50 protein-coding genes and 1 pseudogene (1 of these 51 only partly in view) are annotated in these 57671 nt (G+C 40.7%); 8 read left to right on the top strand and 43 right to left on the bottom strand.

All coding sequences use genetic code 11. The annotated features are described in order from the left end of the window. The 12 genes from PFZ69_RS16605 to PFZ69_RS16550 all read right to left on the bottom strand — a co-directional run. On the bottom strand, positions 1-430 hold the beginning of the coding sequence (locus PFZ69_RS16605) for a 3-hydroxyacyl-CoA dehydrogenase family protein (protein WP_270182219.1). 455 nt of this gene lie to the left of the window's left edge; only the first 430 of its 885 coding nucleotides appear in the window; the start codon lies at positions 428-430; the stop codon falls past the left edge of the window. Between the two features lie 29 nt (positions 431-459). After that, the gene (locus tag PFZ69_RS16600; protein ID WP_270182218.1) at positions 460-1029 is read right to left on the bottom strand and encodes a TetR/AcrR family transcriptional regulator; all 570 of its coding nucleotides are present in this window, start codon (positions 1027-1029) and stop codon (positions 460-462) included. Between the two features lie 87 nt (positions 1030-1116). Next, a complete protein-coding gene (locus PFZ69_RS16595) occupies positions 1117-1890 on the bottom strand; it encodes an SDR family oxidoreductase (RefSeq protein WP_270182217.1) in 774 nt (257 codons plus the stop codon). Between the two features lie 17 nt (positions 1891-1907). Continuing rightward, positions 1908-3122 carry an acyl-CoA dehydrogenase family protein gene (locus PFZ69_RS16590; RefSeq protein WP_270182216.1) on the bottom strand — a complete coding sequence of 405 codons (1215 nt, stop codon included), beginning with the start codon at positions 3120-3122 and terminating at the stop codon, positions 1908-1910. Between the two features lie 142 nt (positions 3123-3264). Continuing rightward, positions 3265-4239, bottom strand: a complete 975-nt coding sequence (locus tag PFZ69_RS16585; RefSeq protein WP_270182215.1) for an alpha/beta hydrolase — start codon at positions 4237-4239, stop codon at positions 3265-3267. After that, positions 4226-4873, bottom strand: coding sequence for a GNAT family N-acetyltransferase (locus PFZ69_RS16580; RefSeq protein WP_270182214.1), 648 nt, complete (start codon positions 4871-4873; stop codon positions 4226-4228). Before PFZ69_RS16580 ends, PFZ69_RS16585 begins: the two co-directional genes overlap by 14 nt. A gap of 40 nt (positions 4874-4913) precedes the next feature. After that, positions 4914-6722, bottom strand: coding sequence for an IucA/IucC family protein (locus tag PFZ69_RS16575; protein WP_270182213.1), 1809 nt, complete (start codon positions 6720-6722; stop codon positions 4914-4916). A gap of 15 nt (positions 6723-6737) precedes the next feature. Beyond that, positions 6738-8051: a lysine N(6)-hydroxylase/L-ornithine N(5)-oxygenase family protein gene (locus PFZ69_RS16570; RefSeq protein WP_270182212.1), complete on the bottom strand. Its 1314-nt coding sequence runs from the start codon at positions 8049-8051 to the stop codon at positions 6738-6740. Further along, positions 8044-8589 carry a GNAT family N-acetyltransferase gene (locus PFZ69_RS16565; protein WP_270182211.1) on the bottom strand — a complete coding sequence of 182 codons (546 nt, stop codon included), beginning with the start codon at positions 8587-8589 and terminating at the stop codon, positions 8044-8046. Before PFZ69_RS16565 ends, PFZ69_RS16570 begins: the two co-directional genes overlap by 8 nt. Further along, a complete protein-coding gene (locus tag PFZ69_RS16560) occupies positions 8579-10330 on the bottom strand; it encodes an IucA/IucC family protein (RefSeq protein WP_270182210.1) in 1752 nt (583 codons plus the stop codon). The genes PFZ69_RS16565 and PFZ69_RS16560 overlap by 11 nt, the downstream gene beginning before the upstream one ends. Then, positions 10327-11814: a pyridoxal phosphate-dependent decarboxylase family protein gene (locus PFZ69_RS16555; protein ID WP_270182209.1), complete on the bottom strand. Its 1488-nt coding sequence runs from the start codon at positions 11812-11814 to the stop codon at positions 10327-10329. Before PFZ69_RS16555 ends, PFZ69_RS16560 begins: the two co-directional genes overlap by 4 nt. Next, positions 11811-13163: an aspartate aminotransferase family protein gene (locus tag PFZ69_RS16550; protein WP_270182208.1), complete on the bottom strand. Its 1353-nt coding sequence runs from the start codon at positions 13161-13163 to the stop codon at positions 11811-11813. The genes PFZ69_RS16555 and PFZ69_RS16550 overlap by 4 nt, the downstream gene beginning before the upstream one ends. 382 nt (positions 13164-13545) lie before the next feature. Between PFZ69_RS16550 and PFZ69_RS16545 the strand changes: the two genes are divergently transcribed. Next, the gene (locus PFZ69_RS16545; protein ID WP_270182207.1) at positions 13546-15714 is read left to right on the top strand and encodes a GDYXXLXY domain-containing protein; all 2169 of its coding nucleotides are present in this window, start codon (positions 13546-13548) and stop codon (positions 15712-15714) included. Between the two features lie 28 nt (positions 15715-15742). On the opposite strand, the gene PFZ69_RS16540 is transcribed toward PFZ69_RS16545, so the two are convergent. Genes PFZ69_RS16540 through PFZ69_RS16530 form a run of 3 tightly spaced genes read right to left on the bottom strand, consistent with a single transcriptional unit; the run spans position 15743 to position 19439 of the window. Continuing rightward, positions 15743-16849 (bottom strand): Ger(x)C family spore germination protein, encoded by a 1107-nt coding sequence (locus PFZ69_RS16540; protein ID WP_270182206.1) that lies wholly within the window; start codon positions 16847-16849, stop codon positions 15743-15745. After that, the gene (locus PFZ69_RS16535) at positions 16846-17943 is read right to left on the bottom strand and encodes a GerAB/ArcD/ProY family transporter (RefSeq protein WP_270182205.1); all 1098 of its coding nucleotides are present in this window, start codon (positions 17941-17943) and stop codon (positions 16846-16848) included. The genes PFZ69_RS16540 and PFZ69_RS16535 overlap by 4 nt, the downstream gene beginning before the upstream one ends. 26 nt (positions 17944-17969) lie before the next feature. After that, positions 17970-19439 carry a spore germination protein gene (locus PFZ69_RS16530; protein WP_270182204.1) on the bottom strand — a complete coding sequence of 490 codons (1470 nt, stop codon included), beginning with the start codon at positions 19437-19439 and terminating at the stop codon, positions 17970-17972. Positions 19440-19592: 153 nt separating this feature from the next. Between PFZ69_RS16530 and PFZ69_RS16525 the strand changes: the two genes are divergently transcribed. The 4 genes from PFZ69_RS16525 to PFZ69_RS16510 are packed head-to-tail and all read left to right on the top strand — an operon-like array spanning position 19593 to position 23648. Then, positions 19593-21140, top strand: coding sequence for a spore germination protein (locus PFZ69_RS16525; protein WP_270182203.1), 1548 nt, complete (start codon positions 19593-19595; stop codon positions 21138-21140). Between the two features lies 1 nt (position 21141). Beyond that, on the top strand, positions 21142-22302 hold the full coding sequence (locus tag PFZ69_RS16520; RefSeq protein ID WP_270182202.1) for a Ger(x)C family spore germination protein: 1161 nt from the start codon (positions 21142-21144) through the stop codon (positions 22300-22302). An 11-nt stretch (positions 22303-22313) separates the two neighbouring features. After that, entirely contained in the window at positions 22314-22550 is a 237-nt protein-coding gene (locus PFZ69_RS16515) for a hypothetical protein (RefSeq protein ID WP_270182201.1), read from the top strand. 15 nt (positions 22551-22565) lie between these two features. Next, the gene (locus PFZ69_RS16510) at positions 22566-23648 is read left to right on the top strand and encodes a GerAB/ArcD/ProY family transporter (protein WP_270182200.1); all 1083 of its coding nucleotides are present in this window, start codon (positions 22566-22568) and stop codon (positions 23646-23648) included. Here the strand turns inward: PFZ69_RS16510 and PFZ69_RS16505 are convergent. From PFZ69_RS16505 to PFZ69_RS16460, 10 genes are all read right to left on the bottom strand, one after another. Beyond that, positions 23645-24022 carry a hypothetical protein gene (locus PFZ69_RS16505; protein ID WP_270182199.1) on the bottom strand — a complete coding sequence of 126 codons (378 nt, stop codon included), beginning with the start codon at positions 24020-24022 and terminating at the stop codon, positions 23645-23647. The two genes, PFZ69_RS16510 and PFZ69_RS16505, sit on opposite strands and share 4 nt — an antisense overlap. A gap of 109 nt (positions 24023-24131) precedes the next feature. Then, positions 24132-25199, bottom strand: coding sequence for a 23S rRNA (adenine(2503)-C(2))-methyltransferase RlmN (rlmN, locus tag PFZ69_RS16500; protein WP_270182198.1), 1068 nt, complete (start codon positions 25197-25199; stop codon positions 24132-24134). Between the two features lie 118 nt (positions 25200-25317). Next, the gene (locus PFZ69_RS16495; RefSeq protein WP_270182197.1) at positions 25318-25551 is read right to left on the bottom strand and encodes a hypothetical protein; all 234 of its coding nucleotides are present in this window, start codon (positions 25549-25551) and stop codon (positions 25318-25320) included. An 87-nt stretch (positions 25552-25638) separates the two neighbouring features. After that, positions 25639-25893 (bottom strand): hypothetical protein, encoded by a 255-nt coding sequence (locus tag PFZ69_RS16490; protein ID WP_270182196.1) that lies wholly within the window; start codon positions 25891-25893, stop codon positions 25639-25641. A gap of 109 nt (positions 25894-26002) precedes the next feature. Then, positions 26003-27790, bottom strand: coding sequence for an L-lactate permease (locus tag PFZ69_RS16485; RefSeq protein ID WP_270182195.1), 1788 nt, complete (start codon positions 27788-27790; stop codon positions 26003-26005). An 87-nt stretch (positions 27791-27877) separates the two neighbouring features. Continuing rightward, complete coding sequence (locus PFZ69_RS16480) at positions 27878-28654, bottom strand: fumarylacetoacetate hydrolase family protein (RefSeq protein WP_270182194.1); 777 nt, start codon at positions 28652-28654, stop codon at positions 27878-27880. A gap of 20 nt (positions 28655-28674) precedes the next feature. Then, positions 28675-30135 (bottom strand): FAD-linked oxidase C-terminal domain-containing protein, encoded by a 1461-nt coding sequence (locus PFZ69_RS16475; protein ID WP_270182370.1) that lies wholly within the window; start codon positions 30133-30135, stop codon positions 28675-28677. A gap of 9 nt (positions 30136-30144) precedes the next feature. Beyond that, on the bottom strand, positions 30145-31524 hold the full coding sequence (locus PFZ69_RS16470; protein WP_270182193.1) for a (Fe-S)-binding protein: 1380 nt from the start codon (positions 31522-31524) through the stop codon (positions 30145-30147). 1 nt (position 31525) lies between these two features. Continuing rightward, positions 31526-32812, bottom strand: coding sequence for an FAD-binding oxidoreductase (locus tag PFZ69_RS16465; RefSeq protein ID WP_270182192.1), 1287 nt, complete (start codon positions 32810-32812; stop codon positions 31526-31528). A 98-nt stretch (positions 32813-32910) separates the two neighbouring features. Further along, complete coding sequence (locus PFZ69_RS16460) at positions 32911-35085, bottom strand: malate synthase G (protein WP_270182191.1); 2175 nt, start codon at positions 35083-35085, stop codon at positions 32911-32913. Positions 35086-35248: 163 nt separating this feature from the next. Between PFZ69_RS16460 and PFZ69_RS16455 the strand changes: the two genes are divergently transcribed. Next, complete coding sequence (locus PFZ69_RS16455; RefSeq protein ID WP_270182190.1) at positions 35249-36121, top strand: LysR family transcriptional regulator; 873 nt, start codon at positions 35249-35251, stop codon at positions 36119-36121. 147 nt (positions 36122-36268) lie between these two features. Here PFZ69_RS16455 and PFZ69_RS16450 read toward each other — a convergent pair whose 3' ends face one another. From PFZ69_RS16450 to PFZ69_RS16445, 3 genes and pseudogenes are all read right to left on the bottom strand, one after another. Continuing rightward, positions 36269-36979, bottom strand: coding sequence for a FadR/GntR family transcriptional regulator (locus PFZ69_RS16450; RefSeq protein WP_270182189.1), 711 nt, complete (start codon positions 36977-36979; stop codon positions 36269-36271). Positions 36980-37077: 98 nt separating this feature from the next. Next, positions 37078-37326, bottom strand: a pseudogene (locus tag PFZ69_RS21045) (OsmC family protein); the annotation flags it as partial. A gap of 21 nt (positions 37327-37347) precedes the next feature. Further along, complete coding sequence (locus tag PFZ69_RS16445) at positions 37348-37542, bottom strand: hypothetical protein (protein ID WP_270182188.1); 195 nt, start codon at positions 37540-37542, stop codon at positions 37348-37350. Between the two features lie 142 nt (positions 37543-37684). On the opposite strand from PFZ69_RS16445, the gene PFZ69_RS16440 reads away from it, so the two are divergent. After that, the gene (locus PFZ69_RS16440) at positions 37685-38137 is read left to right on the top strand and encodes an SRPBCC family protein (RefSeq protein ID WP_270182187.1); all 453 of its coding nucleotides are present in this window, start codon (positions 37685-37687) and stop codon (positions 38135-38137) included. Positions 38138-38160: 23 nt separating this feature from the next. Here the strand turns inward: PFZ69_RS16440 and PFZ69_RS16435 are convergent, their stop codons facing one another. The 13 genes from PFZ69_RS16435 to ilvA all read right to left on the bottom strand — a co-directional run bounded on the left by PFZ69_RS16435 (position 38161) and on the right by ilvA (position 55353). Then, a complete protein-coding gene (locus tag PFZ69_RS16435; RefSeq protein WP_270182186.1) occupies positions 38161-39642 on the bottom strand; it encodes a flavin monoamine oxidase family protein in 1482 nt (493 codons plus the stop codon). A gap of 49 nt (positions 39643-39691) precedes the next feature. Further along, positions 39692-40162 carry a GNAT family N-acetyltransferase gene (locus tag PFZ69_RS16430; RefSeq protein WP_270182185.1) on the bottom strand — a complete coding sequence of 157 codons (471 nt, stop codon included), beginning with the start codon at positions 40160-40162 and terminating at the stop codon, positions 39692-39694. A gap of 79 nt (positions 40163-40241) precedes the next feature. Beyond that, complete coding sequence (locus PFZ69_RS16425) at positions 40242-41429, bottom strand: thiolase family protein (protein WP_270182184.1); 1188 nt, start codon at positions 41427-41429, stop codon at positions 40242-40244. A 29-nt stretch (positions 41430-41458) separates the two neighbouring features. After that, entirely contained in the window at positions 41459-42310 is an 852-nt protein-coding gene (locus PFZ69_RS16420; RefSeq protein WP_442865202.1) for a 3-hydroxyacyl-CoA dehydrogenase family protein, read from the bottom strand. Positions 42311-42406: 96 nt separating this feature from the next. Beyond that, positions 42407-43777 (bottom strand): FAD-binding oxidoreductase, encoded by a 1371-nt coding sequence (locus PFZ69_RS16415; protein ID WP_270182183.1) that lies wholly within the window; start codon positions 43775-43777, stop codon positions 42407-42409. Positions 43778-43926: 149 nt separating this feature from the next. Further along, on the bottom strand, positions 43927-44739 hold the full coding sequence (locus tag PFZ69_RS16410) for a CAP domain-containing protein (RefSeq protein ID WP_270182182.1): 813 nt from the start codon (positions 44737-44739) through the stop codon (positions 43927-43929). A gap of 134 nt (positions 44740-44873) precedes the next feature. After that, positions 44874-47627, bottom strand: a complete 2754-nt coding sequence (ppc, locus tag PFZ69_RS16405; protein WP_270182181.1) for a phosphoenolpyruvate carboxylase — start codon at positions 47625-47627, stop codon at positions 44874-44876. 227 nt (positions 47628-47854) lie between these two features. Continuing rightward, entirely contained in the window at positions 47855-48514 is a 660-nt protein-coding gene (locus PFZ69_RS16400) for a potassium channel family protein (protein WP_270182180.1), read from the bottom strand. 16 nt (positions 48515-48530) lie between these two features. Beyond that, positions 48531-49844, bottom strand: coding sequence for a TrkH family potassium uptake protein (locus PFZ69_RS16395; protein WP_270182179.1), 1314 nt, complete (start codon positions 49842-49844; stop codon positions 48531-48533). 94 nt (positions 49845-49938) lie between these two features. After that, positions 49939-50898 carry an MBL fold metallo-hydrolase gene (locus PFZ69_RS16390; protein WP_270182178.1) on the bottom strand — a complete coding sequence of 320 codons (960 nt, stop codon included), beginning with the start codon at positions 50896-50898 and terminating at the stop codon, positions 49939-49941. Between the two features lie 88 nt (positions 50899-50986). Further along, a complete protein-coding gene (locus PFZ69_RS16385; RefSeq protein ID WP_270182177.1) occupies positions 50987-51937 on the bottom strand; it encodes a phosphotransferase family protein in 951 nt (316 codons plus the stop codon). A gap of 63 nt (positions 51938-52000) precedes the next feature. Then, positions 52001-53926: an ATP-dependent DNA helicase gene (locus PFZ69_RS16380; RefSeq protein WP_270182176.1), complete on the bottom strand. Its 1926-nt coding sequence runs from the start codon at positions 53924-53926 to the stop codon at positions 52001-52003. 170 nt (positions 53927-54096) lie between these two features. Continuing rightward, complete coding sequence (ilvA, locus tag PFZ69_RS16375) at positions 54097-55353, bottom strand: threonine ammonia-lyase IlvA (RefSeq protein WP_270182175.1); 1257 nt, start codon at positions 55351-55353, stop codon at positions 54097-54099. A gap of 169 nt (positions 55354-55522) precedes the next feature. Here ilvA and PFZ69_RS16370 point away from each other — a divergent pair, with 169 nt between their 5' ends. Beyond that, positions 55523-56173 (top strand): MtnX-like HAD-IB family phosphatase, encoded by a 651-nt coding sequence (locus PFZ69_RS16370; RefSeq protein ID WP_270182174.1) that lies wholly within the window; start codon positions 55523-55525, stop codon positions 56171-56173. Positions 56174-56269: 96 nt separating this feature from the next. Here PFZ69_RS16370 and kynA read toward each other — a convergent pair whose 3' ends face one another. Both kynA and PFZ69_RS16360 read right to left on the bottom strand, forming a co-directional pair. Next, complete coding sequence (gene kynA, locus PFZ69_RS16365) at positions 56270-57109, bottom strand: tryptophan 2,3-dioxygenase (protein ID WP_270182173.1); 840 nt, start codon at positions 57107-57109, stop codon at positions 56270-56272. 129 nt (positions 57110-57238) lie between these two features. Further along, positions 57239-57613: a nuclear transport factor 2 family protein gene (locus PFZ69_RS16360; RefSeq protein WP_270182172.1), complete on the bottom strand. Its 375-nt coding sequence runs from the start codon at positions 57611-57613 to the stop codon at positions 57239-57241. Between the last annotated feature and the right edge of the window lie 58 nt (positions 57614-57671).

Below are 57671 nucleotides of genomic sequence, written 5' to 3'. Positions count from 1 at the left end.
GCATGTTCACGACTTTATCCTTCCGATTCGTAACAGAAGCGAGTAGGGAATTAACAATCGTTGAACTGTTTGTTGCAAGAATGACATCTGGAGATGCGTATTCATCGATCTTTTGAAAGACGTCACGTTTAGCATCTAGTTTCTCGACGATGGCTTCGATGATAAAATCTGCTCGAACAGCCGCTTCTTCTAAACTTGTAGTAAAGTGCAATCTACTCATTGCTGCTTGTACATTTTCTTCTGTGATCTTTCCCTTTTTAACCCACTTTGTCATGATGTCTTCAAGTTTCTCACGTGCCCCTTTTAGTGCCTCTTCATTAATATCTTGAATGGTTGTGTTATATCCTCCGAGTGCACAGAGCATGCCGATTTGATGCCCCATCGATCCTGCTCCAAGGACTGTGATGTTCCTAATTTCTGAATGCTTCATTTTCGTTCCTCCTTAAGAATACTGAAGTTTTAATTGCTTTCCTCAATGCCATTTAACACCATATCAACGAATATTCTAGCTACTTCTTTATCAGGCAAAGGTCCATCTGGCTGGTACCATTGGTAAGTCCAATTTGACATGCCGAGAATACCAAAAGTGACGATTCCGATATTAAGATTGTTTCGGAATTCTCCATTTTCAACGCCTTGTTTTAACAAGTCCTCAAAATGAAAGCGGATTTGGTCCCGCTTCGGTAAAATCTCTGATAAATTTCCTTCATTCAAATTCTTTATTTCACGAAAGAAGACGCGCGCACTTTTTCCTTCGAGCTCAATGTTATGAATGAGCATGTAGACCATGTCATAGAGCTTTGTTCGACAATTCTTCGAGCCGTCTTCTAAAATCTCTTTTTGCTGCTGAATCATGCTGTCAATGTAAGAAGAATGAATGTCCATCAACAGTGCTTCTTTACTTTTAAAATAGTAGTAGAAGGTTCCTTTCGTCACACCGACGGCGTCTACGATATCTTGTATCGATGTTTCACTGAATCCTTTTTTCTCAAATAGCTCGATGCTTTTCAATGTTAGTTTGTGTTTCATAGTAGGTTCCTCTCTATCTATCGCGTATCATCGTTTTCTAGTCTTATGAAGCTTAAATTGAAATCCCCTTGGTGACATAACTCCTAATCACATGGCGTGCTGTCCACCATCAACGACGAGAATATCTCCTGTTACATAGTTGGATGCATTTGAAGCCAAAAACAATGCTGCACCCTTTAAATCGTCATCTGACCCAAATCGATTTAAAGGCGTCGAATCTAGTATTTTGTCACCGCCAGCTTCAATTAGTCCCTTTGACATTTTTGTTGGAAAGAAACCAGGAGCGATCGCATTAACGTTGATGTTGTGTTCTCCCCACTTTACGGCTAAATCTTTTGTAAATGTGATGACTGCTCCTTTACTCGTGTTGTAGCCGATCGCATTCATGAAACGAGGATCAGCACCACCGAGTCCTGCAACAGATGCGATGTTGATGATTTTACCGCTTTTTTGCTTGATCATTTCTTTCCCGACTTTCTGTGAAAAAAGGAATGTGCCGGTTACGTTCACCTCCATCACTTTATGCCACGCTTGAAGAGGCATATCGATAACAGACTCTCCCCACGTTGCGCCACTGTTATTAACGAGGATATCTATTCTCCCAAACTGTTTCATCGTTTCATCGACGACTCTTTGGATGTGTTCCTGATTCGTTACGTCACACTCGAATGCAAGGGATTTAACGCCCATTTTTTCTAATTCATCTCGAACTTCTTCACATGCTTCCAGTTTCCTTGAACAAACAACGACGTTTGCACCAGCTTCTGCGAATCCTTCTGCGATTTGTTTCCCAAGTCCTCTTCCGCCACCAGTCACGATGGCTGTTTTTCCTGATAAGCTAAATAACTCCATCACATTCATGCTGTGTTCCTCCCTTTTTAGCGATACTTATTCAGTTCATGTTTCGCGACAGCGTTTCGATGAACTTCATCCGGCCCATCAGCAAGTCGTAATGTCCTAGCATTCGCCCAATGTGCTGCAAGCGTATAATCATCGCTTACTCCAGCGCCACCGCATGCTTGAATCGCTCTGTCGATCACATTTAGAGCCATATTCGGAGCAACGACTTTGATCATCGCAATTTCTGCTTTTGCTTCTTTATTTCCGACGGTATCCATCATGTGGGCAGCCTTCAATGTGAGAAGTCTCGCTTGCTCGATTTCAATTCTAGAGTCAGCGATCCATTCCCTTACAACCCCTTGTTCTGAAAGTTTCTTGCCGAATGCTTCACGGTTATGTACACGCTTACATAAATCCTCAAGCGCACGCTCAGCTGTTCCGATTAACCGCATGCAGTGATGGATTCGACCAGGTCCAAGTCTCCCTTGTGCGATCGCAAATCCTTTTCCTTCATCCCAAACGATGTTAGATGCGGGTACCCGAACATCTCGAAACTCAATTTCTGCATGACCATGAGGAGCATGATCATAACCGAAGACGGGAAGCATTCGTTTGATGGTGACACCTTTTGTATCAAGAGGTACTAAGATCATCGATTGCTGTTCATGTTTCGCAGCAGTAGGGTCACTTTTTCCCATCACAATTGCGATTTTACATCGTGGATCTCCTGCACCAGATGACCACCATTTCGTCCCATTGATGACGTATTCATCACCATCTCCATCTCGCTCAATATGAGCTTGAATGTTAGTGGCATCTGAAGAAGCGACATCAGGCTCCGTCATCGAGAAACACGAACGAATATCACCTGAAAGTAACGGTTCGAGCCACTGTTTTTTCTGTTCATCAGTGCCGTACCTGACGAGAACTTCCATGTTCCCGGTGTCCGGTGCTGCACAGTTGAACACCTCAGGTCCAATCATGGAGCGTCCCATCACTTCGCATATCGGAGCATAATCAGTGTTCGATAGCCCTTTCCCATATTCGCTGTCGGGTAAGAAGAGGTTCCACAGTCCTTCCTCCTTCGCCTTTTTCTTTAACTCTTCCATAACTGGAGGTACATCTGACCAACGTGAATCTTGTTTTGAAAGCTGGTCTTCATAGACGCTTTCGTTCGGATAAACGTATGTATCCATAAATGCTGATACTCGTTCGAGGTAAGATTGACACACCTCGGAATAGGTAAAGTTCATCGTTATTCATCCCCTCAGATTACTAACTAACCGGTTGGTATGTTTATGATATTAGTATAAAATGTAATTTCAGAATATTCAACACAATAATAAAAAAGCGGGTGATTCACCCGCTTCCTTATCTTCCTTCTTAAAAATGACTCTAGACATATTCGTAAAAAGTAGAGTTCGATTCCTTAGTCGATCCTTTTCCGTGAAGAACCTCACGATAAGCATCAAACAAATCGTCGACAGCTTTCTTTGCTGCTTGGCTATTCCCGATCATATTGATAAAGCTATGTAGAAGTGACTTATAGTGAACGTGCTTAATAAGTGTACCTGCGTGATGTAATCGACTCGCGAACGCTTCTCCTTCACTACGGAGTGGATCTTTTTCAACTGTCACGATGAATGCAGGAGCAACGTCATCCAACTTTTCTGCGCGTAAAGGTGAAACAAGCGGATCACTCGCGCTGTCCTTGTCTTTTAAATAGTGATTCCAAAACCAGTCCATTTTTTCACTCGTTAAGTTATACGTGTGATTTTCAAGATATGATGCTGTTGAAAGGTTGTAATCCAATACTGGTGTGATCAACAGTTGAGAGCTCAGCTCACGCTTCCAAACGAGACTCGCAGCTGCTGCGAGGTTTGCTCCTGAAGATTCTCCTGAAATGGAAATGTTTGATGAATCACCACCAAATTGTTCGCCGTTTTCTTTCAACCACTTAAGTGTGTCGAGTACATCAATAAGTGCAGCAGGGTATGGGTGCTCTGGTGATAACCGGTAGCCAACGGATACAATCATGCATCCAAGTGATTGACACATATATCTGCAAAAGCTATCACTGCTTTCAATCGAGCCGAATACCCATCCACCTCCATGGCAATACATGACGATTGGTAAGGGGTTTGAGTGTTGAGGCGTATAAATTTTAACTGGTATGTTGTGTTCACCAATCTCAGTATGATAAACCGTAAGCTCATCTACTTTAATAGGAGTAAAGTATGCTCTTGCTTCCTCATAGTAATATCGGGATTGTTCAGGAGAAAGAACGCTTAAATCCGGATGCTCAAGTTCCTTCATTCGCTCTCCAATGCGAGAAATGAGGGTTAATGTTGCTGCATCAATGTGAGTCATTCGTTATGGTCCCCTCACACAACTTCTTTGCATCCCCAATGTTCAACGTTGCGCTAGTGTTAAATTCGGAACAGTAGTTTAGTAACGTTTTTTGCTCCATTGCAACTAACTTTGCTTTCTTGTTCGGAAGTTCGATCTCCTTTAGTATGTTTGCACCGAATCGTTTGATGATTGGAAGGATGATACGGTTCCTTACATCAGGTTCACCTATGATCCGTTTGGCACCATATTTATTGAAGAGGTAGTATCCCATCGCAAGAATGATCGCTTCTCCATCAGTTGGGTTTAAGTATTCACGAGGACCAATTAATAGGTGCATGCCAAGATCGCCTGGCTCTGGATCGTAATAGTTCTTGATTGCATCTTCTTTTATGTCGTACGCAATTAAATAACATACTGGTTCGTCATCGACGTACCCCATATAGACGTCTTTATGACTTGCTTGAGTTGAATTCGTTAACCAAGTGTGAAGGTCTTCCATTGGAAGATCGAGCTTCCAGAAGGGTTTGATATGCTTTTGGTGCATCCAGTTGTGTAGAATTGGTAAATCGCTTTCAACTTCGATAGGACGGAACGAAATGGTTCTTCCTAAGTGAGTAAATTGACATTCTGTTTTCATCATCTCTCTTTTCATCTTATCCCCCTTATAAAAAGGCGGGGAGATCCCCGCCATGTTAAGCCTGTTTGGTTGTAGCGAACTGATGTAAAGCGTTTTTCACCTTACCAAATTCAGATGCGTGTGGACGGTCATCACCGTCATCATAGCCGTAGTCCACCATACGGTTTCGGTTCAGTGTAAGCTTTGTAAGCTCTGGTTTGAAGAAATCAAACAGCTTGAATCGTTCTGACAGTTCCGGGAACCTGTTTTGATAGGATTCAATGCTTTCAGCTAACTTACTCCAGAATGACGTTTCATCCATAAGATCTGAGCGTTCTAACACAGACGACATGTAGCGCATGTGACAGATAAATAGACCTGTGAAGATGAACTGCGTGAGACCTTCAGGCGGTTCACTCCTTAAGACTTTCTTTAAGTCATCTGTTAGCACACTTAACTCCTCAAACGGCTGGTCACTAATGTTGACGTCATCGACGAAATCTTTTACCGCTAGTCGATGAGGCTTGTAATCTTTCAGAACAAGAATCGTATTTTGGCCGTGTGGTGAAAATACGACGCCATATCGGTACAAGTAATGAAGAAGTGGCTTCAAGGTCACATCCATGAAAGCTGTAATCCACTCATCTGGACTTAACCCTGACTTCTCGATCAAGCTTTTCACAAACGGCTTTCCATCATGGTCTTCGTAATGAAGAGCTGCAAGAGTGATCGCTTCCTCTCCATCTTCAAGGTACGTGTAGATGCTCTCACGGTAAATGACCCCTAGCATTTCAAGGTATTGATAAGGTGCGTTCGGTAGATCGAGATAATGCTTTTGATCAACGTTTAAACTTGCGATCTCACCCGGTAGGATCACACGGCATTCGTTTTTTAAAAAGTCATCATTCTCATAGATTCCTTTAATAAAGCTTGTGATCGTCGGAGCGATCAACGTTCGCTCTGCTGGCAGCCCTCGATACACGAGCGTGTTTAAAATACTCATAGGTAGCTTAACGTGATGCTTTTTTTTATCTGTCATATTAACAAACGTACGAATCGATTGTTGGGGTAAATAGCGATCAGACGATTCTCCGAGCGGAATGATCACTTTGTTCGCGATCTCACCAGGGAAGTTTTGAATAATCGTGTTTTTCCACTGCCATTCATGAATCGGCATGAAGTAGTAATCTTCGACCGTCACATTTTTGTCTATCATCTCTTGAGAAAAACGCTTGCGATCTTCCTCTGATAATACGTTGTTGATCAGGTGGTCGTATGACTCCCCTTCAACCGCTTGAAAGGAACTGCTGTCTTTATGAACAGCAATCCATGATAATGAAAGTTCGTTTTGCTGTTCAGGAGCAAAGGAAAGGTAATCGTCATACCCGAATCCGATTCGTCCTTTGTTGTATGTAATCCAAGGGTGACCAGTCATATACCCTTCAAGGAGAGCATAATCCATGTCGACGAGATCATCTGAAGAAACATGATTCGTTAAAAGGTGAAGGTCTGCTAAAAGGGTCTGATTCAATTCCTTAATGAGATGCCCCGCCGTTTCACTGGACATGCCGATGATCGGTTGAATATCAAGGAGAAAATCGATAGCGCTCGCTGCTTCTACCGTGTTTTCTGATTGTTGAATAATGATGGATTCAGGATCAACATAGAAGCTATCGAATAAACGACGCTTTGAACGATATATGTATCGCTTTGTATCATTGATGATCAACTGACATGTTAACCACCCGTTCCCATCCTCTGAAACTTCAGGTTTGATCATGCCTTCATACATATACTCAGACATCATCTTAGCGAGAAGCGCTTTATTTACAGTAATCCAGTTATCTTCTGTTAAAACGTTCATGAGTTCGTTTTTGTGTAGCATATTATTCCGCCTCCTTTATGTAGTAGCAAGTACTTTTGATCCGAATGATTGAAACACGTTTTCATTTTGAAGGTGATACACGTCATAGCCCATAATTTTATTTAAGATAACAGCATTACGGTGTGCGCCTAAACCGAGGTCTGGAGCACCGACACCGTGTGTATGCAGCTCGCCATTCTGTACGAACAGGCTACCGTGGTTCCCACCTATTGTTTTGATTCGATAGTCTTCTGAAATTTGCAGTCGTCCTTGTTCATCTTTCATTACAACCGCATCTGGCAAGAATGAGGGTGTTGATTGTTGATAGCCCGTACAAAAGATCACATGGTCTGCATCGATGAGCACGTCTTCATCCGTGATGGTTTGTTTACCAGAGAGCTTCCAACGTCTACCGTCACGAACAAGTTTGTTGACGCTTGTCATCGCTTGGAGATGAATATCAGGTTCAACACCACCAACAGACTTTTCATAGAGAAGATTATAAATGTCTGAGATTGTGTCAGCACTGATGCCTTTATAGAGCAGCCCTTGATCTTTTAGCAGTTCATCCTTCTTTTCCTGATCGAGTTGATAGAAGAACTTTGTGTAATCAGGTGAGAAATACTCTAAGCCAAGCTTCGAATACTCCATTGGGAAGAAGCCGTTAGAGCGTGTATACCAGCTTAGTGAATAGTCCTTTTCTTCTTGTTCTGACGCTAAGTCATAAAAGATTTCAGCAGCACTTTGTCCACTTCCGATCACAGCGATCGATTGGTTCGGTTTGATGAATTTTTTATGATCCAAATACTGTGATGAATGAAAGACAGAGTCACCAAGTGCATGTTGAAACGGTTCGGGTATGCTAGGGACAGAGCCAATGCCAAGTACCACATTCTTTGCATACACTACTTTTGTTTCGGAAGTTTGGACGTGCTGAACAATGACCTCATAACACGTCTCTTCGTGTGACAGGTTAATGGGTTCTACCGATTGGACGCGATGCCCGAAATGGCACGATGACAGTTCTTCACTCACCCATTTGCAGTAATGGTTGTATTCTTTTCTTGGAATATGAAATTTTTCTAAGAAATAAAAATGGTACATTCTGTTATGTTGTTCAAGGTAATGCAAGAAACTGTACTTGCTTCTGACGTCAGCCATCGTAACGAGATCAGCAAAGAACGGAACTTGCAGTGTTGTACCATCGATCATCATTCCGGGATGCCAATCGAACGATTCTTTCTGATCGAATAGCGCGACCTCAAGATCAAGCGGTTCCGCTAACGCAGCTAGTCCTAAGTTGAATGGCCCGATCCCGACTCCTACGACATCGTAAAACTCATTAGGCATTTCCCCACATCCTTTCAAATCGTTCCCGCTCACAAAACATCAATAGTCCAGTTTTGTCTGGAAGGTTGATTGGATAAGCAGGTTCAAACCCACATTGTTTAAATACATGGATCATTTTTTCGTTTCGAATATCAGGCTCAGCGATGACCCGTTTTGTTTGTTTTTCTTTAAATTGCTTCTTAACCATTTCACGGAGAAGTGGAAGAGCAAATCCTCTCCCAAGGTGATCTTTTTCACCTATAAGGAGATGAACGCCTTGGTCGAATGGTTCGTTTTCATAGGTCCCTTCTGTTACATCTCCTTTAACCCAATAAACCTCCCAATAGCTGATCGGTTTTCCTCCGTACAACCCTAGATAAAGAGAATGGTGGGAGTCGGCTAGCGCTTTTTTGAGATGGTCTTTGTAGGATTCGAATGAGACGTTCAGATTCCAAAATGGATGAACATGGTCCTCATTCATCCATTTATGGAGTAATTCCACATCTCGATCAAACTCCACCCGTTGAAAGGAGATCGTTTCTAATGAATTAGTTTTCATGAGTCACCTTTACTTCCTTTGCGATAGGGTTCTGGACCATCGTGTAAACAGATTGCGTTGCAAGCGAACCAACTAGTTCGTCCATGTCATATAAACGAGTGAGTAGATTCGCTTTGCATGAAATGACAGGGTCGTTAAGTAAACTCTTGATTAATGGTGAAGAATCACTGTGTTCATTGCTTGCTAGTCTTGAACGAACCATATCGATCAAGTCAGTTTCTCGAATTAATCCACTACTTCCGAAGCCGTTGATCAGGCCGAAAAGGTGGTTGAAAAAGAGATAGTATGTGAAGCGCTCTACTGCTACTTCATCTGAACAAATCGTATCACTTCGGTCATTTAATGAAGGAAGATGGGCTTTTAACGCATGTGCCTTTGACTCACTGAAATAGTACCCTTGATTATCGCGATAGTAGAAATGCTTCGGATAGCCATCTTCTAACACTACGACAGAGTTTTGCTGGTGTGCTTCTAGAGACAGTCCATACTCATGATGGAGCCAAAGCATCGGTTCAAGTGAAAGATCAAGATACTCCTTAAACCAATCACTGCTCACAGAATCGAGTGAGCGCTTTTCCCTACGCGCAATCCCATGAATGATAGCAGAAAGTCTTGATTTACCGCCAAAAGCGTTATCTTGGCATAGTGCAGCGATGCATGTCGCCTGCTTACTCACTTCTTTGAAAGGATTCTCTCTTATGACTGTCTCGAACCCTTTTACACCCTCAATGTTGATGTAGGCCGGGTCTTGCATAATATCGAAGGAGGGAAAATGAGTGTTTAATTCTTTTCCAAACGCAGTCGAGAGCAAACGAGACACTTCGACACCACGATCTAGCTCTTTTTGTTGATTGATGCGAAGAGAGTTTGTGATCTTAACCGGTACTGAAAACTTGTACATAAACTCGGAATCTTTGTTGTACACCGTCCGGAACGAAGATGTTGCGGAAAATGGTTTTCCAGCAGGACCGATATACTGAAGGTCTCCACGTAACAGAAGGTTTTGGACATCTTCTTGTTCGAGTAGCTTCATCGCTTGTAGCGGGTGAACTGGAATCAATACCAGGTGGTCAAATTGCTCCAACCATTCTTGATCAGCGCTAAGTTCCTCTTTAATCAATTCACTTGCGCCACGATCTAGAGCAGAATCCTCTATGACGATTGACGGATGAGCGCTAAAGTAATGAAGTTGAAAGCTTCCTTTCCATTCAGGCGAGTAGGTTTCATTGTCTCGCTCGCTTAGCCCCTGTTTACTTTTCGGCGTAGGATGTAAGAGATGACCAAGTAACAACGATTGTTCCGTCTCAATAAATTCAAATTCTTCTTCACTTAATTCTTCTCGTTCCTCATAGCGCTGGTTTAACGTTGATTCGATGGACTGCTTGCTTAACAATACGCGCATAACAAGTTCATCTTCTGAGCCAGATTTGTTTTGATCGAGAAGAATTTCTTTTATGATCAGACTCGTTAACGTCACATAATCAAGCGGTAGTAACGGACTATCTGCGACTTTGTAATACATCGGAAAATGGAACAAATGCCTTCCTGTCAAAGACCAGTAGTTAATTGGGATTAAAAGCTCGATCCCTTGACTTGAAAGTGGGCACGAGATGACATGATCGTATGTGCTCAATGCGTCATAAAACTCGTCCACTTTATAGAAATGCGACGTTTCTCTTAGATAGCAATTTAAAAAACTCTGCATTGTTGCGCGTTCAGCGAAATCTTTTGCGTGCTTCAAACGTGTTTCCTCCAATTCTCACCAAGAACTCGAATGCGATTTAGTATTTCTACAACATCAGGAAGTGTCGTCCTCGGGTTTAGCATCGTGAATTTCAAATATTGTTTTTCATCAATCGTCGTTTTAGCAATCGCTGCATACGAATGATAAAGTTCCTGTTGTATTTTACGGTTGAGAGGATTAAGCTTTTTTTCTTCTCCCCTCACATACCGGAATACAACCGTGTTTAATTCAGGTTCCGTATTTAGGAGCTCGAAGTCCTCTTGCTCACGAAGATAGTCTGCTACATCTATTGCGAGCTCGAATGTAGAATCGATCATGTCTGCAAAGAGGTCCAACCCGATTGTTTTGAGAGAAAGATACAGCTTTAATGAGTCAAAGCGCCTCGTTGTTTGGGTGGATTTTGCAACAAGATTCAGGATTCCTTCTTCATCATCTTCTTCTGGATTAAGGTAATCTGCTACATGATTCATGAGATTGAAGTGTTCGCCATTCTTTAATAGAAAAGCCCCGCATGAGATAGGTTGGTAAAACTGTTTGTGAAAATCAACGGTAATCGAATCGGCTTGTTCAATCCCATTAAGTTTCCATTGGTAAGTATCCGAAAGAATAAGAGCACCACCAAACGCTGCGTCAACGTGAAGCCACATCTTCTCTTCTGTTGCAATGGCAGCAAGGTCTTCTAACGGATCGATGCTTCCAAAATCGGTCGTTCCACACGTTCCTACGATGAGGAACGGAAACAACCCTTGCATCTTCATCTCTTCGATCAACGAACGGAGATGATCCGTACACATGCGGTGGGACTCATCGGTTCTGACCGATATGACTGCATTTTCACCAAGGCCTAGCTGCCCTGCTGATTTTTTCACTGTAAAATGAGCACTCTCCGAACAAAGAATTCTCATGCGATTGAATTGTTGTGGTAAACCATCTCGTTTTACATCATGATTCCATTTCTTATTGCAATAGTTGTCTCGTGCTAACAGTAGCGACATATAGTTGGACTGGGTACCACCACTTGTAAAGACACCATCGGAACCTTCGTCATACCCGAATTGACTCGTTAGCCAATGGATCATTTCTTGATCCATGAAGGTAGCTGCAGGACTTTGATCCCATGAGTCTAACGATTGATTCATCGCTCCGATAATGAGCTCTCCCACAACGGCAGGAATGACCGGTGGACAGTGCAGGTGAGCAATGCTCTTCTCATGAGAAACAAATAAACTGTTTGAGAGTACCGTTTTATGTAGGTCATTTACGATGTCTGAAAATGAATGGTTACCATGGAAAGAAATGAGCTCCCGAATCTCTTTCTTTACATCTTCAGGCGACTTTCCTTGATAAGGACGTTCAGCTTGTTGCAGGGAATGAATCAGTGTTTCCGTCGCTTGTTGAACCTGGTGCTGAAGTTCTTTTGCACCAGGTCCCTTGTTTAATATCGCCGTATCAAACGAATGCGTTCCTAAAAGAGTATTCATCCTAGGTTTCCTACTGCAGATCGAACGGCATCTTGTAGTATTGCGATCACTTCCTCTACTTGTTCTTCCGTGATAATAAGCGGAGGTAGAATACGGATTACGCTACCGTGGCGTCCGCCAACTTCCAAGATCAATCCTCTATCGAAGCATTCTCGCTGGACGAGACTTGCCAAAGCTGGATTTGCAGGTAGACCGCCAGTTTTTGTTGCTGGTTTGGATGGGTCGACCATTTCAACGCCAAGCATTAACCCTCTTCCTCTTACATCTCCGATTTCTGCAACGTCTTCTTTGAAAGTAGATAGTGCGGAAAGGAATTTTTCACCCATACGATCCGCATGCTCATGAAGACGGTTTTCTTTAATGTATTTAAGAGAAGCTGTTCCAGCTGCCATCGCCATTTGATTTCCACGGAACGTTCCAATATGTGCGCCAGGGTTCCACTTATCGAGTTCTTTATCATAAATCACGACTGAAAGAGGGAGACTTCCACCAATCGCTTTTGATAGAACGACAACATCAGGTGTAATGCCCGCATGTTCAAATGCAAACAGTTTACCAGTTCGACCGATCCCTGTTTGAATCTCGTCAATGATCAACGGAATGCCTCGTTCTTTTGTAATCCGGCGCATTTCTTGCAGCCATTCGATCGGAGCTGGTACAGATCCACCTTCACCCTGTACAACTTCTAGAATCATTGCTGCAGGAGGAAGAATGCCGCTTTCTGGGTCATCTAAAAGATTTTCAATATAGGTGCTTGAAAGTTTATGTCCTTCTTCACCTACACCATAAGGGCAACGGTATGCGTAAGGATAAGGTAGAAAATGCGTATCCGGCATAAGACCAGGAACGCGTTCTTTCGGTGCAAGGTTCCCGCTGATCGACATCGTTCCGTGTGTGGAGCCGTGATACCCTCCCTGGAATGTTAAGATCGTGCTTCTACCAGTAGCGGTTTTTACTAGTTTGAGAGCGGCTTCAATTCCATCTCCACCAGTAGGTCCACAGAATTGAATCTTGGCATTGTCAGCCATATTTTCAGGTAAGCTTGAGAATACTTCGCTTACAAAGTCTTCTTTTACTGGAGTTGTAATATCTAATGTATGTAAAGGTCGTTTATCGTGTATAACCTGTTTCATCGCTTCAACTGAAACAGGATGATTATGTCCAAGCGCGAGTGTACCTGCACCTGCCAGGCAATCCAAATAGCGCTTCCCATCCATGTCTGTTACAAAGATACCTTCTGCATGATCGATAGCGATAGGAATGCGTCTCGGATAAGATCTCGCGTTAGACTCTCGATTCTCCTGTTGTTGTAACAGCGTATTGTTGGTGGTTTTTTCCTGGGTAATCATAATCAAAACTCCTTTTTCAATTGATAATCATTTTCAATAACTTCTACAGCACTAAGCATAAATGATAATGATTATCATAGTCAACAGTACTTGAGAACTATTATCAATTATCTTTATTTAGTTCCCCATGGGTACATATAACCTGAATTCTTGCTATTATTTACAAATTGATAGTGTATGTTCAGTTGTTGACGGAAGTTTATCCATAAAACGGTGAAGATTGAAGGAATCATTATGGTGGGTAAGCTCTTTTCTTTTGTTGTGAAAGAAGGGTTTTTAACGAATAATCTGTAATAATTTATTTATGAATCAGCTCAACAAGTTTATGAAGTTCGGGACATATCATTATAGAAGCTGAAGACGACATGAAAGGTGGGTTATCATGCATTCTAAATTAATCCCAACAGGCTATCTTGTCGGACTATCGTTACTGATCAGTAGTATCATCTATTTCTTCGCTTCTAACTGGCAGCTATTTGAGCGAACGGAAAAAGTTCTTCTAGCAGGTATCCTTATGTTGGTTTTCTTTATCCTTTCGTTTGTTTTATCGAATTTTCAAACTGCATATTCGTTCTTAGAAGAGTGGATATGGCTAGCGGGAGCAATTGCGTTCGGGGTGAGTGTGGCAGTGATCGGTCAAACATACAATTCACACGCTGACTCTTACATGCTCTATCTCGTTTGGTTCATTCCTGTCATTGCCTTCTCGTTTTTGACGAGGTATCAACCGCTGTTTGTGCTGAGTTTTCTGTTATCAGTTGCGATCTATTTCTTTTACATCTTCCCTACTTCTTATGACCCTGGTTGGACAGACGGTCAGGAGTTCTTTTTTCTGCTGCTGTTCCTCCTGTTTTGCCATATGTGGTTCTTTTTTTCACGTTCATCCTATCTAACTTCGAGATGGATTGAATATGGAAGTTTTGGGATCATGCATGTCATATTTTTAACTCAGAGCTTTGGATCCGGTTTTCACACTGGAGTCACTGCCTGGATGTACATTGGGTATATGCTCGTTAGTTTGTACTTATGGAAAAAAACTGAAAATCGAGTGTGGTTCATTGTAAGTGGATTAGGTCTTTCTTTGTTTCTATTCTTTAAAGGCGTGTCTGTCGTATATGATGTGATTGGCATCGGAGTATACTTCATATTTCTTGCCTTAATTATTGTGATCATCGTGTTCACGCTCATCTATTTAAACCGCTTAGAACTTTCTAGCAAAGTGTCTGATCCGTGGAAACAACGAATGAAGTCCTCTTTATCTGTTATTGTTACGGTCTTCTGTACTCTTATGCTGATCAGTTCCTTTACTGGGTTACTAGCACTTTGGACATCTTCCTTTCTCACTGTGTTTCTAGCTTCCATCGGACTACTCATACTTCCATCGATGTTGGTTAAAAAAGGCGTCCCACTCCTTTCTCACGTCCTCCTTTTGGCTGGAATCACCATCATGTTTGGAAGTTCAATGATTTACTATTTCACTTATGTATTTAGTAGTGATGGTACACAAGTCCCTTATTACACAATCGTCACAATAGGTGCTATTATGCTTTTCATAAAAGTATTCAATCATCGATGGATTGACCTGTATCTCTATTTATTATTGAATGCGTCTCTCCTTCTCTCCCTCTTTGTATTTAGTGAGAATCGTGGATTATTCGATCGCATTGAAATCGATCATTATTTCCTGACGATGGCACTAATAAATATAGGTCTCTTTTTTCTCATTAAAAGAAATTGGCTTCGCTCTAATGCAATTGTTTATACGATATCCCTGTTGTTTGCACTTACATTTATGAATAAAGGCGAATGGGAATATTGGTTTTACAACTGCTTGTTTCTTGTCATCGTGTTTACGATGATTTTCTATAGAACGAAGCGTCATCTTTTATCCTATTGGGTAGGGATCACCTTTCTATTTGCGTTTCTAGTCTACAAATATTATGACTTTGCGTGGGCACTTTTTCATAAATCGATCACCCTATTGATCGCTTCGTTCATCATGTTTGGGGTTACGTGGTACTTATCGAAAAAGGATAAACGGGAGGTTAAAGTCTCTCCTTCATTCGTTAAGACGAAATGGAAACCCCTTCTTCTCATCGTGATCGTCATGACAGCATTCATCTTTTATCAAGGGTTTCAAAATGAAATGATCGTACGGAATGGTACTGAAATGAAGCTTAAGTTAGCCCCAATCGATCCAAGGTCGATGCTTCAGGGTGATTATGTCCATCTTAACTATGAGATTTCTACTTTAAACAATGTAAAAATCGATAGGCAGAAAAAAATAACAGTTGTATTGGAGAAGAATGATGAAGGATATCACGAGTATTCAGGGATCTATGGAGTCGAAGGGAACTGGAACGACGCGTATACACCATCTAGTTCTGATGTGATCATCAATGGCGTGTTAAATGGAAACGGCTCTGTTCACTATGGAATCGAAAGCTTTTTTATACAAGAAGGGACAGGAGCAAAATACGAAGAGATGGAATATGCAATCGTAAAGGTTGGCTCTAACGGAAATGCGATTCTGACGGAGCTGGGTAAATAAACAAAAAAGCGCCGTATCGGCGCTTTTTTCATTGTACGACTCCATGTTCAATGATCTCAACGGTTGTTTTTACATTGAAATCAGCTTCAGAAAATTCTTCAGGCCACTTATCCTCGAATGTTTTCCATTTATCGTATTCGAAGGCTCGCACATATTTCCCTAACCCAAACGGTTCGATTTTCTCTTCTTGTACTTTTTTCACAAGAGCAATTGTTTTTTTGTCGATTTCTTCTTCTATGATTCGTTTTATCTTTTTCTGATCCTTTTCGAGATCGATTGTAGATGTGTTTTCTGTGATAGCTACCTTTAATTTAAATTTCACGTCAAACGTGAGCTGATCATTTTTATAGGCTACATCAATATTACTTTTGATACGCGTAACCCCTACACTCAAAACTTTATTAGGATCTTCTACAACGAAAGAAATCGGTATTGGTTCCTGTACATCTTTTTTTAACATTTGAAGGATAGAACTATCTAAATGCCCGATTGAAAAGATGTATTTGCCATTATTGTCTAATAAAGCTGTGCCTTGTACCTGAATTTCTTCACCTAACAATTTAATTTCCGTTACAGCAGGCGTTATGCCTTTTTCGAAATTTGCATAGTGATATTCTTGTAACGTTGTTAGTACGGCGTTTTCTCTCAAGTGGGTGGTGTCGATTAAGTCTGATAAGTAAACGGCTATACGTGGCTTATCACTAGGTTTAAAATTCATAATTTCTTTAACAGATCCATCTACCAAAGCAATCCTTGCATTGGGTGAATTTTTTGGATCACGATAAAAGACATCTAACTCGTCGAATATTGGTTGATCTGTCATCAGCTCTTTTCCTAACAACAATACTTGGAGTTTTCCTCCAACGACAGTCCCTGCACTTTGAGAGTCTAAGTTATCTCTAGCTTGCCTAAGAGAATGGGCGATTGTCTCAAGAGTTGCTACGGTATCTTTCGCTTCTCTACTGAATACTGGACTCGTTTGATAGATCTCCATGTCCCCTTCTTCATCACTTTTATCAATTCCCACGACTAATGCAATCGAGGTTCTCTCTAGTGAAAGTTGATCAGATCGGCATCCAACTAACAAAATGAGTGGTACTAATACAACGATCGTTATGTATTTTCTATACTTCACGGTTTATGCCTCCTGACCTTTCGAAATAACCATCCATACACCACTAACAATAGCGGCATGAAGAATGCGATGCCAAGGCCGATTTTATTAAAAATGCCTCCGAGTTTATCTAAATTTGTTAATGAGTTCGTGAAGAAATAGAAGCAAATATAAAGCAGTGGAAGTGTGAGAAACAGAATGATCTGATGATCTTTACGTCCTAAGAGCTGTGCGATACTAAATGAGGAAGCAAAATAATATGGAATCCCAGTAGTAGCCAATATTAGTAAATAAAATGATAAAAAGATAATCTCGAAACGTTCTAGAAATGGAAACTCGATCGGCTTTACTAAGTTTAGCGTTGGCCAAACATATTCAAGTACTTCATATGGTCCATAGAAGATGAAAGAACTGAACGTCACGACCAAATAACTCAATAATGTTATACCGTTGGCAATTAATACTCCTTTTATCGCTTTCGTTTTATCTTCTAAAAATGGATAAAAGATAAATAACAGCTCTAACCCTAAAAACGAAAATGTAATACTAGGCACGGACTTTATAATTGGCATGAACCCATCTTTTATGATCGGTAATAAATTTAGTAAATCACCAGTAAACATTGGGCTCATAAATAAAAAGGCCATCCAAGACGTGAAAAAGAATACGAGAACACTAAAGCGAGAAATAATCCTTAACCCATTTCTAGCTAAATAAAAGCTAGGGATCGTAATGATCAATAGAATGAGATAAGGAGCGGTTTTTGGCAGCACCCATGTATTGATGATGAAGACGGAAGTAGCTGTAATGAGAAACATCCCTAATGCTGTATAGGCGATCCAACAAATTGAGAACACAGAACCTAGCCATTTACCAAAGAAACGTCTAAATAGCTGTATGATCGTATCTTCAGGATATTTTTTCATAACTTGAATGATGATGATCGACGCAACCACACTTAACGCATACCCAAGAAATAGCGCGATCCAACTGCTAGTGTCACCAATTTCGGCTAAGTCTCTAGGCAATGATAAAATCCCAATCCCAGATTGAGTCCCGTATATTAGTAAGGAGAACTGGGTCAAGGTTAACGTATTATTTTTAAAATTTGGCACGCTCACCAACTCCGTTTAATGTGCATCTAATTGCGACGTGATACTCTCACTTTATTAATTGTCCATAGTGGAAAACGGATGATTGAATCTTTTAAGTCTTTCCACTTTAGTGGTCCATATGGAACGCCATATGGTGTACCGACAGATTCGAGACTGACTAAGTGCATCACGATCGTCATAAAACCAATGACGATTCCAACCATTCCAAAGAATGATGCAACAAGCATCATTGGAAAGCGAATGAACCGTATGCCGAATGCCATTTCAGGGTTAGGCATAACGAAAGAAGCGATCGCAGTCATTGCAACGACGATAACCATGATGTTGCTCACGATCCCTGCTTCAACCGCGGATTGTCCAATGATAATACCTCCAACGATACCAACCGTTTGCCCGATAGACTTTGGCAGTCGTAACCCAGCCTCTCGTAACATCTCAAGGATAAATTCCATCAGAAATGCTTCGATTATAGGTGGAAACGGTACCTCTCTTCTTGATTGTCCAATGGACAAGAGCAGCTCAAGAGGTAGAATTTCATAATGAAATGAAATAATCGCGATATAAATCGAAGGCAAAAAGATTGCGATGACAAAACTGACAAACCGTAGGATCCTAATAAATGAAGATGAGATCCACCTCGAACTATAATCATCGATACTTTGAAAAAATGAGTTGAAATTAATCGGTGCTACGATGACACTCGGAGATCGATCGACGATGATTGCATATCTTCCTTGTAATAAATCAGCTGCTACACTATCTGGTCTCTCAGAGGAAAGGGACTGAGGAAAAATTGAATAAGGATTATCCTCGATCATCTGCTCTAATTCACCGGAATCTAATATCGTTTTATAGTTTACCTTTTCGATTCGATCCATTAATTCTTCGAGAACTTCAGGGTTTGCAAGGTTCTCCAGGTATAAAATGCCGACCTTGGTCTTGTTTTCATTTCCCACATACGTGTATTTGATCCTTAATTGATCACTTGTTAAAAACTGTCTAAGCATAGCAATGTTATCCTCTAAAGGTTCCACAAAACCAATGTGCGACCCTCGGATCGTTCGCTCATTTGCTGGCTCGTCAGGCTTTCTCTTTTGTAAGCTCTGAGCATTGATATGCAACGCGTCGTTCTCACCTTCTATAAAGAGAATACAGCAGCCGTGCAGTAGATTCGTTATGATATTAGTCCAATTATTCACTGTTTTCAAGTTTGGGACGGGAATTACATCTTTTACAGATTTTTGAGGTGAATGATCACCAAACAATGGACTGAGCACATTTTGGCTTATGTAAGCTGTGTCGGATAGATGATCAATGTACGTTAAAAGTGCACTCCGTCCATCAAAAATCGTAATTTCCCTAATCGATAGTCCTGGCAGGCTCGGTGAATGAATCAGAAACTCCTTGTTTTCAGCAAGGTATGACGAAATCACTTCCTCTTTTGATAAAGAAAGTTGTTTCGTTGGTTCTTTAATTTTTCTCCTTTTTCTTCTCATTCTCGTCACCTCACAAATCTTGCGCCTTTTTACTATGTACATCCCACCATTCCTCTATTCACATCGCCTTTCCGTTGTCATCGTTCATAGTATGAATATTAGTAAGTTTTTTTGAGAAACTATCTTACAAAGAGTCGTAGAGGAGTTTTTACGATGAAAGTGAGACGGCAAAGACGTTCGAAGGGTGAACAACAAAATCAGTCTTCATCCGAGTCCCCATTATCAAGAAATCTAGATGAAAATGAGACGTCCATCAAAGAAATTTTTAAGGATTGTGAAGATATTACCTATAACACGTACCAGTATAGTAGTTATTTCAATGAAAAAGCGCTGGTGCTACTTTGTGAAACCATCGTTCAAAATGAAAAAGCGAATCTTCTGAAAGAAGTCATGCAAGATCTTATTCCACATGAAGTTGGTAATGCCACGGAGGTTGAGTTAAAGGATGTAAAGGAGTTTTTTATTGAACAAGGTGTTTCATCTCGAGCAGTTAAGGTGATCGATAAGGTTCAACAAGTAAGTGAGAAGGTATTGGACGGGTATATCGTTGTGCTCTTCGAAGGTTGGAACAAGGCATTAGCATATGAAGCATTTGCAGTGGAAAAACGCTCTGTTGGTGAGCCACAGAACGAAGTGTCGGTAATCGGCCCACGAGAAGGCACGATCGAAAACTTAACGAAGAACTTAGGATTGATTCGTTCTCGATTAAAATCAGATAAGTTAAAAATAAAAATCCAGAAAAAAGGTGAAAAAACGAGGTCAAAGGTTGCATATGCCTTCCTGGATGGAACGGTACCTGAAGATACGTTAAAAGAGTTCGAAAAACGTTTCGACGAACTTAAAGACGAAGAAATACTGGAGACGTCTTATTTTGCTGAGTTATTAGAGGATTCCACGTATTCTCCATTTCCACAGTTTAAAACAACGGAGCGGCCAGACGTTGCAGTCTCTGCTCTTTTGGGAGGTAAAATCATTGCGCTGGTCGATGGAACTCCGACAATACTCATTTGTCCAGGATTATTCGTAGAGTTTTTTCAATCTCCTTCCGATTATTATCAGCGAACATTGTTTTCTTCCTTAATCAGAATGCTTAGGATTACAGGGTATATCATAAGCTTGTGTTTACCGAGTATCTATATCGCCCTCTCCACTTTTCATACTGAATTAATTCCATCTGTGTTACTACTTGCGATACTAGATACGCGAGAAGGCATGCCCTTTCCCGCTCTAGTTGAAGCACTTATCATGCTGTTCTTCTTTGAACTTTTACAAGAAGCTAGTTTGCGGCTTCCACGTCCAATCGGTTCTGCAGTAAGTATTGTAGGAGCGCTCGTTATTGGTGATGCCTCTATCAATGCGGGTATTGCATCTCCTATGATGGTTGTAGTTGTCGCTTTAACAGGGATCGCTTCATTCTCGATTCCTCAATATGAATTTGGAACTTCTTCCCGTATCTTAAGAGTTCCTCTTATGATAGGAGCAGCAATCCTTGGAGGGTTTGGTCTAATGGTTGGTTTTCTACTCATTTACCTTCATCTGATCAGTTTACGCTCGCTAGGTCAGCCGTACTTTGCACCACTAGGACCGATACGAAATGGGATACTCTATGACTTCATTTTCCGTTCTCCTCTTTCTAAACAATTAAGAAGACATAGGCAAAGTCAAGTCCTCCCTGAAGCAAACGATAAAGGAGGAGGCTGAGATGATAAGAAAGAAAGTAATCGTGCTCGTTTGTTTTGTAACAACCTCCCTTCTATTAACAGGGTGTTGGGACCATGAGGAGTTACCGGAATTTGGATTTGTTCAAGCAGTAGCGATTGATTTGGCTGAAGATGAAGAAAATAAAATCGACCTTACAACACAGTTCATTAAGCCGTCCCCTAAGATTGGTAGTGCAGCTGGCGGTGGAGATAAAGCTTTTTTAAATATTGAGACGACTGGAGATAGCGTGTTCGAAGCGATTCGAGATATTGCGACTCACCTTGGTCGTAAGGCGCAGTGGAGTCATACAAGAATCATATTGATTAGTGAAGAATTAGCAAAAGAGCGGAATGTTGGTGAAATATTAGAGTTTTTCTACCGCGATCACGAACCGCGATTACTGATCAGTATTGCGATAATGGAAGGAAAAGCGAAAGATTATTTAGAGGATAAACCTTTTATTGAGAATACGATCAGTCAGCAATTAAAGGAACTTGAATACTCGTCTTATATGTATAACGGCAAAACAGTCGATATGAACTTGCTAGTCTTTGGTAGAGAGCTTAAGAGTGAAACAGGGATCGCAAAGCTTCCTTATTATAAATTTGCATCAACTGGTGAACCCATCGTATCAGGCATTTCTTATCTTCAAGATGGCAAGTTAAAAGGAAATCTATCTGCGAGCAAAACAGAGTCTTTACTTAAGTTAATGAATGAAACAGAGTCAGGTATTATCGAAGTTCCTTGCGAGGGTTCAAAAACAAATTTAAACGAGTCTATTGAAATTAGTCATGTAGAAACGGCGATCAAACCGACATTAAAAAAAGATAATTCCGTAGATGTCACTGTCGACATGGACATGTTTGGTGATATTGGTGAGTTGAAGTGTACAAATATCGATACAACTGAAAAAATCAACAAATATAACAAAAAGGTAGCGGGTGTTGTAAAAAAAGCTGTTGAATCAACCCTTACCAAATTGCAAAAAGAAAAGGTTGATTTAGTTGGGATAGGAAATGAAATTTATCGTACTCATCCAAAGAGGTGGAAAGCGATAAAAGCTGAGTGGCCAGAGATTTATAGCGAGGCTACATTTAATGTAAATGTCGAAATGGATATCGGTAATTCAGGGTCAGACGTTGGGAGAGCATTCTTTGAGTAAGGACGTGTCGTATGAACGAAAGAATAATCGTGACCATCATTGTCTATCTACTGCTAGCTTATACATGGTTTCTTGATCGAGATAAAAAAAGTCGAAAAGATTTTCTCTTCTATATGGGTCTAGTTGGTATTTCAGGCTACTTAAGCTTCATTTTTATTAGTGGAAAAGCCATGTTTAATTTAGACGATCTGTTAGACATTCCATTTGAACGTCCTGCTCGTATGATTTTCTCCTATTTCACTTCCTAGAAAGGGCGTGCATGAATGAAACAAGTAGAAACGATCGATAAACTACAAATGGTACTATTGTTTCAGGCTTTTATCACAGGGTCTACCATCATCAACATTCAGGGCCCTTTCATTGGGATTGCAGAAAACGGAGCATGGATATCAATTCTTCTCGCCAATGGATTTGGAGCCCTCGTGATGGTTGTTGTCCTTTACATGTACGAAAAGTACCCAACCTTATCGTATATTCAATATACGAAAGTCTTAATGTGGAAACCGGTCGCTTACTTGTTTGGTATTTCTCTTGCATTGATTGTTATTCTTTTTACAGCTAACATCACGTATGGAATGGGACAATTTTTAACCACTTCAATGATGAAGGAAACTCCTTTATACATCTTTCATTTCTTAATCATTATGGTAGCTTCCTTAACCGTTCGACAAGGGATCGAAGTCATGGCTCGGATGTTCCATGGCATTCTCTACTTTCTTTTTTTCATCATCTTTTCTATTTTAGTACTTAATGTTACTCAGTATCACCCAGAATTTCTTAATCCGGTCCTCTCAATAGGGTGGAAACCTGTTTTTCACGCGGCATATGTAGGTATCGGATTTCCTTACATAGACATCATGTATTTTGCCATGATCCTTCCTTATCTTAAGAGGGATGATAAGCCTTTTAAGCGCTGGATGTACGGAGGTCTTCTCCTTAATGGCATCATACTAGCTGTAACCATCATTGCATCGATTATGGTTTTTGGTCCAATGGTTACCTATGAAAAATTTCCGATCTTCCAGCTTGCAAGAATTATTGAAATAGGAGAAATCATTCAACGTGTGGAATCGGTTTTCGGAATCGCACTCATCATTGGGTCTTATATGAAAATAACCTTAATGCTATTTATCATCGTTGAGATCGTAACACAGCTATTCGACTTATCGAATAAACGGGCATTCGTCTTTCCGTTGGGGCTGCTCGTGTATCTCTTTTCCACTACAAGCTTCAACAACGAAATTGAACTTGGAGAAAGCGGTTTGATCATGGAAACGATTCTTGCTTTTTCTCTTGGTTTTCTACCTTTATTGATTGTCGCTGCGCGAGCTCTCATCAAACGCTAGTTTCGTTCGTGAGCGAATTGAAGCTTGCCTCTTGCGCCGACAACTAATTTTTTCATAGCATCTCTATCACTTGTTATATATCGCGCATATACTCTTTCTTTTTCCTCAACAATTTCAATGAACTCGCCAGCTGGGAAAAGATCATCTATGTCTTCTGAAGAATAGCTTGCTGTTCGTTCTTTCTCTTTGTTGTATACATCTAACCTGTTAAATTGACCATCATCCATAACGACATGAATATGATGATAGCCTGACATTACTCCAATATCATCATGGTCACTGACATATGGTGGCGTGTTGATGTGATGCTGTTTGATCATTCCTGTAAAAACAAGTGCTACGATGAGCACTCCTGTCATGATTAACCCTTTCACTAGCGTCCCCTCATCATTCGTTTTATACAGGTTATTCATCCTAAGGAGAACTGTGAAAAAAACAGTTCACACCACAAAAAAGCACACCTATCAAAAGGTGTGCTTATACTTACTTCCCGGTTTTTTCTAACTTTTTCACTTGTTTACTTCTTAGCTGACCACATGCAGCATCGATGTCTGTTCCGTTCTCATGACGGATTACACAGTTGATGCCATGCTTCTTAAGTGTATCGTAGAAACCAAGGATGGATTCTTTTTCACTGCGCTGATAAGAATGATCATCGACTGGATTATAAGGGATCAAGTTCACATAGGAAAGTTTCCGCTTATCTTTCAACAGCTGAGCGAGCTGCACGGCTTCTTCCTTATGGTCATTCACATCTCGTAGCATAATATACTCAAACGTTATGCGTCGGTTGGTTTTCTCAAGGTAATAATCGATCGCTGGCATTAGTTTACTTAGTGGATAAGCTTTATTGATCTTCATGATTCTTGTACGCAACTCATCGTTTGGAGCATGAAGAGAGATCGCAAGGTTAACTTGCAAGTCCTCATTTGCGAAATCATAAATCTGATCAGCAAGTCCACTTGTTGAAACCGTAATGTGTCTAGCACCGATTGAAAGTCCTTTTTGAGAGTTAACGACGTGAAGGAAGTCCATCATGTTTTGATAGTTATCGAAAGGCTCTCCGATACCCATTATAACGATATGACTAACACGTTCGTCTTGTCCTTTATCATCTAGTGCATGCTGTACGTTCATGATTTGCTCAACGATTTCGCCACTTGTTAGATCACGACTTTTCTTTAGAAGTCCACTTGCGCAGAATGAGCAACCGATGTTACATCCTACTTGAGTTGTTACACAAACGGATAGTCCATAATGGAAACGCATAAGGACCGTTTCAATAACGTTACCGTCCTGCAATTTAAACAAGAATTTAATCGTCCCATCCGAGGATTCTTGTTTTATTTCTTGCTCTAACGTTTGGATAACAAAGTTTTCTTTCAGTAGTTGGATACACTCTTTATTTACGTTGTTCATTTCAGAAAAGTCTTTTACGCGCTTTTTATATAACCAATCCCACACTTGTGATGCACGGAATTTCTTATGACCATGTTCCATCAGCCAATCAGTTAACTGATCAAAAGTCAGTCCGTATATAGATTGTTTCATTTGTAACCCTCTTTTCAATTCTTAGCCATTCATTCCTATACTACTAGAAGTATGCCCAACAAGCAATGGGTTAAGACGAGTTTCCATACCTCAATAAAGAGTCTTTCGTCCTGATAACTTATTTACTTTGTGATTTGCATCTTTCTTTTATCGCTGCTAGAGCACTTTCTTTGTCGGTTTCATCAACTTCATGCCATCGAATTTTTCTGCCGAATTCATCCGCTTTTGCATAAGCATAAATTTTATCATCAAATTCCGCTACGCTAATCTCCCAAAAGTAGGAAACTTCTGCACCTGTTGGTTGTGTCACATCAACCTTATACAAGTAATAATCAACTTTGTTTAACATCATGTTCGTCCTCCCCTTCGTTAAAAATTTCATGATATCTGAGTATAGTTTACACTATTAAAAAAACAGCTGCTAACCAGCTGTCTCGATTCATCCTAAGTTTTCAACATCCCAAGTGCGTATCGCGTAATAGCCGCTATTTATTTTGTCTTTTTCAGAAATTAATGTGGCTTGAAGATCTTCTGGTAGTTTCGTAAATGACTCATGTCCTGGGTCGATTCCATCATAACTACTATAGATCGGTACCGTGACGATTTGTTTTTCAATCGTATCGAAACAATGCAGGCATAAGAAGCCGACACTTCTCATTCGATATGAAAACATAATCCTGAATCGTTCGTTCATGTCATTCCCCTCCTCGTGTTTATAGCACAAGTATTGACGAACGTTCGTTCGTTTAAACGAATTTTGCGAAAATAATAATAAAAGCACCTGTCGAAACAGGTGCTTTCCCTTATTTTGCAGACTTATATGGAGGTGAGTTGATTTCTAGTGTTGACGTGCGAGATCGATTTGAAGCAATAATGTAAACTGCTCCTGCTGCAATGACGGTTACAATAATCGTACCGAGGTTAAAGATCCCTTTCTCTGCCGTCCAAACGATTGAATAGCCAAGTGCGCCTGCAAGTGTCGCATAGTAAATGAATGGGATGAGTGTTTTACGAATGACATCCCCTTCTTTTCCAACTAGCCCTACTACTGCAGAAGCTGCAACAACGTTATGAACACAGATCATATTACCTGCAGCACCACCAACAGCTTGCAGAGATACGATCCAAGAAGGATCTACTCCGATTTTCGAACCTACATCGTATTGAAATAGTGAAAACATCATATTACTAACTGTATTACTTCCAGCGATAAATGCTCCGAGCCCTCCTATGAAGGAGGAGAAAAGCGGCCAGAAGTCACCTGTTAAGGATGCGACGCCATCCGCAAGGACGATCGGCATTTTTTCAAAACCAGATGCGCCTCCTCCTGAATTCAAAAATACCTGGACCATTGGAACAGTAAAAACAAGAGCCGTCGATGCAGCAATCATAGTTTTACCAGAATGTGCCCATGCACGTTTATAAGAATTCAAGTTCATTTGATGGATGAAGAATGTAATCAGAGATACCACGATAAAGATCGTTCCAGGCAAATAAAGCGGTTGAAAACTTGACGAAATTTCCGTCCCAAATAGATTGGAGAAACTAACATTCCATGATTTTACCCATTCGAGAAACGGAAGCGTTTTCAATCTTGTGAGAACTAAGAGTAACCCTACAAGAATATACGGGGTCCATGCCCTTACCATCGACATGCTGCCGCTTTTATGAGCGATATCTTTGATTTCGATACTACCTGTCCAGCTCGGATCCCAGTTTTCTTTCTTATCGAAATCCCAGCATTCCTCTTTACTAGGCATTAAAAAGCCTTTTTTAGCTGCTGTGACAACGATTGCTAGTCCAACGAGCCCTCCAATCATAGATGGGAACTCTGGACCTAGAAGGTTCGCTACGATTACATAAGGAATAGTCATAGCAAACGCTGCAAAGAGCGCAAACTTCCAAATCTTTATTCCTTCGCTAAACGATTTGTTTTTCCCAAAAAATCGTGTCATTAGAGCAACTACGAAGAGCGGGACGAGCGTCCCTATAATTGCATGCAAGATCGCGACACGTCCACCGACCATCGTTACTAAAGCAAGAAAGTTATCGGCAATGCTCGCATCAGCTGCTAATCCTGTTTGGACACCAACCAGGATTGGAGTACCGACTGCTCCAAACGATACGGGTGTACTCTGAATAATCATGCCTGCAACAACAGCAGCCATTGCAGGAAAACCAAGTCCAACTAAGAGTGGAACCGCAACTGCAGCAGGTGTACCGAACCCTGCTGATCCTTCGATGAAGGAACCGAAAAGCCAAGCAATAATAATGACCTGGACACGTCTATCTGGTGAAATGCCGATAAACCCTTCACGGATTGTTTTGATTCCACCACTTTCTTGTAGTGTGTTTAATAGAAGTATTGCTCCAAAAATAATATAGAGAAGTGTAGCAGCAACAACTAATCCATTGACTGATGCAGCCGCAACAGTAGCCCCTGGTACCTTCCAAACAAATAACGCAAGAACAACCGCGACAATGTAAGAGACTGGCATCGCTTTACTTGCAGGCCACCGCAGACCAACAAGAAAGATTCCCACCGCCGCAATAGGTAGTAGCGAGAGAATGGCTAGTAAGCCTGTACTCATTCTTTTTCCTCCATTTCTAAATGAATGGTAATCCAATGTTAGAATGATTATTCTCAGATGTTATCGCTTCACTAACTTGCTGGGGCTTTACTGGGGAATTTCGACCTTAGAGCTTGCGATGCTATTGGTTAAGTCTCCAATTTCATCGATCGTACACTTGACGACATCTCCGTGTTTTACAAAATGTGCACCTAGTGGGCTACCTGTTAAAATGACATCACCCGTATGTAAGGTCATGACTTTAGAAAGATACGATATCATTTCTTTTAATGGTACGATCATGCATTCAGTTGGACTGTTTTGTTTCTGCTCTCCATTTACTTCAGCTTTAACAAACACTTTTGACGGATCAAGGTCGGTTTCAATCACTGGACCAAGTGGTGTAAAGGTGTCAAAAGCTTTACCAAGCGTCCAATGGCCGTCTGAATGGAAGAATTGTGGTGCAGTAACATCATTACCGATTGTATATCCAAAAATGTGGTCAAGAACATCTTCTTTTTCTATATTTTTCGCTTCTTTTCCAATAACGACAGCAAGCTCTGATTCGAACTTAACTTCATCTAGCCCTTCTGGTATGGAGACTGGTGCTTCAGGTCCAATGATTGAAGAAGTAGGCTTTAAGAAAAAGACTGGTATTTCAGGAAGTTCTTCAGGAAGAGCTTCTTTCTTTTCTACATAGTTCGCTCCTATTCCGATGACCTTTTGAGGGGTAACTGGAGAAAGCAGTTCAGCATGATCTAGTGGAACTTGTTCGCCCGAATAATTCCAATCAGAAAATGGGTTACCATCAATCACTTTAAGGGTATTTCTTTCTACAACTCCAAACGACGTTTTATTTTGATACGAAAATCTAGCAAATTTCAACGTAACACTCCTTCATCAAATTATTGTGCTGCGGCAGTTTCTTTGATTACTTTCTTGATATCCATACAGCGACTCGGTGTTGGGAACAACTTCCCTTTATTTAATAAATCATTTGGATTAAATACTTCACGAATCGCTATTTGGGCTTCGAGTTCATCATCTGTAAAAATAAATCGCATTTCTTCCTTTTTTTCTATTCCAACACCATGTTCACCTGTAATAGATCCTCCAACATCAGCACATGCTTTTAAGCACGCGGTCCCTGCTTTTAGTGCTTTCTCGGTTTCGCCCTCAATTCTAGAATCAAATAGAATTAATGGGTGAAGGTTACCATCTCCAGCATGAAAGATGTTTGCAATTCTAAGGTTATATTCATTGCTGATTTCCTTAATGTTGTTCAGGACTTTCGGTAACGTACTTCGAGGAATCACGCCATCCTGCACTAAGTAGTCAGGAGAAATCGCTCCCATCGCACCAAATCCAGTTTTCCGATTCGCCCACCAACGCCCACGTTCTTCTTCGTCTCTCGCTACTTTCACATCGCGTACATTGTGGTTGCGACAAACAGATAAGATCTGGTCGATTTGTTCATCGATTCCTTCTATAATACCGTCAACTTCAATTAATAGCAGAGCTTCGATACCTTTTGGGTGTCCCACTGGAAATGCCCCGGCTTCTACGCCTTCAATCGCTGTATGGTCCATCATTTCAAGTGCGGCAGGCACAATCCCAGCCGAAATAATATCCGATACAGCATGGCTTCCGTCTTCCACACGATCGAAATAGGCTAGCACTGTTTTCTTACCTTCTGGATTTTTCAAAATGCGAACTGTGATTTTCGTAACGATTCCTAACGTACCTTCTGACCCTGTTAAGATTCCAAGTAGATCATAACCTGGCATATCAGGAACACCGTTTTCGCTAATCTCTACAATTTCACCATTTGGGAGAACGAGTTCTAGTCCCAGAATGTGATTCGTTGTCACGCCGTATTTAAGGCAGTGTGCGCCACCAGCATTTTCAGCTACATTACCACCGATCGTGCATACGTATTGACTCGAAGGATCGGGTGCATAATAATATCCTTTTGCTGAGATGGAGTTTGTTAGTTTCAAATTTACGTATCCAGGTTGAACGACAGCTTGTCTGTTCTCGTAATCGACACTTAGTAAGTTCTTCATTTTTACTAAGCTAATAACGACCTCTTCATGTAAGGGAATGGCACCACCGCTCAGTCCTGTACCGGCTCCACGTGCTAAAAACGGAATGTTATGGGTTGAACAGTATGTAACTGCTGCAACTACTTCTTCTGTATTTTTTGGAAAAATGACTGCTTTCGGTAGTGATTTATGAATCGTAAAGCCGTCGCAATCGTATGATAGCAAGTCTTCTTTATGGTGCAGAATTGATTTTTGCCCGACGATTTTAGCAAGGTTCTTCAGGTGCTCATCCTCGATGTCTTTTTTCTTCTTCTTAAACAACAAGCTGTTTCACTCCTTTCTTGCATCCGTTGTTTGTGGCTGCTTTTTTTGATCTTCTTGATATGCCCAGTCAAGAAGTTGAACAGTGTGCACGATTTCACCACTACGACCATATTTCTGTACACCCATTGCCATTTGAAGCATACAGCCTGGATTTCCCATAGAAATCATATCTACATCGTCCGGCACGTTTTCCATCTTTCGTTCAAGGACGGCAGTGGCCATTTCAGGGTTTGTGATGTTATAAATCCCAGCACTTCCGCAGCACGTATCTGCATTTGGCTGTTCAATAAAGGTAACGCCTGGTATATCCTTCAGTAGTTGCCTTGGTTCATGTCGAACACCTTGCCCGTGGGCCAAGTGACAAGCATCATGATACGTAATTCGCTTGTTAATAGAGCTTGTTGGCTTTTCATAACCTGTATCATAGAGATACTTAGAAATATCTTCTACTTTCTCAGAAAACGCCTCGGCTCTTTCTTTCCATTCAGGTTCGTTTCTCAGTAGTTCTGGGTACTCTTTAAGTGCACAGCCGCAACCTGCTGCGTTAACTACGACCTTATTGGATTTTTCAAAAGCTTCGATGTTTTGCTTCGCAAGCTTTTTACCTGTTTCTCGATCACCTGCATGCACGTGAAGAGCGCCGCAGCACGTCTGGTTTTTAGGTAGTTCAACATCGTTTCCATTGTGAGTCAGAACGTTGATTGTAGACTGATTGATGTCACCAAACATAACATCCATGATGCAGCCTTTTAGCATCGCAACCTGTGCCTTTGGTGTCCCTTTCGCAGGGATAACCTCTACGTCTTTATATTTTTTACGAACGGAAGTTGTGATCTCCGGCATAATCGCTTCCATTTCTGCTAAGTGCTTTGGCATTACGCGAAGGGCTCCAGTAGAACGGACTGCTTTTTGAAGGCCGCTTTTTTGGTAAAACTTTAATAAACCGCCGGCTGCTTGCAATCTGTTCGGATGTGGAAACAAGCCTTTTAAGAAAAAGCTACTAATAGCCCCTTTCATTCCGGTTAGTGGCATCGCTTGTCTCACTTGTCCACGAGCTTCTTCAATCAATCCGCCTACATCTACATCTGCTGGGCAAGCAGTTGTGCAGGCACGGCAGTCTAAGCATTGAAAGACAGGGTCCATAAATTGCTCATTCACTTCAAGCTTTCCTTCTGCTACAGACTTGATGAGATGAACTCGACCACGTGGGGAATGCTGTTCCTGTCCTGTTTCTAGATAAGTGGGACATGATTCGAGACACATGCCACAATGGACACAATCTGCCCATTTGTTTTCATCAGGGTGATCTTCCCATAGGTAGTTGCTTAACTTATTCGTGGCACATGGCGGAGATTCATTCGACAATTCCTTTTCGGTTGCAGTCACTCTATATCCCTCCTATGTACCGCTTTTCGTTCAATGTGTTCTTCGGATCATGCTTATGTTTAATTCCTTCAAATATCTTAAAGTAACTAGGTTCGTCTCCCCATACATTCACGCTTTGTCTTAATGAGAACGGTAGATGCTTAACTACTCCATATCCTTTAAGAGTGTGTGCATAGTGTTGAAGGTGATTAATCGTGTTGACAATAGCTGCGTCATCACCTTCTAGGAAAACTGTACTTAGTCCGTGACCTGCTCCTCCATGAGCTTCAATGGTCACCTTTCCTTCATGGTGAATACGAGCACACTCAGAGAGAATTGAGAATACGTCCAAGTTTTTTGTACCTACCTTTAATAAAGCTTGCGTTGCTTTACTGTCAGTGAGGGAGTTCGGATGAATTTCTGAAAAGGCATTCCAGAACTCCTTAACATTTGAAATGGTCGTGTAGTTGACGCCCGCAGGCTTATGTTGTTCAACCCAATTTGTTTGAAAATCCACAGATTTCTCTACATCTTCAAAAGCAATTAATAGAGAATACCCTTCATCATGAAATAATCTCTGAGATAAAGAGGGAGTAACAAGTTCAAGTGATACTGGTTCTAACATCGAATCTTGTATCTGCTTTGTATAGCCCTTTAATTCATCCAATGCTTCCTCTCGAACGGATAAACGGATAAGGTTTTCACTCTTTGGAACCGGTCTAAGCTTAAGCGTGATTTCAGTAATGATGCCAAGAGTGCCCATTGAACCAACGAGCAGCTTATTCATATCGTATCCTGCCACGTTTTTTACAACTTTTCCTCCGGTTCGAATCACTTTACCATCTGGATAAACGACCCTCATCCCTATAACGTGATCTCGTGCTGATCCATACTTCAAACGCTTAGGACCACTGTCATTCGAGGCAACAATTCCTCCGATCGTTGCTTGTTCAGGCCATGAAGGATCAAGAGCGACCATTTGGTTATGGTTTTGTAAATAATCTTGAAGCTCCTTCATCGTCGTTCCGGGTTTTACTGTGACGGTCATGTCACCCACCGTATGTTCGACAATTCCTTTCAAGTCTTTAAGGGAAAGAGTAAGATCATACTCTGACTTCACTCCTCCATATCCAAGTTTTGTTCCACCGCTAACGAGGCTAACGTGTTGACCCTTTTCATAAGCAGAACGAATGATTTCAACCACTTCTACTTCCGTTGATGGAGATCGAACGTTCTTGCTCCAGTTATTGAAAGTAACGGCAGACTCCTCGATCGAAAGCAGCTTTCGATCAAGCAAAGGCTTGTCCAAACTTAATTCCTCCTATCGTATCATTGAAAGAGTATTCTGAAATCTATGGGTAAAAAAGTTGCAAAAGCAGCTACGTTAGCCGCTTTTGCACAGACTTTTTAGTTATTTACACGAATCTTTGCTTTCGCTTCTTGTCTTCTTTTGTGCAAGATTGGTTCGGTATACCCGTTAGGCTGATCGATTCCCTTAAATACAAGGTCACATGCAGCTTGGAATGCAATAGAGTTCTCGTAATCGCTAGCCATCGGTCGATATTCTGGATCGTCTGCATTTTGTTGGTCCACTACTTTAGCCATTCGTTTCATCGTTTCCATAACCTGTTCTTCCGTACATACACCCTGGTGTAACCAGTTGGCCATGTGCTGGCTAGAAATTCGTAGTGTTGCACGATCTTCCATCAAGTCGATATTGTGAATGTCTGGTACTTTTGAGCAACCAACGCCATGCTCTACCCAGCGTACAACGTAACCTAAAATACCTTGTGAATTGTTATCAAGCTCTTCTTGGATTTCTTTTTCAGTCCAATTTGCTTCTGTAACAGGAATTTGAAGAATATCATCTTGATAATTCGAAGTGCTTTTTGCTAGTTCCGTTTGGACAGTTGGTACGTTTACTTCATGATAATGAAGAGCATGCAGGGTTGCTGCAGTAGGAGATGGAACCCAGGCTGTATTTGCCCCAGCCTTCAGTTGACCTCCTTTTTGCGCTAGCATATCTGCCATCATATCAGGCATTGCCCACATTCCTTTACCAATCTGCGCTACACCCGTGAATCCTGTTTTTAGTCCTTGCTGAACGTTAGACTTTTCGTAGCTTTGTAGCCATACAGAATTCTTCATATCTTGTTTGCGGATCACTGGACCTGCTTCCATCGATGTGTGGATTTCATCCCCAGTTCGATCTAGGAACCCTGTATTGATAAAGACGATACGCTCACTAACCTCTTTTATACAGTTGCGAAGGTTTAATGTCGTTCTACGCTCTTCATCCATCACTCCAATTTTCATCGTATTGCGTTCTAATCCTAGAACATCTTCCGTTCTGTTAAACAGTTCATTAGCAAAAGCTACTTCTTTTGAACCGTGCATTTTTGGTTTTACAATATAGATCGAGCCTTTTTTAGAATTTTGGTATTTGCCATTACGTAACACATCATGTTTTGCGATCAGACCGGTAATAACCGTATCTAATATACCTTCAGGGATTTCATTCCCATCTTTATCAAGTACTGCACTGGTCGTCATAAGGTGACCTACATTTCGTGCAAACATGAGGGAGCGGCCTGGTAAGGAGAACTGTTTTCCATCTGGACTTACATAATCTCTGTCAGCATTCAACGTTCTCGAAACTTCTTTCGTTCCTTTCTTAAAGGAAGCAACGATATCGCCTTTAATTAATCCAAGATAGTTCTTGTATACAACAACCTTGTCTTCTGCATCTACAGCTGCGACAGAGTCTTCAAAGTCCATGATTGTTGTTAGAGCGGATTCTACAAATACGTCTTTCACACCAGCTTGATCGCTAGAGCCAATCGGATGCTCGCGATCAATTTGGATCTCAAGGTGAATGCCGTTGTTCTGAAGTAGAATGGTAGTAGGGTTCGGTTCATCCCCCTGATAACCTGCGAATTGATCTGAATTCGATAAAACGCTTTCATTATTCTCATTCAAACGAGCCTTCAATTGGCCGTTCGCTACATAATAGCTCGTCACGTCACGGTGACTACTGCCTTCTAATGGAACAGTTCTATCAAGAACATCCTTCGCATAGTCAATCACTTTTTCACCTCGGCGAGGATTGTATGCTCCTTTTCGTTCAGCACCATCTTCTTCACTAATCACATCAGTTCCATACAATGCATCATATAGGCTTCCCCAACGAGCATTGGCTGCATTGATCGCGTACCTTCCGTTATTAACGGGTACGACTAGCTGTGGTCCAGCTTGCTTTGCGATTTCATTGTCAACATTTTTGGTTGTGATTTGAAAATCGTTGACTTCCTTTTCTAGATAGTTTAGTTCTTGTAAATAAGCTTTGTACGTTTCAAGATCATAGGTTTTGTTCGTTTGATGCCAGTTATCTAAACGTTCTTGAATCTCGTCACGCTTTTTTAGAAGCTCCTTGTTTTTTGGAGCAAGATCTTGAATGATTTCTCCTAAGCCGGTCCAGAATTGTTCTTTTGAAACACCGCTTTCAGGAAGTACGTCTGAATTAATAAATTCATAGAGTTCATTTGCAACCTGTAGATATTCTTCTTGAACATAATCTTTCATACGCTTTTCTCCTCCAATGGTTTAGCAGTTCAATAGAACTGTCTTATCGTTATGTAATATCTTATAATAGAAACGAACGATGATATAATATATATTTGGAATATGGACTATTCTACCTGGTTATAACGCCATCTTTATACTTTCATATCACAGGAGTGATTCGATGGAAATTCGTCACCTTGAACACTTTACAGAAGTTGCAAAACAGCTAAGCTTTACAAAAGCAGCGGCTTCTCTACACGTATCACAGCCTTCTATAAGTAAATCAATCAAGCAGATAGAAGATGAGCTTGGTGTGCCTCTTTTTTATAGATCGAAGCAGTTAGAGTTAACCGATGCAGGTGAAGCGGTACTCGTTAATGCGAAAAAAGTCCTTCTTGCCTTTGATTCAATGACAGCAGAATTATCGGATCTCACTGCTATTAAGAAAGGTCAGATAAAGATTGGAATTCCTCCAATAATCGGAGCCGCTTTCTTCTCTAGTCTGATTAGTCGATTTAAGGAAGCCTATCCGAGCGTCACGATTCTATTAACAGAGGTTGGTTCGAAACGAATCAAACAAGGTGTCGAAGATGGTTCATTAGATGTAGGGATGGTTTGCAATCTACCTCTCCAGAAAGAAAAATTCGAGACTCTTCCTGTGATAAAAGATCCGTTAATGTTAATCGTTCCTAGTGATCATCGGTTTACTGGAATGGATAATCTAACGATTGCGGATTTAGATAAGGAACCATTTATCATGTATCGGGATGATTTCACGCTCTATGATCGAATCATTGAAGCTTTTGAGAAGCGAGGTTGTTATCCTAACATCGTTTGCCAAAGCTCCCAAAAAGATTTCATGATCGAGATGGTTGAAGCAAAGCTTGGCATCGCTTTGCTACCCGATAAGATTGCCCTCAGCATCCAAAATCCTTCTATCACCGCCCTTCGTATTGTTGACTCTGAAGTAAACCTTGAACTCGGACTGATTTGGAAGAAAGATAAGTACTTATCCTTCGCAGTAAGAGAATTTATTAAACTTGCTAGGTGCTAAGCGAGCAACCGTTCAGATCCGCTTTAATAGAGCGGATCTGAATTGTTATCAGGTCATCTGATGACCTGGTTTCTAGTACCCATTATAAGGAGATGTTTTGCATAACTCAACCTTATTTTTAAAATTTTCTGAAAAAGGTATTACGTCTTAGGCATATTTAAGGAGAACACTTTCTACGGTGTTCAAGTGATCAAGCATCGCATGTTGAGCTTCCGAAGCATTTTGGCTTTTGATCGCCAAGAAAATGCGGCGATGCTCATCAAACAGTTTTTCTAACATGGTGGTCTCAGAATAAAAGGATATTTTCCTCGTTTCTCGAATCGAATCATACATTAACTGAGAGACATGATTCATTAGCTCTAAAAGGATGTTATTGTGAGATGCTGAAGTGATTGCCATGTGAAATTTCAAGTCAGCCTGCTCACCAAGTTCATGATTTAACGCTGCTTTTTCCATTTCGTTTAGTGCTTCTTGCATATTCATTAAATCCTGATCAGTCCGTTTTGCAGCAGCACTTGCTGCACATCCAGTCTCAATCACTTTTCTAACTTCTAATAACTCAACGATATCTTCTTTCTTCATTAACATCCCATTGACCGACAGGGATTGGCTGATACTTGAAGGGTCAAATTGTTTTACGTATGTACCTTCTCCTTGCTTCATTTCGATCAGCCCCATCGCTCGAAGTGCGCTTAATGCCTCTCTAACAGCTGATCTCCCTACATTAAATTGTTCTGCTAACAAATGGACAGAATCTAGCTTTTCCCCTGGAGACAGCTCTCCGCTTTTAATTCTATCTAATAGTTGATCGGCAATTTCTTCATATATTTTTCGACGTCTGATTTGTTCATAAGCCATATTTTACACCTCTTCCCTTTCATCTTACTGTTCATTTTAACAGATTTCCTAAAGGCATATAGAAAACCGATGAGTTTTCTCTCATCGGTTTGGATGCGTTATTCCTCTGTTATCTCCCACTTGTGTTCAAACTCCACACACCCTTTTAGGGTTTGGGCGACAGGACAACCTCGTTCAAACACTGCTAACGCTCGCTCGGCAGCATCTCTCTTCCCTTCTGGAATCACAAGGTTATACGTACACTTGATTTTTGTAATCTTTAAGACGCCGTCTGGTGCTTCGATAAGCCCTTCAAATTGTCCAGACAGTTTATTAGGATAAGTTGGTATTTGGCGCGCTTCCAGCGCACCTGATAGGGTACCGGTTAGTCAGCCACCAGCTGCAGCAACGATATGGTCTAGTGTGGATGGGTGTTCTTCTTCAACAGAAACACCGTAAAAATCTTTGACGCCTCCGTGAACACCAAATTCGATCGGTTCTTGGAAATCTGCGATGTAAGCGCGTCGCTTCTTCCCTTTGTCTTGCTCAATTCGTATATTCGATATTTCGATCGGTTTACTCAAACAATCCCTCCTATATTCTTCGTTATTAATCATTTTCCACTGCAACTATTTCGTTAAACAATGTATTGAATCCTTCTGCCGATATTAAGAGAAGGGATAACGAGAAAATGGTAGAATAAAGTATCAAAAGGGGGAATGCTAAATGCCTAAAACGTGGGATCAATCGATCGAAATACATGCACCCATAGAGGTAGTGTGGGGGTATTTAGATGGTTCATTAGAAAACATGCAGAAAATCATGCCTAATGTAGTGGAAAATACACCAGTTAAAGTGACTGATGAGGGCGTTGGGAGTATAGCCAGGCAGAAGTATCGTGAAGGAAAACGTGTGATGGAATATGATGTACATACGCTAGAGTATATGAGTAAAGAAGAAGAGAAAAAGCTAACGATCGCCTTTAATCTTGGTGGAATGTTTGATATTCAAGGAACATATGAGCTATTTAAGCTTTCTGAGGATACGACGAAGCTTCGATATACGGGCTTTAATAAACCGTTGAAATGGTACATCAAACCGTTCGTGCTCTTTTCCAGTGATAAAGTGGTTAACGAATTTTTAGATAGAGTGAAGCGCGTATCTGAAAATCGAGAATAGAAGCCAGGTGAAGTCTGGCTTTTTCATATATCTTTTCGACTGTTCACTTCAAAAGCAGCTCTGACACCTGATTCTATTGCCCCTTCGATCCAGCCATGGAAGGACGAAGTATGTTCGCCAGCAAAGTGCACTCGACCTTCAGGTTGAGTGATAACCTTTTCAAATTCTGTTATCTGGTTTGGCTTATAAAGAGTGAAGCATCCACCAGAAAATTCATTTTGACTCCAACTAAATGAAGCCCCATTCAAATAATCATCAAATACCCGCTTTCCATGAACCTTCGCAAGATCTTCAAGCGACTGAGTGATTTGTTGTTCTAGCGATAAACTATTCCATAACATTGCATTATCTTCCCAGCTATAACTGGCGAGTAACACCCCGCTAGTTGACTCATCGACGGTTCGACTAGGTGTATATGTATACCGGTTTGGAAAATCCGATATCAGGTTCGCACCGCCAAGTCCTTCCTCCTCCCAAAAATTCTTTTTAAATTGAATGCCGATCTTCATAGACGCCACGTAATGAAGCTCTCGAATTGCTTTCCACTTTTCAAAAGAAAACGAATGATAAGGGTACACTTCAATAAATTGAAACACAGAAAATGGGACGGTCATAATGACGACATTACTTTTAAACGTGTTGATTTCTCCTGTTTGTTGATTCCTACTTTGAACCACGATATTCCTCGGTCTTTGTACCAACCTGTGTACTTTTTCGCTATAGAGAATGTTTTCTTCTAGATCTTTAAGAAAGGACTTTGGCAAGCGGTCATTTCCGCCAGTTATCTCATTAAATTCTAACTCCGCATTAAACACTGTATTAACGATATCCGTTAAAATATCAACGAAGGATAGTTCTGAGAACCCCTCGATTCCTAATAACACCTTGATCATACGAACGGCATTTGGTGAGAGAGATGGTCCGATGGGGTTGTATCTCAAAAAATTTTCCATGGAATAGCGATCGAACTTTCTTCTTAAGAAATCTTTTTGGCTTTGATCCCCCTTCTCATATAGCGTATAAAAGGGTTGTACCGCACTTAAAAATAATTCGACAGCTGTTTTTCCCTTTTCTTCTGGTCTTATTGGGAAGTTAAGGATATCTGGGTTTCGTTCATACTCTTCCCTACTTACCTGAATGCCATTGGCATATAGGATATCTTTCGGTGAGCTGTTAATAAATTTATTTATTGGTAGGTTAAAACGTGAGATATATTCATATGTTAATTTATGGGTAACAGGAATCCTCATAGCACCGACATCAAGGTATTTACCATCAGTAAAAGGCTCTCTCATCGTATAGATTCTTCCACCAATACGCGTGTTTCCTTCAAGAATCGTTACGTTATGCCCCGCACTTTTTAGAAGGGATGCTGATACAAGCCCAGACATTCCTGCACCGATAATCATAACATTCAAAGTTCGATCTGGTTTAGGTAGACCATTTCGTATGATTGTAAGCATATCATCTGGATAACTCAGTGAGTGATCAATCGGTTGACTCATTGTTTCCCTCCTTTTTTATCACCCTATGTAGAGGAAGGAATTTATATGTTTATACTTGCAACACCATCTTATAGTTGACCATAGTGACTCCATTCTTTTTGACCTGCTGCTTTTTCACTTCCTGAAACCCTTGACGTTCAAAGAATGGTTTCGCGGTGATGCTTGCTTCAGTAGTCATTTGTTGTAAACCGAGCTGTTTCGCTTTTGTTAAGAGCTTGTTAACAAGCGCGGTAGCGACACCTTGACGCTGATAATCTTTATGAACATAAAGAAGGTCTAAAACTCCCTCTCCTGTTAAATCAGAAAATCCAATAATAATACCATCCTCGACAGCGACGTATGTATCATGATCACGAAGCGATTTTAGCCATTCAATCTTTCTTTGTTCTCTTTCGTGAGGATTAGCCCAAGCAGCTATTTGTTCATACGAATAATCTCGAGAGTTAATCGTATGGACAGTATCATAAAATAAATCGATGACGGGTTGGATATCTTCATCATGGAACTTTCTAATCATCATATGAATCCCTCCTATTACTACTTGCTAACCATGCGTTGAAATTTGAAAGACAGTGCAAAAGTGCACTGTCTTTCAAGGGTCACCTCATGTTTTCAACGAGCATGGCCATGCCCTGACCTCCACCTACGCACAGCGTTGCGATTCCATAACGTTCATTTCTTCTCTTCATTTCATACATCAATGACGTTAATATTCTAGCGCCTGTAGCTCCGAGCGGGTGCCCGAGCGCGATGGCACCTCCGTTAACATTTACTTTACTAACGTCAAGGTTTAGTTCTCTTATAACAGCGAGTGCCTGCGCGGCGAAGGCTTCGTTAAGTTCGATCAAGCCGATTTCTTGAAGGGACATATTCGTTTTCTCTAGTAACTTTTTTACAGCAGGCACTGGACCAACTCCCATGATCTCTGGGGACACTCCTGAAGTAGTCCAATCCACAACACGAGCGAGGGGTTCTACGTTCAATGCTTTTGCTTTTTCTTCGCTCATGATAAGCATGGCTACTGCACCATCATTTCTTCCACATGCATTCCCGGCTGTTACGGTCCCATTCTCTTTAAAAACGGGATTCAGTTTTGAAAGCTTTTCAAATGTTGTGCCAGGTCTCGGGTGTTCATCTGTATCAAATAGATAAGAATCTCGTTTCGATTTAATCTCTACCGGCGTGATTTCTTCATTGAAGGTTCCTTTTTCAATAGCAACAGCTGCTCTCCTTTGGCTTTCAGCTGCAAAGCGGTCCTGATCTTCTCTTGAAATCTCATACCGATCAGCAACATTTTCGGCAGTTATCCCCATTCCAAGGTTTGAACCGAAAAGTTCGATTGGCTGCTGTCCAGCTTCTGTGTTGGAATCCACCAATTGTGTCCTATCACCTCCGAATCGACTGTTACGTAAATAGATGGGAGCATTACTTAAGCTTTCGGTCCCGCCTGCAACGACGACTTCTGCTTGGCCAGATTGTATTTGTTGTACAGCAGATGCAACTGCCTGCATTCCAGATGCACAAAGTCTATTAATCGTAAAGCCTGGCGCCGTTTCTGAGATACCAGCGCGTAATCCTGCTACCCTCGCTACGTTTGACGATTCTGTCGTCTGTCTTACTTCTCCTAAGATGACTTCATCAACGGATTCTGGTGAGATTCCTGCCCGCTTAACCGATTCTTTTATTGCGATCGCGGCAAGCTCTCCAGAATTAATGCTCTTCAATGTTCCTCCATATCTTCCTACTGGCGTACGTACTGCTTCAACGATTACGATCCGTTCTTTCATCTTGCTTCCCCCCTATGTTCTCAGCTTCGCTATGAATATGTATAGAACCCTTTTCCGCTCTTCTTGCCAAGATGCCCTGCTTTAACGTACTTCGTCAAGATCGGGCAAGGTCTATATTTCTCCCCAAGCGTTTCGTATAGATACTGCATGTTACGGAGTCTTGTATCTAGTCCAACTAAATCTGCAAGTTCAAGCGGTCCCATGGGATGGTTTAACCCTAACTTCATCGCCTTATCGATGTCTTCAGGGGACGCCACACCTTCCATCACCATATTCATCGCTTCATTTCCTATCAAACAGTTCATTCGACTTACAGCAAAACCTGGAAATTCATTGATCTTTACACACTCTTTTCCAATCGATTCTCCAAATGCAATTGCTTTTTGGATCGTGTCATCTGACGTCTCAAGTCCGCAAATAACTTCAATTAGCTTCATTCTAGGGACAGGGTTAAAAAAGTGAAGGGCAATGCATTTCTCTGGACGGCTAGTTTGTGCAGCAATTTCTGTTGGTGACATCGTTGATGTATTTGTTGCAAGAATTGTATGATCAGGTGTCATTTCATCAAGCTGTTTAAAGATGCTCGTCTTTAATTCCATAATCTCTAACACAGCTTCGATCACAAGATCTCGATCGTTCACTGCTGCATTCAACTCAGTCGTGTACTCGATCGAACCCAAGGACGAATCTGCTTCTTCCCTCGTTAGGATTTCTTTTGCAACTGCACGTTCAAACTCTTTTTCATGGTAAGCTTTGGCCTTTTCTAATGAGGATTCGTTTATATCTTGAAGAACAACGGATAAGCCTGATATAGCTACGGAATACGCAATGCCTCGTCCCATCGTCCCTGATCCGATCACTGCTACTTTCTTAATCGTCATTAAGAACCACCTCTCGTTTGATAACGCTTTCAATCTGTATTAAGGACATGCTATTCTCTAGTGAAAATTACTTTTCCTTTTCCATAAACTTACCTGTTAGTCGATCTCAAAGATCTTTCCAGGGTTCATGATTCCATTTGGATCGAGTGAATGTTTTATTCCTCGCATCACTTCGAATGCTGGGCCATGTTCCATCTGCTGGTATTTCATTTTCCCTGTACCAACACCGTGTTCTCCAGTGCATGTCCCGCCTTTTTCGAGTGCATAGTGCACGAGGTGCTGATTTAGTTTAGTTGCTTTATCGAGTTCTGTCGGGTCATTAGGGTCTAACATGACGATCGCATGATAATTACCATCCCCAACATGGCCAAGCAATGCGCCGTCTAACCCGTACGCTTCTATCGCTTTTCTTGCATCAATAATCGCGCCTGCTAATTCAGATATCGGAACGCAAACGTCGGTAACCATCATTTTCTTACCAGGAGAGGCATGGCTAAATGAATAGGCAAGGTTATGACGGGCTTCCCATAGTTGAGCTCGTTTTTTTGAATCATGTTCAAAAATAAATTCATCGCAGTTATTATCTTCCGCAATGCTTTCAGCAAATGCAACGTCTTGTTTTAACCCTGCTTCGTTACCGTGAAACTCAATAAAGACGGTAGGTTTTTCTAAATAATCCGTTTCATTTGTTTTGTTTACTTGTTGAATCGATCTCGCATCAACAAGTTCCATCCTCGCTACAGGTATGCCAGCATGAAGAATGTTCGTGACAGTCGATACCGCATTTTCTATTTCTGGAAAAACGATACGTCCAGCTAGAATTGTTTCTGGTATCCCGTAAACTTTTAATGTAAGTTCTGAAAAAGTACCAAGTGTACCTTCCGATCCTACAAAAAGGCTGTTGAGATGATAACCTGAGGATGATTTAGCAGTTAAGCTCCCTGTATGTATGATGCGTCCATCAGCAAGCACAACTTCCATATCTCGCACGACATCTCTCATCACACCGTAGCGAACGGATGTTGTGCCACTTGCATTTGTAGAAGCCATCCCACCGATCGTCGCATCTGCACCTGGGTCTACGGTGAAAAATAGGCCGTATTTTTTAAGTTCTTTATTCAATTGTGAACGTGTTACACCAGGCTGTACGCGAACTAAAAAATCATCGGGACGTACTTCGATGATTTTGTTCATAAGTTGAAAATCGATCGAAATTCCGCCTTGGTAAGGAATCACATGTCCTTCAAGGCTTGATCCAAGCCCGAATGGTACGATTGGTATTCCATGTTGATTTGCTGCAGATACGACGTTACGAATGTCATCTGCATTCTTTGGAAACACGACGACATCTGGATTATGAGGAGTATGATATGACTCATCCCTACTATGTTGATCGATGATCGTTTCGTTCGTACTGATTTGGTCTGGTTCAAGTAGAGCTGAGAGGATCTCAAGGATATTATTCAAGATGAATACACCTTCCAATCTTTTGTGTAAAATTATAAGTATTCTGACAAATATCGTCACTCTTATTATGAACCAAAAGTCGTCAAAGGACAATGGTCGTGCACGACATATAAAAAACCAGGTACATATTATGTACCTGGCGATTCACATTATTTTCCGATGAACATTTGCGTCCAGTAATGACCATCTTGAGCGAGTCCGACACCAATATGGGTGAAATTACCGTTCATGATGTTCTTGCGGTGCCCTTCACTTTTCATCCAGGCATCTACAACAGCTTCTGGTGTTTGTTGTCCTTGGGCGATGTTCTCACCTGCAGTCTTAAAGTCAACACCAAAATCTCTCATCATATCAAATGGTGATCCATACGTTGGACTTGTGTGTGAGAAGTAATTATTCTTCTGCATATCTCGTGATTTTTCTTGAGCTACATCACTTAATTTCGTGAATGCTTTCAGATCAGAAAGTCCTTGCTTTCTTCTCTCTTTGTTCGTTAGGTCGATTACTTGCTGTACTTCTTTGCTAATTTCTCCAGATGGTTCTGCTTGCTTTTCGTCATTCCCTTGAGCAGGTTGCTGATTATTCTGTCCCTGGTTGTTGTCGTTGTTGTTTTGACCATCTCTAGCACGTTGCTTTGCCTGCTCATCTCCCCCACCTATTCCATACTGCTCAGGGAATCCTTCAGGTAGGTACTCTCTAGGATCAATACCAGGAATCGCTTCTTTGAACTCAAACTGCCCTTTTTTCACAATTTCTCCATGTGGGAATTTGCTACTAGGTGTTTCGGTGCTGTAAGAGTTCGGATCGATTGTAATCTGACCCGAATTGATTCGCTGAATGCCTTCGGTTGGAGCTGTTGTATTCATATTCATTGCTTCGTTTTTATCGTTATCACCGTTTGCGTTACATGCTCCGAGTAGGATTAACCCGGGAAGTAATAACGGCATTAATTTTTTGTACATGCTTTGCCCTCCTTGTGTAATTTTTCTTACATCCTTAGTTTTTCATCAAAAGGGCAAAGTATTTGTGGTAAAAACCGTGAATTCATCCATGAAAATAAGCCTCTCTGCATTTGTTGCAGAGAGGCTTTGTGTTATCAGCCAGTATTACGTAATCCGGCAGCTATTCCATTAATAGTGAGTAAAATTTCTTTTAACAATTCATCATCAGAGCTATTGTCAGCTCTGTATTTTGAAATTAACTCGACTTGAAGTGAGCTTAATGGATCTACGTAAGGATTTCTTAGGCGGATGGAATCTTTAATGTTCGGTGTTCCATCCAATAGTTCTTCTTGACCTGTAATCGTAAGGATCACATTTTTCGTCAGATGATATTCTTCTACGATCATGTTGAAAATGCGTGCTGCTACATTTTCGTCTTTAATCAACGCCATATACTTTTCAGCAGTTGGTAAATCTGCTTTCATTAGCCCCATCTGCAAGTTATCGATTAATGAAGCAAAAAACGGCCATTTTTCATACATCTGCTTAAGTTCGTTCAAGCCTTCTGAAGTCGATGCGTACTGATTGAGTCCAGTTCCAGATGCGTACCACGCCGGCATAAGCTGGCGACTTTGTGTCCAAGCAAACACCCATGGAATAGCACGGAGATCATCAAAGCTATTCGTACCTTTTCTACTCATCGGACGAGAACCGATGTTTAGTGCACCTAATTCAGGTAAAGGCGTCCCGTTTGTGAAGTAAGTTAAAAATCCTTCATCTCTGAACACAAGAGACTGATACTTCTCAAGTGAAAGCTCTGACATCTTTTCCATCGCTTCCTGCCATTTTTCTTGATCTGGATCTTTTTCAATCCCCGTTACAGCTGCTGAAAGTAATGTAGTAGTTGCTTGTTCAAGGCTTCTGTACGCAATATCGTAGAGAAGGTAGCGAGAAGATAGTACCTCTCCTTGTTCAGTGATTTTCACACCTGCTTTATACGTTTCTGGTGGCTGAGAAAGTAAACTTCTTCTCAATGGTCCGCCGCCACGTCCAAGTGCTCCGCCTCTACCGTGGAAAAATTTAAGCTTAAGGTTTCGTTCTTGTGCAATCTGGCTAATCTCTTGCTGGGCTTGGTAAAGCTTCCAGTTTGCAGTAAGGGTTCCGCCATCTTTACTGCCGTCAGAATAGCCTAGCATGATTTCTTGACGGTTCCCAAGTTGGTTAAGGTGCTTTTGATAGACGTCTAGGTCAAAGAGCACTTTCATCGTATTCCCACCAGCTTTTAAATCATCGATCGTCTCAAGGAGAGGTGCTACGTTAAGATTACTTTCGATACTTCCATCGGAGTGCAATCGGTAGATCCCTGCCTCTTTTGCAAGTACTAAAACCTCGAGAAGATCACTTGCTGTTTGGGTCATACTGATTAAGTAAACTGAGATCGACTCGTTGCCAAACTCATTGTGTGCTTTCTTGATCATCGTGAAGATATCGAGAATTTCTTGAGTCTCGCTCGTATAATCTTCGTATGTCGACAATACCGGTCGAGGATCTTCTAGGACTTCTGTAAGTAGATTAACCTTTTCACTTTCGGATAATGAGGAATAATCATCAGAAAGTTTGACGCGCTGCAATAATTCATGGATCGCACCTTCGTGTTTCCCACTGTGGTTTCGAATATCTAGTGTTGCTAAGTGGAAGCGGAAAAGTGTAACCTGGCGGATAAGCTTGTGAAGGTCATCAAAATGGAAGCCTTCTGGATAATGTTGACGAAGGCTATTTTCGATTAGCCTTAAATCATCAATGAACTCATCCGCATCTTGGTATCCCATATTTGTACCGATCTTATTTAGTTTCTCAAGAACATAAGATAGCTTCACACGGTAAGATTCATGTGGCACTCCCCACCGTTTAACATGTGGAAGCGTCTCTTCATCCTGTTCAATCGATGCGATAAGTTCACCGCAAATCGGAACGCGATTAGAAGACTGACTTAATTTTTTCATGAGCTCTTTTACGGATTGCTTATATTTAGAAATAACGACTTCACGCTGTTTTTCTAGCGTCTTCCAAGTTACTTCAGGCGTAACAAATGGATTGCCATCTCGGTCTCCACCAATCCACGAACCAAAGTTGAGGATGTTTGGGATGTTCCATGAGACTTCTGGATAATGTTCTTTTAAGCATTCATCAAGTTCCTCATGGATTTCTGGAAGCACATCAAACAACGTCTCTTCAAAATAAAATAACCCTAAATTCACTTCATCCATAACGGTAGGTTTCTTATGACGGAGCTCGTCTGTTTGCCAAAGTGTTGTAATTTCGTTATAGATTGAGTCCTTGATACTCTTTTTCTCTCTAGAAGTTAGTAATGGGCTGTCCATTTCTCGAAGAGCATTAGCGATTCGCTTATGAATTTCAAGCACTGATCTACGAGTCGACTCAGTTGGGTGAGCTGTGAGAATCAATTCCAATGAAAGGGATTTGAGTGTTTCTTCAATCAACTCTCCAGGCACATTGTTTTGTTTAAGCGTTGATATTGCATGTGGAATAGAGCCAGGCTGTGATTGGTCTTCCTCAAGCATTTGATAATCTCTTCTTCTTCTAATTCTGTGATTTTGTTCAGCAATGTTTACAAGATGAAAATATAATGCAAAAGCACGAATAACCTGTTTCCGTAATGGAGATTGTAGGTTTTGTATCGTCTCTTCTAACTCCTTCGTCATTTCATCCGTTGCATCTTGTCTGATCGACTTCGTCTTTTCACGAATCGACTCCACTTTTTCTAGAAGTTCAGGTCCGCCATGCTGCACTAAAACGTCACCGAGTAAGTTACCTAACATATTGATGTCACGCCTTAGTGCAACGTGGTGGTTTTGTTGTGATGTTGTTGCTGTATCGAGTTTTGCCATCTGCGACCATCCTTTCTTGATTTTAAATTCGAAAATTAAAATTATTTCAATATTTCTATTATATACAAGAAATTTTATTTTTGTCACGTAATAAGAAAGCGTTTGTAGATAGATGAATTCCCTATAGTAACTAGTGAGAAAGGGATGGAAGCGGATACATTATTTTTGAAATTTTTCTCTGAAACCATTGAAAAACCCGCAATATTTGCGGGTTTCTAAACGACTTTTTATAAGTGGAACTTTTTCCTGAACTGCTCGATCTTTTTGTTTTCCCCTACGATAAGAATCACATCATTACTTTGAAATGCGACTTCTGCATACCGACTTAAAATCGGTGAATCATCCCTCAAGATCAGAGAAACGTTAAGATCATACTTTCTTGAGAAGTCTAATTCTAGAAGTGTTTTTCCGACGAGTTCTTCAGGTACTTTTAATTCGACTGCTGAAACGTTTTTTGTGATTTCGATGTATTCAATCACATTAGGCATCGTAATCTGTCTTGCTACTTTCATTCCAGCTTCTTCCTCTGGATAAATCACTCGATCTGCACCTAAATTTGATAGGATTTCTCCGATTTCTTTACTTGTAGCCTTTACGATGATTTCCTTTGCATTACGTTCTCTTAGCCTGTTCGTAATAAGAATGGCAGAGTATGAATCTGTCCCGATCGCAACGAATACTGCATCGAATTGGTCGACATTCAAATCGTCCATCACACCATTCTCTCTTAGATCCCCTACGATTGAATGGGTGGCGTATTTCTCAACATCCTCGAGAGGCCCTTCGTCTTTGTCACAAACGATCACATCGCATTTTTGCTCATAAAGTTCTTGTATAATCCCTTTCGCGAATCTTCCTGCACCTAATACTAAAAATTGTTTTCTCACTTGATCAACCCCCTTCTTATCCCACGGCTAGGTCTTCTTTTAAATATCGAGTTTTTGATTTTTCTATTTTAAAAACAACATAAATAAAGCTAAAAATACCTATTCTTCCGATGATCATCAAAATGCATAACAGGAGCTTAGAGAAGGTTGCTAGTTCTCCTGTAATCCCCATGGACAGTCCAGTGTTCGTTAGGGCTGAGAGTACTTCAAAAGCGATCAATTCAATTTCCTGCAATTCGAAAAGTGAAAGTGCAACAGTCGATAACCCAAACAGAAATACAAAGCTTACAAAGATTAGAAAAGCTTTATTGATGGAGTCTTGTGAAATCGTCTTTTTCATTAGTGTTGTATGTTCTTGAGATTTTGCAACAGATACCATCTTAGCCATTAAAACGGAGAAAGTTGTTAAGCGTAAGCCTCCACCTGTACTAGACGAAGCGCCACCAATGAACATAAGAATCATAAGAATTAGGACTGTCGTGATGTGGAGTGTAGATATGTCGATCGTCGTTAATCCACCGTTCCGAGTTGTTGCAGATAGAAAGAACACATTGAACAATTTATCTGTAAACGAAAGGTGATGGAACGCTCCATTATGTTCAAGTGTATAATAAATTACTGCTGCTAAAAGAAATAATGACGTATGGAGCCGTATGTTGATTCGTGAGAATAAACTCCTTTTACGGCGAAACGGATTTATGTATTCTACGATCGTGGGAAACCCAAGACTTCCGATGAAAATCATCACCATAGTCGTTAATAAAAACAAACGACTTTCTTGAAATGACATAAGGCTATCGCCAAAGAGGTCGAATCCAGCGTTTGTAAAGCTCGCGACACTGTGAAATACCGTTACGAAGATCGCTTCTTTCAAAGAAGCAAATTCGTCTCGTATTCCATTGAACATTAATGCAAAACCTATTGCTTCCACGATAAGTGCAATCACAAGGACTGATATACTTAACGATTTAATCGTTTTTAGTTTGGATTGATTCTGATCTTTTGAAAGGAGAAGCATACTCGACATGGTAAGCTTCTTACCCATCATCATGAATAGGTAACTGATGAGGACGAGTATTCCTACTCCACCAAGCTGCATTTCAATGATGAGGATTGCTTGACCAACCCTCGTTAGTTTTGTAGAAACATCGATAACCGATAATCCAGTCACACTAAGGGCACTGGTTGATACAAACAAAGCATCAACAAATGGCAGGCCTCCGACATTTGCAAAAGGTAGGACATAGAATAGGCTAAACAGTAAAATAGTCCCCACGTACATCATGAATATATAACGAAAAGATTGAATGGTTGATTTGTTTTTATACATAACATCTCTCCAACTAGTGGGTGTCTTCACATTTATTTACAGCATATACACTATATCATACATTAAAAACAGGCCATGAAAAAACTCCTTATTATTAAGGAGTTTTTGCTTGCTGTTTTATTATATAGTCGTATAATCCCATAGCACATACAGATAAGTCTAGCTCTATGTAGCGATAGATATGATGGTCGGTTGCGATTCCTTGATTACTGAGTGTTGTTTGCACTTTTGTAAATAAGTCATCCGCAATCAGTTTACTAACATATTCAGGTGCACCCTCGTTAACATCATTTACGATTGTTTCAGCTGAACGAATGAATTCAGGTAACCAATACGTTAATTGTTCGGTTACGTGTTCAGGTGCATCCGATTTCCCGTAGTGTCCAAAATAAATCGCATCAGGGTTGAAAGCCATGATCTTCTCAAGCGAATCAAGCATATCATGGGGGTTGAACTGATTAGGAGATGTTGATGGTAGGTAAAGCTCAACATCTGATAGAGGATAATAAACCCCTATCGTATCGCCTACAAAAACACCGTTTGTTTTAGAGTCAAGGATTGAAAAGTGATGCTTCGCATGGCCAGGAGTATCGATGAATGTAAGAACTCGATCCTCTCCAATCGACAACTTTTCTCCATCTTCCATCGTGAGTAAACGATCGGATGGAATCGGAATAATCGGATCAAAAAGTTCATCAAATTTCTCACCGTATACAGCTTTTGCTCCTTGAATTAAGCGTGAAGGATTCTCAAGGTGTCGGTAGCCTTTTTGATGGACGATCACTCTAGCATTAGGACATTTTTCAAGGAAGAGTCCAGTCCCTCCAGCGTGGTCAAGATGAATATGTGTCACGATGATGTTACGTACTTTCTTTAAGTCGATGTTCAGTTCTTCAAGACCGTTTAGTAAATGAGGAATCGATGGACTTGCACTCGTTTCAATAATTGTTATTTCTTCTTCTGCTAGGATATAGCTACCAGTTCTTTTTTCTAGGTTTAGATCATTTAGATCGACAAGGTATAAATCTTCACCAATTTTTTCAGGTTGGGTCATTTTGATCTTCCTTTCATCCAAACTTTTTCTTTTTACCATGAAAGGCTTCTTCAAGACGGCCACAAACTCCTCTAATTCTAGGGAATTGCTAGTATGGTTGCAGTGTATTTTCAATCAATCGAGTAATGTCCTTAAACCTGTTCTTCCCGCCAAATGGACTATCGAGAAGACTACACAATGCCACGAGATCAGCTAGCTTCGCTAATTGCCTCCAGTTGGGCGATAATACAATGCTGTTGTTTTTTAAACCAGTTAGGAGCCCCTCTTCAAACGACTCCATATTCGGAAAGTGATCGTAGCGAATCATGTTACCAATATCTAAATAAATGCTCCCCGAAAAAGCGAATTCCCAGTCTAATACAGCACTGACTTCAGTTCCTTCAATCAAGAGGTTAAGTCCGTTAAAGTCACCGTGAACGAGCCTAGCTTCACTTTCGTCTTCTAAGAAAAGTGCAGCATGTTTTTTTGCATATGCAAGGATTCGGTGCGTTAAAGACTGTGAGATTCTTGAGGTCATCGGTCCGTTTTGAACAAACGATTCAATTATTCCAATAAAGGACTTTGGAGTAAGACAGAATGGTTCTTTTACTGTTACATTTGCATCTAAGAAGCCTTGTGAATCAAACGATAGCTTTCGTAACGAAGCGAGTTGATCACCAACGGAATAACCGATCGCATACATTTCGTTAGGTGAAGAAGTTAACCGATCTCTTAGTAATTTACCTTCCTTCCATTCAACGAGCGCAACACTAAATTCTGGTCGATGAGAGAGGTGTAGGAATTTAGGGGTTCTAACTTCTTTAGGTAGAATTTGATTAAGATTCTGTTCAAGGGTGAGTGTTTTCTTGTTCGTAGTGAACCTGGCAACAAGAGATGATCCATCTTGGAAATCCAGTTTGTAATTGGAGTGGCTCAATCCACCTTTTAATAAGTGAATGTTCGTGATGGATGATTCAGGTCGATAGCTTTCTACGATAGCAGAAAAAGTCTTTTCGTCTGGTTCGATGATCGGCTTATTCCGTTCCCAGTTCGTTTTCATCTAGCACCTCCTACTGTTGTTTCTAAAAAAAGAGCTCTTTCGTTTTTAGAAAGAGCTCTTTGATTAATTCCAACTTATTGGTAATGGCAGAACATCCTGGATGTTTTTTTCATAGCTTGTTCTCTCGTTTTCTGTCATCCAAATACTTACTGATCCTTTATCTTGACTCGTTCGAATCAAGCGCCCCACGCCCTGGCGGAGTCTAAGAAGCATGTAAGGTAGGTCCACATCCTCTTCAGGATTCCCCGCATGCTTGCGCTTTGCTTGGAAAACAGGGTCGTTCGGTGGCATTGGAAGAGATGAAATGATGACGTGTGAGAGTGACTCACCCGGGACATCTAAACCTTCCCATAGGTGATACGAACACAATACTGCAGAAGGATCATCTTGAAATTCTTTAACCGTTTCACTTATTTCACGATCGCCTTCGTATATCATTTTAAATGACCAGTCTTTCCTGCCTGCCCATGTTTTAAAACGGTTCATTTCTTCTGATGATGAGAATAGGATCAATGAATGACCATTATTCTTCGTAAGTGAATTTCCGATATCGCTCCACTTTTCTTCTTCATCACCTTCAATATTCCCTTTTAACTCCATCTGCTCTTCGTAGTCAAACGGTGAGTTCACAGAAAATGAAGCGTGTTTTTCAATCCCTAAACTGTTAGAGATATAAGAAAAATCCCCTGCTTGTGATAACGTTGCTGAAGAGAAAATGAATGGAATTTTCTGAGAGAAAACTTCTTTTCTTAATATATCTTCAACGAGTCTTGGCATGATGACGAGGCTCGTATCAGTAGTTGTTTCTTCTAGCCAATGAATTCCCTCACCATCTTTAAGGAAGGTTCTTAACCCATAAGCGAAGAACTCTAAATATTCTTCCATGATCTTTACATGATAATCATCCATCACATATAGCTCTGAATCGAATACAAGTTGTTCTAGTAGTGCATCTACTTTATGAACGATGGTCTCAGCTATCGAAACGATCGCATCAGTTCTTGAAACATCTTTTCGTACGGACCCTTCAACGGATTTCGCGTTTTGACTTAACTGAGCGAACCACTCATCGTGAAGTTCAAGGATATCCTCTACAAGCGTGAGTGATTCTTCTCTGACGTCCTGATCCATATATCCTGTAAGGACATTCGAGAGTGTTTCAGAATGAAAACGATAAGTTAGCCCTTTTTGTGCCGAAAACTCAAGTAAATGGCCTTCGTCAAATACAACAGTACTTGCTTCAGGTAAAAGAGGCAGCTGTCCTTCTCTTTTACGTGATTCTTTCGTCCAAATATGTTCCATATAAAAGTCATGTGAGCAAATGATAAGATCGCTTGCTTGACGATAATGCTTACGGTTCAGCGTTTGCCCACAGCGGTGACGCCAATCACAAGTAGAACATTGCTGCAGTGGATCCCATGCGATTTTTTCCCACTTTTCATTAGGGACCCAAGGGTATTCCTTTCGATCACCGTATCGATAAAAGGATTGCATAGAAGCAGCTGGTTCATAGACAAATTCAGGGATTTCGTCATGAACACTTAAGATATCTTCGTCATCTGTGCGATGGGAAAGATAGTCTAGTTTTTTCACACATACATATTGTTCTCTTGCTTTTGCTAGTCGCACATCTACAGTTAACCCAAGAGCCTTCTCAAGTTTTTCGATGTCGCCACCTTTTTTAACAAGCTGTTCGATCAGCGTTTCATCTGCACAGGAAATGATCGCTGGCTTTCTCGAGTATCTCGCATAACAGATGGCATAAAGCAGGTAGACGAATGTCTTCCCTGTTCCTACTCCAGCTTCAGCAAATACAACGCTTTTATTCTTAAAAGCCTGTTCGATTTGAAAGGCCATAAAGATCTGTTCATCTCGGAGCTCATAACCGTGCTCTGGAAGAATGTCATAAAAGACATCACCAATGTAGTCTCCAAGCACATCATAAAATGAATCTTCTTTTGTTATTTCAAATGGTAATGGTTGAGTCATGTACGGTCTCCTCTTCTAGATTGGTACGTCCTCTTTTTCAAGAAAACCAACCCTTATCATAACAGATATCCTAGGAAAAGTGGTGATTAACTCTCGTTGGTATACCGTAATTTTCTGGTAGATAAGAATCGAAACGATTGTTACCAGAAAAAAACGCCTGACTAGGCGTTTTAAATCAAAAGGTTAAATAAATCCTGATCTTTATTGATCTCAATATAAGAGAAGCCGCTCATCTCCATTCGTTCAATTAAAGGGTGATAATCTTCCACTTTGTTCAATTCGATACCGACTAGAACGGGACCTTTATCTCTATTATTTTTCTTTGTGTATTCAAAACGTGTGATATCATCGGTAGGTCCGAGTACATCGGCCATGAATTCTTTTAGAGCTCCAGCACGCTGAGGGAAATGAACAATAAAATAATGCTTTAATCCTTCATAGATCAATGAGCGTTCCTGGATTTCTTGCATACGATTGATATCATTATTCCCTCCGCTAATGATACAAACAACATTCTTCCCTTTAATTTGATCTTGATAAAACTCCAAAGCAGCGATCGAGAGTGCTCCAGCTGGCTCAGCGACAATCGCATTTTGATTGTACAACTCAAGGATGGTCGTGCATATTTTCCCCTCTGGTACAAGGATGACGTCATCTAAAAGCTGTTTGCAAATCTCAAGTGTCAGTTTCCCTACTTGTTTCACTGCAGCACCATCGACGAATTTGTTGATGTATTCAAGAGGAACCATTTCATTACGATCGATGGAACTCTTCATTCCAGGAGCTCCTTCTGGTTCAACACCGATCACTTTCGTCTCTGGGTTAATACTCTTTACGAATGAACCGACACCAGATGCAAGTCCTCCTCCACCGATAGGAGCCATCACAACATCAACATGGTCAAGATCGTTCATGATTTCAAGTCCAACTGTTCCTTGACCTGCAATCGTATGATAATCATCGAATGGATGGATGAAGGTCTTCTCTTCATGATTGCAGAAATCAATCGCTGTTTTGAACGAATCATCGAACGTATCTCCAGTTAGGATGACCTCAACTGAAGAGCCACCGAATAGTTCAACTTGTGATACCTTTTGTCTAGGAGTCGTAGCCGGCATAAAAATATGCCCTTGAATGCCAAGTGTTTTACATGAATACGCCACGCCTTGAGCGTGGTTTCCTGCACTCGCGCATACGATACCGCGTGCTTTTTCCTCGTTGCTTAGCCCATGAATGCGGTTATAAGCACCTCGAATCTTAAATGACCTAACGTTTTGTAGGTCTTCCCTTTTTAAGTATATGTTGCATTGATAACGCTCTGATAGGATTTCATTGCGTTGAAGTGGTGTTCTTTCTGCTACGTCCTTCAACACCTGATTTGCGATAATGATATCTTCTACTTGTACTTTGCTAATTGTTTTACTCATTCTCGCTCTCCCTTTATTTAATAAGAATAATCTAACTTTTTAGAAATCATTTTAACATAGTTTAGCACAGTTTTACGTTATTGAATAAAAGAGTTTTATTTCTTTTCATCCTCATGTCGTGCTACAATTCGTTCAAGAGAAACTGAGGTACGTTAGGGAGGGAACGAGAATGGCTAAATGGGCGTTTGTATCAGATTTTGATGGTACCATTTCAAAAAAAGATTTTTACTGGTTCATAATAGAAAACTATTTTCCTGAAGGAAGAGCACTATATAAAGAGTGGAAATCTGAGAAGTTACGAGATATTGAATTTCTTAGCAAAGTCTTCAAATCAATAAACAAAGAAGAAGCACAGATTATCGAGGACATCAAAGCGCTGCCGATCGATCCTCATGTCCCAGACTTTATTAAGGCCGTTCAGCAAAATGGTGGCGACTTCTTTATCCTAAGCGCAGGAACGGATTACTACATCAATCACTTGCTTCGTCACTATGGGATTAACGATGTTGAGGTCTTCTCAAACACGGGCTACTTTAAGGATAATAATGTCCACCTTTCAATCGATTCCACTCATCGACACTTCTCAAAAAGATATGGCATCGATAAATCACTCGTGATTAAAGAATTGAAAGAACGCTATGAAGTCGTGTATTTTGCTGGTGATAGTGAGCCTGATTCACATGGTGCTAAGGAAGCAGACTTAACGTTTGCTAAAGATGTTCTTCAAGACATCCTGAAAGATTTTAATGTAGCATACATTCCTGTGGATTCATTCATCGACATTGAAGATGAGCTGAAAAGCAGAAGTGTATTAAAATGAACGTCGCTTCACCCTTCTGAAATGTATAAAAAGACTGTCGGAAATGTTTCCGACAGTCTTTCTGCTACCTTGTTTAGTTAACATAATAAAATTATATTAAATCTCTGTACGGATATCCCACAGTTCTGGAAAAAATCGGTGATCGAGAACTTTTTTTAAGTATCCAACTCCCGAAGAGCCTCCGGTTCCTTTTTTAAACCCTATTATTCTTTCAACAGTTTTCATATGTCTAAACCGCCATTGTTGCAGCCAATCTTCAATATCTACTAGTTTTTCAGCAAGTTCGTAGAGATCCCAATATTGATCAGTATTCTTATAAACAGTGAGCCACGCGTTTTTGACAGATTCATTGCCTTCGTATGTGTTTGTTACGTCTCTCTCAAGCACTTCTTTGTCGATCGTAATTCCTGCACGATCAAGTGCTCGAATAGCAGCATCATAAATGCTTCTTTCACTGAATGCTTCCTTTAATTTTTTGTGGAGCGATTGATCTTTTTCATAAATTTTCAGAACGTGAGGTGTTTTGTACCCAAGTGCAAATTCGATCATCCGATACTGGTAGGATTGAAAACCCGATGCTTGCCCTAATGAATCTCGAAATTCCATATATTCTGACGGAGTGAGTGTAGACAACACATCCCACGCTTGTATGATCTGTGTTTGGGTTTTTGACACTCTAGCAAGCATTTTAAAAGCTGTAGATAGTTCGTCAGTTTCTATGGCTTTGATAGCCCCTTTTAACTCATGCAAAATCAGCTTCATCCACAGTTCGCTCACCTGGTGTATCACGATGAACAACATCTCATCATGGTGATCCGAAAGACGATTTTGACCGGAGAGTATTTTATCAAGACTTAAATACTCACCGTAGGTCATGTTTTCTGTGAAATCAGTGTGGACCGATGACTCTGTAGGATCAATGTGTTTTTTATCCAAGTAATAACCTCCTGACTGAATTTGAAAGCGTATTCAATTGTAAGCAAGTTTAGATGCAGCCCTCTTGCAAAATTATATCATTCTACCCTTTAATGTGAATCCGGATTTACCAAAGAAAATGAAAAAGCATCAGGTTTCACTGATGCCCTTAGCTTTTGTTCCTTGATGAAAAAATAATTGCCATGCTCCCCTGCTCTGTTTCCAAATTGAGCTTCTTAGGCTTCTAGATTCACTCTCTTTTCTTGTCAATGTGTACGTAATCAGGATAACGTCATCTGATAATTTCACTACGTTTGAGTGCGTCATAATTAATTCCGATGGTTGCTCTTCTACTAACCCTTTTAGAATATCAGCCTTACTCAATCTTACTCCAGAACTACCAAACTCTTCAAATTCATCTGCGATTAGTTTGTCTAAGGCTTTCTTAGACTTTCTGATTTGTGGCAGTAACAATTTATTCTCAAGTTCAGTAATTAAAACTTCTATTTTTTTCTCTGTTTTCATTGATTTTTTAACCACCTTATGGGTTTTTAAATAACTAGTAACTTTATATTTTATTATC

Source organism: Alkalihalobacillus sp. CinArs1 (assembly GCF_947387515.1).
Classification (GTDB): domain Bacteria; phylum Bacillota; class Bacilli; order Bacillales; family Guptibacillaceae; genus Guptibacillus.
This window is presented reverse-complemented; position numbering and strand designations above follow the sequence as displayed.

Bases quoted from the DNA above. Each gene is read 5' to 3' on its own strand.
- PFZ69_RS16425 (WP_270182184.1), bottom strand. From the start codon at position 41,429: ATGAAAGAACGGATCGTAATCGTTGAAGCAGTACGTACGCCAGTAGGA.
- PFZ69_RS16575 (WP_270182213.1), bottom strand. From the start codon at position 6,722: ATGCTACACAAAAACGAACTCATGAACGTTTTAACAGAAGATAACTGG.
- PFZ69_RS16520 (WP_270182202.1), top strand. From the start codon at position 21,142: ATGATAAGAAAGAAAGTAATCGTGCTCGTTTGTTTTGTAACAACCTCC.
- PFZ69_RS16555 (WP_270182209.1), bottom strand. From the start codon at position 11,814: ATGAATACTCTTTTAGGAACGCATTCGTTTGATACGGCGATATTAAAC.
- PFZ69_RS16590 (WP_270182216.1), bottom strand. From the start codon at position 3,122: ATGAACTTTACCTATTCCGAGGTGTGTCAATCTTACCTCGAACGAGTA.
- PFZ69_RS16595 (WP_270182217.1), bottom strand. From the start codon at position 1,890: ATGAATGTGATGGAGTTATTTAGCTTATCAGGAAAAACAGCCATCGTG.
- PFZ69_RS16385 (WP_270182177.1), bottom strand. From the start codon at position 51,937: ATGAAAACGAACTGGGAACGGAATAAGCCGATCATCGAACCAGACGAA.
- PFZ69_RS16565 (WP_270182211.1), bottom strand. From the start codon at position 8,589: ATGAAAACTAATTCATTAGAAACGATCTCCTTTCAACGGGTGGAGTTT.
- ppc (WP_270182181.1), bottom strand. From the start codon at position 47,627: ATGGCAAAACTCGATACAGCAACAACATCACAACAAAACCACCACGTT.
- PFZ69_RS16450 (WP_270182189.1), bottom strand. From the start codon at position 36,979: ATGGCTTATGAACAAATCAGACGTCGAAAAATATATGAAGAAATTGCC.
- PFZ69_RS16580 (WP_270182214.1), bottom strand. From the start codon at position 4,873: ATGAAAAGAGAGATGATGAAAACAGAATGTCAATTTACTCACTTAGGA.
- PFZ69_RS16420 (WP_442865202.1), bottom strand. From the start codon at position 42,310: ATGACGATTAAGAAAGTAGCAGTGATCGGATCAGGGACGATGGGACGA.
- PFZ69_RS16490 (WP_270182196.1), bottom strand. From the start codon at position 25,893: ATGAACGAACGATTCAGGATTATGTTTTCATATCGAATGAGAAGTGTC.
- PFZ69_RS16545 (WP_270182207.1), top strand. From the start codon at position 13,546: ATGCATTCTAAATTAATCCCAACAGGCTATCTTGTCGGACTATCGTTA.
- PFZ69_RS16380 (WP_270182176.1), bottom strand. From the start codon at position 53,926: ATGACTCAACCATTACCATTTGAAATAACAAAAGAAGATTCATTTTAT.
- PFZ69_RS16440 (WP_270182187.1), top strand. From the start codon at position 37,685: ATGCCTAAAACGTGGGATCAATCGATCGAAATACATGCACCCATAGAG.
- PFZ69_RS16600 (WP_270182218.1), bottom strand. From the start codon at position 1,029: ATGAAACACAAACTAACATTGAAAAGCATCGAGCTATTTGAGAAAAAA.
- PFZ69_RS16515 (WP_270182201.1), top strand. From the start codon at position 22,314: ATGAACGAAAGAATAATCGTGACCATCATTGTCTATCTACTGCTAGCT.
- PFZ69_RS16395 (WP_270182179.1), bottom strand. From the start codon at position 49,844: ATGTATAAAAACAAATCAACCATTCAATCTTTTCGTTATATATTCATG.
- PFZ69_RS16455 (WP_270182190.1), top strand. From the start codon at position 35,249: ATGGAAATTCGTCACCTTGAACACTTTACAGAAGTTGCAAAACAGCTA.
- PFZ69_RS16570 (WP_270182212.1), bottom strand. From the start codon at position 8,051: ATGCCTAATGAGTTTTACGATGTCGTAGGAGTCGGGATCGGGCCATTC.
- PFZ69_RS16485 (WP_270182195.1), bottom strand. From the start codon at position 27,790: ATGAGTACAGGCTTACTAGCCATTCTCTCGCTACTACCTATTGCGGCG.
- PFZ69_RS16360 (WP_270182172.1), bottom strand. From the start codon at position 57,613: ATGAAAACAGAGAAAAAAATAGAAGTTTTAATTACTGAACTTGAGAAT.
- PFZ69_RS16530 (WP_270182204.1), bottom strand. From the start codon at position 19,439: ATGAGAAGAAAAAGGAGAAAAATTAAAGAACCAACGAAACAACTTTCT.
- ilvA (WP_270182175.1), bottom strand. From the start codon at position 55,353: ATGAGTAAAACAATTAGCAAAGTACAAGTAGAAGATATCATTATCGCA.
- PFZ69_RS16550 (WP_270182208.1), bottom strand. From the start codon at position 13,163: ATGATTACCCAGGAAAAAACCACCAACAATACGCTGTTACAACAACAG.
- PFZ69_RS16510 (WP_270182200.1), top strand. From the start codon at position 22,566: ATGAAACAAGTAGAAACGATCGATAAACTACAAATGGTACTATTGTTT.
- rlmN (WP_270182198.1), bottom strand. From the start codon at position 25,199: ATGAAACAATCTATATACGGACTGACTTTTGATCAGTTAACTGATTGG.
- PFZ69_RS16435 (WP_270182186.1), bottom strand. From the start codon at position 39,642: ATGAGTCAACCGATTGATCACTCACTGAGTTATCCAGATGATATGCTT.
- PFZ69_RS16495 (WP_270182197.1), bottom strand. From the start codon at position 25,551: ATGATGTTAAACAAAGTTGATTATTACTTGTATAAGGTTGATGTGACA.
- PFZ69_RS16585 (WP_270182215.1), bottom strand. From the start codon at position 4,239: ATGACTCACATTGATGCAGCAACATTAACCCTCATTTCTCGCATTGGA.
- PFZ69_RS16390 (WP_270182178.1), bottom strand. From the start codon at position 50,898: ATGACCCAACCTGAAAAAATTGGTGAAGATTTATACCTTGTCGATCTA.
- PFZ69_RS16410 (WP_270182182.1), bottom strand. From the start codon at position 44,739: ATGTACAAAAAATTAATGCCGTTATTACTTCCCGGGTTAATCCTACTC.
- PFZ69_RS16460 (WP_270182191.1), bottom strand. From the start codon at position 35,085: ATGAAAGATTATGTTCAAGAAGAATATCTACAGGTTGCAAATGAACTC.
- PFZ69_RS16430 (WP_270182185.1), bottom strand. From the start codon at position 40,162: ATGATGATTAGAAAGTTCCATGATGAAGATATCCAACCCGTCATCGAT.
- PFZ69_RS16370 (WP_270182174.1), top strand. From the start codon at position 55,523: ATGGCTAAATGGGCGTTTGTATCAGATTTTGATGGTACCATTTCAAAA.
- PFZ69_RS16525 (WP_270182203.1), top strand. From the start codon at position 19,593: ATGAAAGTGAGACGGCAAAGACGTTCGAAGGGTGAACAACAAAATCAG.